General features: G+C 42.5%; 48 protein-coding genes and 1 pseudogene (2 of these 49 cut by a window edge). 28 read left to right on the plus strand and 21 right to left on the minus strand.

Annotated elements, in window-relative coordinates; genetic code table 11:
• Both Q4591_RS08315 and Q4591_RS08320 read right to left on the minus strand, forming a co-directional pair.
• Positions 1-993, minus strand: partial view of an FAD-binding oxidoreductase gene (locus tag Q4591_RS08315; RefSeq protein WP_303460476.1) — the 5' portion only. 399 nt of this gene lie to the left of the window's left edge; only the first 993 of its 1,392 coding nucleotides appear in the window; its start codon is at positions 991-993; the stop codon falls past the left edge of the window.
• Positions 994-1,085: 92 nt separating this feature from the next.
• The gene (locus Q4591_RS08320) at positions 1,086-1,676 is read right to left on the minus strand and encodes a GNAT family N-acetyltransferase (protein ID WP_102436952.1); all 591 of its coding nucleotides are present in this window, start codon (positions 1,674-1,676) and stop codon (positions 1,086-1,088) included.
• Between the two features lie 234 nt (positions 1,677-1,910).
• On the opposite strand from Q4591_RS08320, the gene Q4591_RS08325 reads away from it, so the two are divergent.
• The 4 genes from Q4591_RS08325 to Q4591_RS08340 all read left to right on the plus strand — a co-directional run bounded on the left by Q4591_RS08325 (position 1,911) and on the right by Q4591_RS08340 (position 5,638).
• Positions 1,911-2,561, plus strand: a complete 651-nt coding sequence (locus tag Q4591_RS08325; protein WP_303460549.1) for a spondin domain-containing protein — start codon at positions 1,911-1,913, stop codon at positions 2,559-2,561.
• 10 nt (positions 2,562-2,571) lie between these two features.
• Positions 2,572-3,309: a spondin domain-containing protein gene (locus tag Q4591_RS08330; protein WP_303460478.1), complete on the plus strand. Its 738-nt coding sequence runs from the start codon at positions 2,572-2,574 to the stop codon at positions 3,307-3,309.
• Between the two features lie 96 nt (positions 3,310-3,405).
• A complete protein-coding gene (locus Q4591_RS08335; RefSeq protein WP_102436956.1) occupies positions 3,406-4,134 on the plus strand; it encodes a response regulator transcription factor in 729 nt (242 codons plus the stop codon).
• 49 nt (positions 4,135-4,183) lie between these two features.
• Complete coding sequence (locus tag Q4591_RS08340) at positions 4,184-5,638, plus strand: HAMP domain-containing sensor histidine kinase (RefSeq protein ID WP_102519942.1); 1,455 nt, start codon at positions 4,184-4,186, stop codon at positions 5,636-5,638.
• Positions 5,639-5,757: 119 nt separating this feature from the next.
• Here Q4591_RS08340 and Q4591_RS08345 read toward each other — a convergent pair whose 3' ends face one another.
• Both Q4591_RS08345 and hemE read right to left on the minus strand, forming a co-directional pair.
• Positions 5,758-5,967, minus strand: coding sequence for a hypothetical protein (locus Q4591_RS08345; RefSeq protein ID WP_102476021.1), 210 nt, complete (start codon positions 5,965-5,967; stop codon positions 5,758-5,760).
• 290 nt (positions 5,968-6,257) lie between these two features.
• Positions 6,258-7,322, minus strand: a complete 1,065-nt coding sequence (hemE, locus tag Q4591_RS08350; RefSeq protein ID WP_102436964.1) for a uroporphyrinogen decarboxylase — start codon at positions 7,320-7,322, stop codon at positions 6,258-6,260.
• 468 nt (positions 7,323-7,790) lie between these two features.
• Here hemE and rsd point away from each other — a divergent pair, with 468 nt between their 5' ends.
• Positions 7,791-8,267, plus strand: coding sequence for a sigma D regulator (gene rsd, locus Q4591_RS08355; protein WP_198590413.1), 477 nt, complete (start codon positions 7,791-7,793; stop codon positions 8,265-8,267).
• Positions 8,268-8,377: 110 nt separating this feature from the next.
• Here rsd and Q4591_RS08360 read toward each other — a convergent pair whose 3' ends face one another.
• Both Q4591_RS08360 and Q4591_RS08365 read right to left on the minus strand, forming a co-directional pair.
• Complete coding sequence (locus Q4591_RS08360; protein WP_102476023.1) at positions 8,378-9,421, minus strand: MJ1255/VC2487 family glycosyltransferase; 1,044 nt, start codon at positions 9,419-9,421, stop codon at positions 8,378-8,380.
• Between the two features lie 41 nt (positions 9,422-9,462).
• Complete coding sequence (locus Q4591_RS08365; protein WP_102436970.1) at positions 9,463-9,975, minus strand: phosphatase PAP2 family protein; 513 nt, start codon at positions 9,973-9,975, stop codon at positions 9,463-9,465.
• Between the two features lie 371 nt (positions 9,976-10,346).
• On the opposite strand from Q4591_RS08365, the gene rraA reads away from it, so the two are divergent.
• From rraA to Q4591_RS08430, 13 genes are all read left to right on the plus strand, one after another.
• A complete protein-coding gene (rraA, locus tag Q4591_RS08370) occupies positions 10,347-10,832 on the plus strand; it encodes a ribonuclease E activity regulator RraA (protein WP_076539310.1) in 486 nt (161 codons plus the stop codon).
• A 171-nt stretch (positions 10,833-11,003) separates the two neighbouring features.
• Positions 11,004-12,035, plus strand: a complete 1,032-nt coding sequence (locus tag Q4591_RS08375; protein WP_102436972.1) for a formimidoylglutamase — start codon at positions 11,004-11,006, stop codon at positions 12,033-12,035.
• A gap of 279 nt (positions 12,036-12,314) precedes the next feature.
• Complete coding sequence (gene ubiE / locus Q4591_RS08380; RefSeq protein WP_102436973.1) at positions 12,315-13,070, plus strand: bifunctional demethylmenaquinone methyltransferase/2-methoxy-6-polyprenyl-1,4-benzoquinol methylase UbiE; 756 nt, start codon at positions 12,315-12,317, stop codon at positions 13,068-13,070.
• Complete coding sequence (locus Q4591_RS08385) at positions 13,070-13,690, plus strand: SCP2 domain-containing protein (RefSeq protein WP_303460481.1); 621 nt, start codon at positions 13,070-13,072, stop codon at positions 13,688-13,690. The genes ubiE and Q4591_RS08385 overlap by 1 nt, the downstream gene beginning before the upstream one ends.
• Positions 13,687-15,336, plus strand: a complete 1,650-nt coding sequence (ubiB, locus tag Q4591_RS08390) for a ubiquinone biosynthesis regulatory protein kinase UbiB (protein ID WP_303460483.1) — start codon at positions 13,687-13,689, stop codon at positions 15,334-15,336. Before Q4591_RS08385 ends, ubiB begins: the two co-directional genes overlap by 4 nt.
• 105 nt (positions 15,337-15,441) lie before the next feature.
• Positions 15,442-15,675, plus strand: coding sequence for a Sec-independent protein translocase subunit TatA (gene tatA, locus Q4591_RS08395; RefSeq protein WP_076539319.1), 234 nt, complete (start codon positions 15,442-15,444; stop codon positions 15,673-15,675).
• Positions 15,676-15,681: 6 nt separating this feature from the next.
• Positions 15,682-16,080 carry a Sec-independent protein translocase protein TatB gene (gene tatB / locus Q4591_RS08400; protein ID WP_102436979.1) on the plus strand — a complete coding sequence of 133 codons (399 nt, stop codon included), beginning with the start codon at positions 15,682-15,684 and terminating at the stop codon, positions 16,078-16,080.
• Positions 16,081-16,092: 12 nt separating this feature from the next.
• Positions 16,093-16,851, plus strand: a complete 759-nt coding sequence (gene tatC / locus Q4591_RS08405; RefSeq protein ID WP_076539321.1) for a twin-arginine translocase subunit TatC — start codon at positions 16,093-16,095, stop codon at positions 16,849-16,851.
• A gap of 52 nt (positions 16,852-16,903) precedes the next feature.
• Positions 16,904-17,422 carry a hypothetical protein gene (locus tag Q4591_RS08410; RefSeq protein WP_102476028.1) on the plus strand — a complete coding sequence of 173 codons (519 nt, stop codon included), beginning with the start codon at positions 16,904-16,906 and terminating at the stop codon, positions 17,420-17,422.
• 3 nt (positions 17,423-17,425) lie between these two features.
• Positions 17,426-18,223, plus strand: a complete 798-nt coding sequence (locus Q4591_RS08415; RefSeq protein WP_102436983.1) for a TatD family hydrolase — start codon at positions 17,426-17,428, stop codon at positions 18,221-18,223.
• The gene (locus Q4591_RS08420) at positions 18,223-20,127 is read left to right on the plus strand and encodes a diguanylate cyclase (RefSeq protein ID WP_303446369.1); all 1,905 of its coding nucleotides are present in this window, start codon (positions 18,223-18,225) and stop codon (positions 20,125-20,127) included. The genes Q4591_RS08415 and Q4591_RS08420 overlap by 1 nt, the downstream gene beginning before the upstream one ends.
• 26 nt (positions 20,128-20,153) lie before the next feature.
• Positions 20,154-21,164, plus strand: coding sequence for a porphobilinogen synthase (hemB, locus tag Q4591_RS08425; RefSeq protein ID WP_102436987.1), 1,011 nt, complete (start codon positions 20,154-20,156; stop codon positions 21,162-21,164).
• A gap of 306 nt (positions 21,165-21,470) precedes the next feature.
• Positions 21,471-22,022 carry a thioredoxin family protein gene (locus Q4591_RS08430; RefSeq protein WP_229371505.1) on the plus strand — a complete coding sequence of 184 codons (552 nt, stop codon included), beginning with the start codon at positions 21,471-21,473 and terminating at the stop codon, positions 22,020-22,022.
• Between the two features lie 153 nt (positions 22,023-22,175).
• On the opposite strand, the gene Q4591_RS08435 is transcribed toward Q4591_RS08430, so the two are convergent.
• From Q4591_RS08435 to rhlB, 4 genes are all read right to left on the minus strand, one after another.
• Entirely contained in the window at positions 22,176-23,333 is a 1,158-nt protein-coding gene (locus Q4591_RS08435; protein WP_303460492.1) for a lipase family protein, read from the minus strand.
• Positions 23,334-23,353: 20 nt separating this feature from the next.
• On the minus strand, positions 23,354-23,875 hold the full coding sequence (locus Q4591_RS08440) for a DUF6795 domain-containing protein (RefSeq protein WP_303460494.1): 522 nt from the start codon (positions 23,873-23,875) through the stop codon (positions 23,354-23,356).
• A 282-nt stretch (positions 23,876-24,157) separates the two neighbouring features.
• Positions 24,158-25,084 (minus strand): exopolyphosphatase, encoded by a 927-nt coding sequence (locus tag Q4591_RS08445; protein ID WP_303460496.1) that lies wholly within the window; start codon positions 25,082-25,084, stop codon positions 24,158-24,160.
• Positions 25,085-26,380 carry an ATP-dependent RNA helicase RhlB gene (gene rhlB / locus Q4591_RS08450; protein ID WP_102436991.1) on the minus strand — a complete coding sequence of 432 codons (1,296 nt, stop codon included), beginning with the start codon at positions 26,378-26,380 and terminating at the stop codon, positions 25,085-25,087.
• A 153-nt stretch (positions 26,381-26,533) separates the two neighbouring features.
• Here rhlB and trxA point away from each other — a divergent pair, with 153 nt between their 5' ends.
• Both trxA and rho read left to right on the plus strand, forming a co-directional pair.
• A complete protein-coding gene (trxA, locus tag Q4591_RS08455) occupies positions 26,534-26,860 on the plus strand; it encodes a thioredoxin TrxA (protein WP_055023577.1) in 327 nt (108 codons plus the stop codon).
• Between the two features lie 345 nt (positions 26,861-27,205).
• The gene (gene rho, locus Q4591_RS08460; RefSeq protein ID WP_076539336.1) at positions 27,206-28,471 is read left to right on the plus strand and encodes a transcription termination factor Rho; all 1,266 of its coding nucleotides are present in this window, start codon (positions 27,206-27,208) and stop codon (positions 28,469-28,471) included.
• A gap of 99 nt (positions 28,472-28,570) precedes the next feature.
• On the opposite strand, the gene Q4591_RS08465 is transcribed toward rho, so the two are convergent.
• The 4 genes from Q4591_RS08465 to Q4591_RS08480 all read right to left on the minus strand — a co-directional run bounded on the left by Q4591_RS08465 (position 28,571) and on the right by Q4591_RS08480 (position 33,242).
• The gene (locus Q4591_RS08465; RefSeq protein ID WP_303460499.1) at positions 28,571-29,308 is read right to left on the minus strand and encodes a fumarate reductase iron-sulfur subunit; all 738 of its coding nucleotides are present in this window, start codon (positions 29,306-29,308) and stop codon (positions 28,571-28,573) included.
• Positions 29,308-31,299, minus strand: a complete 1,992-nt coding sequence (locus Q4591_RS08470; protein ID WP_102437005.1) for a fumarate reductase flavoprotein subunit — start codon at positions 31,297-31,299, stop codon at positions 29,308-29,310. Before Q4591_RS08470 ends, Q4591_RS08465 begins: the two co-directional genes overlap by 1 nt.
• Before the next feature lie 84 nt (positions 31,300-31,383).
• Positions 31,384-32,124 (minus strand): fumarate reductase cytochrome b subunit, encoded by a 741-nt coding sequence (locus Q4591_RS08475; protein WP_102437007.1) that lies wholly within the window; start codon positions 32,122-32,124, stop codon positions 31,384-31,386.
• Between the two features lie 212 nt (positions 32,125-32,336).
• Complete coding sequence (locus Q4591_RS08480) at positions 32,337-33,242, minus strand: LysR family transcriptional regulator (RefSeq protein ID WP_102437009.1); 906 nt, start codon at positions 33,240-33,242, stop codon at positions 32,337-32,339.
• A 317-nt stretch (positions 33,243-33,559) separates the two neighbouring features.
• Here Q4591_RS08480 and prmA point away from each other — a divergent pair, with 317 nt between their 5' ends.
• From prmA to ftsZ, 5 genes are all read left to right on the plus strand, one after another.
• Complete coding sequence (prmA, locus tag Q4591_RS08485; RefSeq protein WP_102437011.1) at positions 33,560-34,441, plus strand: 50S ribosomal protein L11 methyltransferase; 882 nt, start codon at positions 33,560-33,562, stop codon at positions 34,439-34,441.
• Between the two features lie 173 nt (positions 34,442-34,614).
• Positions 34,615-35,583: a tRNA dihydrouridine synthase DusB gene (gene dusB, locus Q4591_RS08490; protein WP_102437013.1), complete on the plus strand. Its 969-nt coding sequence runs from the start codon at positions 34,615-34,617 to the stop codon at positions 35,581-35,583.
• Between the two features lie 18 nt (positions 35,584-35,601).
• Positions 35,602-35,907 (plus strand): DNA-binding transcriptional regulator Fis, encoded by a 306-nt coding sequence (fis, locus tag Q4591_RS08495; RefSeq protein ID WP_011494902.1) that lies wholly within the window; start codon positions 35,602-35,604, stop codon positions 35,905-35,907.
• A 267-nt stretch (positions 35,908-36,174) separates the two neighbouring features.
• Positions 36,175-37,182, plus strand: coding sequence for a YafY family protein (locus Q4591_RS08500; protein WP_102530748.1), 1,008 nt, complete (start codon positions 36,175-36,177; stop codon positions 37,180-37,182).
• Between the two features lie 53 nt (positions 37,183-37,235).
• Positions 37,236-38,393, plus strand: a complete 1,158-nt coding sequence (gene ftsZ, locus Q4591_RS08505) for a cell division protein FtsZ (protein WP_303460503.1) — start codon at positions 37,236-37,238, stop codon at positions 38,391-38,393.
• 49 nt (positions 38,394-38,442) lie between these two features.
• Here ftsZ and Q4591_RS08510 read toward each other — a convergent pair whose 3' ends face one another.
• From Q4591_RS08510 to Q4591_RS08525, 4 genes are all read right to left on the minus strand, one after another.
• Positions 38,443-41,493 (minus strand): UvrD-helicase domain-containing protein, encoded by a 3,051-nt coding sequence (locus Q4591_RS08510; RefSeq protein ID WP_303460506.1) that lies wholly within the window; start codon positions 41,491-41,493, stop codon positions 38,443-38,445.
• 198 nt (positions 41,494-41,691) lie between these two features.
• Positions 41,692-44,091, minus strand: a complete 2,400-nt coding sequence (locus Q4591_RS08515; protein WP_102437021.1) for an ATP-binding protein — start codon at positions 44,089-44,091, stop codon at positions 41,692-41,694.
• Positions 44,092-44,112: 21 nt separating this feature from the next.
• On the minus strand, positions 44,113-45,315 hold the full coding sequence (locus Q4591_RS08520; protein ID WP_102476036.1) for an ABC transporter substrate-binding protein: 1,203 nt from the start codon (positions 45,313-45,315) through the stop codon (positions 44,113-44,115).
• A 164-nt stretch (positions 45,316-45,479) separates the two neighbouring features.
• Positions 45,480-46,433, minus strand: a complete 954-nt coding sequence (locus Q4591_RS08525; protein ID WP_102437025.1) for a LysR family transcriptional regulator — start codon at positions 46,431-46,433, stop codon at positions 45,480-45,482.
• A gap of 536 nt (positions 46,434-46,969) precedes the next feature.
• On the opposite strand from Q4591_RS08525, the gene Q4591_RS08530 reads away from it, so the two are divergent.
• Entirely contained in the window at positions 46,970-51,946 is a 4,977-nt protein-coding gene (locus tag Q4591_RS08530) for a S8 family serine peptidase (protein WP_303460512.1), read from the plus strand.
• 121 nt (positions 51,947-52,067) lie between these two features.
• On the opposite strand, the gene Q4591_RS08535 is transcribed toward Q4591_RS08530, so the two are convergent.
• Positions 52,068-52,865 (minus strand): PepSY domain-containing protein, encoded by a 798-nt coding sequence (locus tag Q4591_RS08535; RefSeq protein ID WP_303460516.1) that lies wholly within the window; start codon positions 52,863-52,865, stop codon positions 52,068-52,070.
• Positions 52,862-53,515, minus strand: a complete 654-nt coding sequence (locus tag Q4591_RS08540) for a peptidase (protein WP_303460519.1) — start codon at positions 53,513-53,515, stop codon at positions 52,862-52,864. Before Q4591_RS08540 ends, Q4591_RS08535 begins: the two co-directional genes overlap by 4 nt.
• Positions 53,516-53,916: 401 nt before the next feature.
• On the opposite strand from Q4591_RS08540, the gene Q4591_RS08545 reads away from it, so the two are divergent.
• Both Q4591_RS08545 and Q4591_RS08550 read left to right on the plus strand, forming a co-directional pair.
• The gene (locus Q4591_RS08545; protein ID WP_102519925.1) at positions 53,917-55,077 is read left to right on the plus strand and encodes a kelch repeat-containing protein; all 1,161 of its coding nucleotides are present in this window, start codon (positions 53,917-53,919) and stop codon (positions 55,075-55,077) included.
• A gap of 148 nt (positions 55,078-55,225) precedes the next feature.
• Positions 55,226-55,717, plus strand: a pseudogene (locus Q4591_RS08550) (hemerythrin domain-containing protein); the annotation flags it as partial.
• Positions 55,718-55,872: 155 nt separating this feature from the next.
• Here Q4591_RS08550 and Q4591_RS08555 read toward each other — a convergent pair.
• Positions 55,873-57,671: the 3' portion of an efflux RND transporter permease subunit gene (locus Q4591_RS08555; RefSeq protein WP_303460524.1), read on the minus strand. It continues 1,324 nt past the right edge of the window; only the last 1,799 of its 3,123 coding nucleotides appear in the window; its start codon lies beyond the right edge, outside the window; it ends in the stop codon at positions 55,873-55,875.

A 57,671-nucleotide genomic window follows, 5' to 3' on the forward strand; every position in this document is an offset into this window, starting at 1 on the left:
TAATCGATTATCAGGCAGTAACCTGAAGTAATATTTTAAAATGCGGGTGTCCATGGTTACTTGATGGCTAAATAGACCAGCGGCTTGCAGCTCATCAGCACTAAGTGGCTCAGTGACGATAATATTACTGAGTATTGGCAAAAACTTTTCATCAATGCGGTGATTAAACGCTTTGGGCGTATAGCCATTGGCGGCCACTATCACTTTATTTGCGCTTAACTCACCATGCTCAGTGAACAGACGGTGCTTGCCATTTTCCTCGATCCAGTCAAGCACGCATGAGCTTTCAGATAGGGTGACACCTTGATGCTCAACCATTGATTTATAGCCCAGCAATAACTTTAGCGGGTTTACCCCAAAGCCATCACTTAATCGCAGTGCGCCATAGGCTTGGTGATGATTTAAATAATCTCGGCGAAAGTCTGCAGCATTAATAAATTGCGCATGCTGATCCATATTTGTAGAGCCTGCTGACGAGGGTGATTTACTGTCTAATGGTGAAGGTATTAAATGCTGCTGAATAAAGTCAGCGGCTGTTTTAAGCTGCTGCAACGCCTTAGGGTTATGCGCCACCTTTAAGTAGCCTTTCTCCTGCGGATCACACTCTATATTGTATTTATGAATTAGTGATTCAACGCGCTCGACAGCTTGGCTAAACTCGCCATAAATGGCTTTAGTGGTGGCTAAATCCCAACGTTTTGCCATAGCGGCATAGCCCAACCTGCCCGAGCCCTTTAATACAAAACCTGCATTACGGGCGCTGGCACCAAAACCCACTTGGTTTGCCTCTAATACATGGCAATCTATATGGTATTTACTGGCGAGATAATATGCCGTCAGTAATCCTGTATAACCGCCGCCAATTATCGCGACATCCGTTTGCTGATGACCACTTAGGTGAGGTAAGCGTGGCGGCAAAGCTTGGGTACTTGCCCAATAGCTATTGGCCAGTGGTTGTGAAGCAGCATTCGGGGTTATTAAAGGATCATACATAGCAGCGGCTCTTTTTATTTTGGTTATATGAGTGCAAATGCGGGCACTAAAATCTGCAATAAAGCCTTTTGATAACGTCTCTCTATAAATGGTTAGCTAAATTCAATCACCATTTCACAAGCTGTGCAGTGGCAATCATCGCCGCAAAGCACACAAAGATAATCGCTACCGTCTACTTTTTGGTTCCAACGGCTCGGATGTTGTTTAATTAATTGCCCACCAGCATGAGTAAAGTAACCTACCGCCGAGTTATTTGGGCTTTGTTGCCATAAGTGACTCACCCCCGCTTTGGCGCCCTGTTGCTTAACAGCCGCAATAGACGCTTGCAGTAATTTAGAACCAATCCCCTGACCGCGATATGCTTCTGCTACTGTATTACATTTGAAATAACACATATTTTCAGCAGTAACAGGCCACTTTTCAGGAGTACACCATTGATCAACTGGCCACTTCCCAGCGGCATAAGTCAGCCTAAAACCGACAATATTAGCCGTCGAATTATGGGTATTTTTAGTTGGTGATAATTGTTCACTTTCTGCGATGAAGTGAGCATTGATATTATTTTTTATACCCATTCGATAAATTTTTTCAAGCGAAGATAGATTTAAATACCCTTCACCATGAACCAAGTTTCCGAGTTCAATAACTTGTTGAAAATCATCAGGAGTTAAGCTTCTTATCATTATTATATTGACTCCAGGTTGTCTTAATATATCGCCAAGATAGCACAATTATTTAGCAAAAATAACGATGTTAAACTTTTGTGATAATTTGGCGATAACACAGTGAGATCCCTTTGGCAGAATCGATTGCAATTAAACAAAAGGAGCTCCGTTATGAAATCATCTGTATTAAAACCTATCGCACAAAAAGCAAGCTTACTGACTTGTGGACTCATCGCCGCTGGCCTGTTCAGTATGTCAGCTAATGCTGCTGAAGTTGAAATCAGTGTTGTTAACCTAACCCACGGTAATCACTTCACGCCATTGTTTATTGCAGCACACGATGCTGACAGTCACCTATTCCAAGTAGGCGAAATGGCTACACCAGCATTACAAAAAATGGCCGAGGGCGGTGATATTGCTGATTTAGATGCCGCAGTTATGGGCGCAGGTGGCGTGACTGTTACCAACCCAGCCATGGGTTTATTAGCCCCCGGTGCTAATGTCAGTGATGTCATGCTTGATTCAATGGAAATGACGCACCTTTCTATCGTTGCTATGGTACTACCAACCAATGATGCCTTTATGGGGTTAGATGGCTGGGAGATCCCGACTGAGGCGGGTACTTACACAGTTTATGTAAACGCCTATGATGCGGGTACTGAAGCCAATGATGAAGTGATTAATGGCGGCGGAATGTCCGGCGTTGCAGGTATTCCAGCAGCGCCAGGTGGTGACGGAGGTATGAATGGTACTGGTGTTATGGATGGCGCTACTAATGGTTATGTCCACACTCACCCAGGTGTGCTTGGTGATACTGATCCAGCCGGCGGCGCCAGTGATTTAGACAGCCGAATTCATCGCTGGTTAAACCCTGTTGCGAAAGTTGTTGTTACCGTTAAATAAGGGGCATGTGATGAAATATCCAATCAAAAATATCAATAAATATAGCCTGAGTGCTGCAGCATTAATTGCTGTGCTGGGCTTAAGTGGCTGTTCAGACAATAACAACTCACCGTCTCCTGAGCCGACTCCAACCCCAACGCCCGATACGGTAATGCAAACCTATAGCGTCACAGTGACAAACTTAACGGCTAATCAACCCATGTCACCGATTGCAATTGCCGTTCATAGCAATGATGTGATGTTATGGCAAGCAGGCGAAAGCGCAAATGTCGCCCTAGAGAAAATTGCTGAAGGCGGCGATTCAAGTGATGTAGCGGCTATTGAGGGTATCGAGGTTACGGCCAGTGGCGCTGGTATATTGATGCCAGGCATGTCAGAAACCATCACAATTACTTTAGATGAAGCCGATGTTGCCAACCTTACCGTAGCAACCATGCTGGTAAACACCAACGATGCCTTTACTGGATTAAACAGTTACGACATTTCGATGTTAGCAGTCGACACTATGGTCGCTATGAAAGGCATGGTTTACGACGCTGGCACTGAAGCTAATACAGAAGAAAAAGGTACCATGCCCGGACCTGCTGATGGCGGAGAGGGGTTTAATGAAACCCGTGATGATGTTGATTTTGTTCATATTCATCCAGGCGTGATCACCATGTATGACGGTTTAATGGACTCAGTCCTAACGCCATCACACCGTTTTGATAATCCGGCAATAGCCATATCAATCAGCCGCACACAATAGCAAGCATCAGCCTTTATGATTAAAAACCAAACAAGCTGAAAGTTTATCCGCCCATCTCAGGTCTGCTGGATAAGGACCTGAAATGGGAAATTCTGGATGAATGATTCTAATAAGCACCATCAGCACCAAATCAAGCCACATATTTTGTTGGTTGAAGATGAGCAAGATTTGGCAAGGCTCATCATGCTAAATCTAACCGCACTAAATTATGAGGTGTTTCATGCCACCACATTAAGCCAAGCGCTTAACATCATTAAATCTAGTGTAATAGATTTGATTTTGATGGACCGTATGCTACCAGATGGCGATGGCATTATGTTGTGCCAGCAACTTCGTGAAGCTGACAACTCGGTTGCTGTGATGATGCTAACTGCCAAAGATTCAGAAGCCGATATTGTATTGGGCCTTGAAGCCGGTGCTGATGATTACTTAGTCAAACCCTTTAGTGTGCTGGAGCTACGAGCGCGAGTAAAAGCCATGCTTAGGCGTAGTAAAACTCAACAAATCAGCTCTGAGCAACTGCAGTTTAATGGCGTTACCATTAACGCAGCAACCCGTGAGGTCATTACCAATGACTGCCCGTTGGAATTAACCGCTAGAGAATTTGATCTGTTGCTGTTTATGGCCAAGCATCCACTACAAGTATTTAGCCGAATGCAATTATTAGAGGCAGTGTGGGGTTACAACTATGACGGTTATGAGCATACGATTAACAGTCACATTAATCGCTTACGCAATAAACTCGCCCACAGCCCTGGGCATCCAGAATTAGTCAAAACCGTTTGGGGTGTAGGCTATAAGTTCTCTCCACCATCAGCAACTTAGCTGATATTCGTTTTAAGCATGTTATTTTTAAAGTGTATATGGGTCTCTAATGAACCGCTTATTTAACCGACTATTCTTATCTGCCACTTTAATGGTGTTGCTACTTTTTGTAGCCCTGTGGCAATGGTTACAACTCAACCATGAATTTAGCCGTAATCAAATTCAGCAATCATTACACTTACAACTTGCTGAACATATGGCGCACATTAATCCGTTATTGTCACAAGGGATTACCTCAGATGCAGCGCTAAAAGAAGCATTTCACGACTTTATGCTGCTGGGCCCAAGTTTTGAAATTTATACCTTAGATCCACAAGGTCGTGTCATTGCTTACGATGCCAAAGAAGAGAAAATCAAAACCACTCGAGTAAATTTAGCCAAGATAAAGCAATTTATTGCAGGTCGAGACCTACCGATTTTAGGCACAGATCCCCGCTCAAAAAAAACAGAAAAAATCTTTTCCGTCAGCCCGCTCATCACTACTGACGGGCTTCACAGTGGATACTTATATGTCATCATCGGCGGCGAAGATTATGATAGCTGGCAAGCACTAATAAACTCAGAAAATCAGCCCAAGCTTTGGGGCGCTACCATTGGCTTTTGGATTATTTTTGCACTGATGTTATTTGTGCTATTGCTGGGCTTTTTTACCCAACCAATTAAAAAATTAGCTAGCGATCTCAACCAATTAAAAGATTCGCCATTAAGCGGCACACTGGCTTTGCCTAACCGTTACAATGGCAGCGAAGAAATCAGAGTCCTCAGTGACAATATTAATCATTTACTGCATAAAATCAGCCAACAACACCAACAAGTCAAACGCCAACAACAAGCCAAACATGACTTCTTACTGCATTTGTCCCATGACTTAAAAACCCCACTCACCTCTTTGCTGGGATATATCGATACCTGGCTACTATTACCGCCAGCAGAGCGCCAACCAGAATTAATTGAGTACGCCGCTAATTCAGGGCAAAACTTACAGCAGTTACTGGCACAATTACTTGAATTAGCAGCACTGGAAAATGGTCAAATCAGTGCCCAAATAAGTCAAATTAATTTGCGAGAGGTATTACTGGATTTAAAACAAACTTTTGCACCCAGAGCGCAAAAACTTGGAATACTCTTAGACTTTAATATTGCCGATGAGCTGCAAGTGTATACCGACCCACAATTAATGCGTCGAATATTAAATAATCTTGTAGATAATGCCCTGAGATACACCCCAAAAGGTGGCACCATCAAGGTATACAGCGAAAGCTTAAATGGTCAAAGCTGGTTAGCCGTTAAAGATACTGGCGCAGGCATGCATAAGCATGAAGTCGAAGCCTTAAAACAATTATCCATGCAGCAGTTATCATTTGAGCCCAATCAAACATTGCCACAGTTGGGTGTTGGTTTAGCCATAGTGCGCCAATTGCTTGGACTCCTAAAGTGCCGTATTGATATTAAAAGCACTCCCGGCAAAGGAAGCCGTTTTATGATTGAACTAGCCACACACTAAATTAGACAAACACTAAAAATAACAAAGCCACCTATAATTAAGGTGACTTTGAGGGTCATAACTGAACACGCCCCTTTAGAGGGAGCGCCTATATTCAGCTACAGAAATAGCTATTAACTTTAGATAGATTGATAAAGTTTTTTAATTTTGTGGAAGAAAAGACTCACAAAACCAGCAGCTAAACTGCCCCACATTAATAATACTGCCGCAACAGTCACAAATTGCCCCATATAATAATCGGCATTAGCCACATAAATGTAATGGGTACCTGGTAGTAGCGCAGCAAATACAGCAAAGAACATTAAAGCAACAATAATTTGAATTTTCATAATTAACTCTTTTTGGCAAAGGCTACTAGTTTTTGCCTCTGTTTCATCATGAAACAAAGCTAGTTAGCTAAATAATACTTAATTCTCAGAATGACGATAAAGTATCAAATAAACCCCACTAAGAGTTTTGTTAAGATCACAATTTAGAATATTCAATTGTCACTTTGTGATAGAGAGCACTCATTACCATTAAAACTATGATGAATAAAATATGGTAAAGCTCAGTGGTCGAAAACGAATTAAAAAAAAGACGAGCATTGCTCGTCTTTTTTTGTGCGCATCATTATCAATTACTTATGATATTTCGCTGATAGCTCATGTACTGAGTTAATGAATGAACCAGCATGTTCTGGGTTAACATGTTGATGGATACCATGACCCAAGTTAAATACATGGCCAGTACCTTCACCGTAAGAAGATAGGATTTGATCCACTTCTTGATGAATACGCTCTGGTGAAGCATAAAGTACAGATGGGTCCATGTTGCCTTGCAGCGCCACTTTATGACCAACACGGCGACGTGCATCACCGATATCAACAGTCCAATCTAAACCGAGCGCATCACAACCAGTTTCAGCCATAGACTCTAACCATAATCCGCCACCTTTAGTGAACAAGGTAACAGGAACTTGGCGACCGTCAGCATGGCGAGTTAGGCCATCAACGATTTTTTGCATGTAACGTAATGAGAACTCACGGTAAGCGTGGTGAGATAACGCACCGCCCCATGAATCAAAGATCATTAACGACTGAGCACCGTTAGCAACTTGTGCATTTAGGTACAAGATAACTGAATCAGCTAACTTGTCTAAAAGCATGTGTAATGCTGCTGGCTCTTCGTAAGCCATTTTCTTAATTTTTTCGAATGTTTTGCTTGAACCACCTTCAACCATATAAGTGGCTAGCGTCCAAGGAGAACCAGAGAAACCAATTAACGGTACTTCGCCTTTTAGCTCGCGACGAATCGTGCTTACTGCACGCATCACGTAACCAAGTTCATCTTCTGGATCTGGAATGCAAAGCTTTTTAATCGAGTCAACGGTATCAGCTCGACGTTCAAAACGTGGACCCTCACCAGTTTCAAAGTATAAGCCTAAGCCCATTGCATCTGGAATGGTTAGAATGTCTGAAAATAAAATAGCTGCATCTAAATCATAACGACGTAATGGCTGTAAAGTCACTTCACAAGCCAAGTCTTGGTCTTTACAAAGCGACATGAAATCACCGGCTTGAGCACGGGTTGCTTTGTATTCTGGAAGGTAACGACCAGCTTGACGCATCATCCATACAGGCGTTCTGTCAACAGGCTGTTTTAGTAAAGCGCGTAAATAACGATCATTCTTTAATTCTGCCATTGGGCTTGATTCCTAAACATATATTGATATCCGCTGAACCGTAGTTTAGCGACTTAAGGTATTAATGTAACCAGTTCTGCTAAATTTATGTGAGCTGCCCCTCCTACTAGTATCAAAATTGCTAATATAAACGTTAATATGCTCACAAAAAGGGTGATTTTTGACTAGGTGTGAAGCTAACTCGACAAAAAAGTTGCACCTTCGCTGCACCTTTGATATAAAAAGTCTGCGCTAGCAAGAACAATCAAGAAGCACGATAAATCGAGCCCTTAAAAATCTATTTGCCCAGCGGTAGCATGCTATCGCTGGGCATTTTTCTTTAGATTACAATAACAAAGAATATTTCCCTCGTAACTCAGCCCATTCCTCTGGTCAATCCATTGCTTCTTTTGCAGAAAAGAGTTGATTAATCACTACTTTCTCTCATACATTAAGTGTTATGTATTGGTTACTAAATTGAGAATGATAATGCTGACAAAACTAGAAAAAGCCGAACAAAAATGGGGTGGCTCCAATAAGCTGGTTGATCAATGGCTGCAGCACCGCAGAGCATTACTGATCCAATACTTCAAAATTGCTGGCCTCGCCCCTTACTCAGTCCCTGCAAAAAGCTTACCTGAACTAGATACCGTTAAGCAGTTTTGCGCTCAATTAGTTGATTATGTCTCTGAAGGTCATTTTGAGGTATACGATCAATTGGTTAATGAGTGTGAAAAATCAGGTGAACAAAGTAAAGCCCGAGCACAACTGTTATTACCACAAATCAGTGAATCTACTGATGCCGCATTAGACTTCAATGACAAATATACTGAAGCAGATAGCGATTCTATGTTGCTAGAATTAGATAGCGATCTCTCTAATTTAGCTCAAGCAATGGAAGCGCGCTTTGCTTTGGAAGATGAGTTACTCGAGCAACTTCATCAGCATCATTCAAAAGTCAGCTAATGTGACTTATTACTTATTACTTATTACTTACCAAAGTAATTAGCAAAGCTAGCGGCTAACTGATTGATCTTGAGTCACAGACAAAGAAAGGCTCGATTTACTGATGCCATTTACTTGCGCCAGTTATCAGGTAGATCGACTTGGGACCATAAATCATGGCAAAGCGCTTGATGTTGATGCCAATTACCTTGTAGTAACCACCCCACCAAGGCATCACCGACTTGCGGATATGCAATAGGCTTGGGCGACGCCGCCTTTAACCATCGGGCTAACATTTTACTATCTAAGCTATCCATACTTTGTCCTGCAGCCAACAGCTCTAATGCTGCTACGTTTGATGATTGCTCAAATTGCCCCTGAAGCGGTTTAACTAGTAGCTTCTTACCTAATGTCATCGCCTCGCTGGCAAGCTCAAAACCTGCATTACCTATTACCCCACCACATTGCGACATGTGTTGTTTAAACCCACAGCGATCAAAGCTGAACCAATTAATATGATCTGGTAATGACTGCTTTGGCTTATTGCCATGGTAAACAAAAAATTGATAGTCAGGAAAAGGCCTTAAAAAAGCTGCTATCGCGTCGGCACTTTCAAAGGGTAAATACACCAAAATTTGATGACTGTGAGCACCACAACTTGGCTCAACTTCTACAAAGGGAGGTAAAATAGCAAAACCGAAATGATGCCAATGACAGCCTAATTTGATATCTGCAGGTGCAAAGTTGTTTAACAGTAATTCATCAAACCAGCTCATTCCCTGTTTAGGTACTGAGTATTGTAAGGACGCTTGATGACTGATCGCAATTGCGGTCACGCCCTGTTTTTTAGCAGCCCAAGCACTCACTGGCTCAAAGTCGTTTAACACTAAATCATAGCCGCTCAAATCAAGTTGTCTCACTTCAGACACAATGGGTGAAGTGATATTTCTTTTAATGGTTTTGCCAATGCTGACTCGCCCGTCTTCGGTAATAAAAGACATGCCCGTTCTAACTTGATAGTCTCCAAAACATTGCATATCAAAGTACTCATCTTTGGCGCGACCACTAAATAAAAAATCAACCTCGATATCAGTTTTACTTAACGCCTTTGCCATGACTCTGGCACGGCTAATATGGCCATTTCCCGTCCCTTGAACACCGTATAATATTTTCATGATTTACCTTGTTTAATGACCAATTTCAGCGCTATGACAAGCTAAATCAACGGCTCGGCTAAGATAACCACACCGACCCCCAACCCAATACCAGCAACAATATCCAATGGATAATGCACCCCAAGCGCTATTCGAGATAATCCAATCGCCACAGCCCAGGTCATTGCGATTGGCCACAATGCAGGAAAAGTCGAAGTGATAGCCATCGCCATAATAAAGGCCGCTGCAGTATGCCCCGATGGCAAACTAAATTTGTCTGATGCCTGAAAGCTGCTATCAAAGCCTGCAAAAGCGGCGCAAGGCCTAGTGCGGCGAATGGCATTTTTAAAGACAAAATATAACGGCAGTTCAATGATAAAACTCACTAACATCAAATTAAAAAACTGACTGCCTTGAGGATGTAAAAACAATAAACCTACCGCCATATACACGTAATAATGGCCATCCCCACTTGCTGAGATTCTTTTCGCTAAAGGGGTTAACTCATGAGTTCGACAAAAAGTAATAATGTGGCAAAACACAAACTTATCCAGTGCGCTAATCGTCATAGCCATACAAAATCCTTATAGTTCAATTGTTCAACCTTAATAAGAACTGTAAATAGGGCTAATGACGCTTAGATGACAAGCTATCGAAACTTTTATGACAATCATAACTTACTCAAAGGAGTCACCACAGACAGGGCAACAATGCAGTTAATCATATAAAAACAAGAACTAAGGCTAATAAAGGGCTTATCACAGCGATAAACAACAGCCGTTTAAGTCATCCCGCCTTAAGACCAAAGACTGAACAACTAACTGATTATCTTTATCAAGTGATGAATATCGCTGTTATTTTCATAAAAAGCTCATATAATTCATATATTATTGCTTTGATAACTGGCGAAAACCTCTGTGAATCGCTAACCCCAAGGAGTGTCACTATGGAATACAACACCTCAGAATTGTGTGATATGTATTTAGATGTCGTTGATGTAGTAGAACCAATGTTCAGTAATTACGGCGGTTGTAGCTCTTTTGGTGGTTCGATTAGTACCATCAAATGTTTTGAAGATAACGGCTTAATTGCTGATGCGCTGCAAGCAGAAGGCGAAGGTAAAGTCTTGTTAGTAGATGGTGGCGGTTCAATGCGCCGTGCATTAATTGATGCCTCGATTGCTGAAATCGCAGTGGCTAACAAGTGGGAAGGCATTATTGTTTACGGCTCAGTACGTGACGTTGACACCCTTGAAGAAATGGATATTGGTATTCAAGCATTAGCTTCAATCCCGATTGGCGCTGACACTAATGGCGTTGGTGAAGTTGAAATCCCAGTTAACTTTGGTGGGGTAACATTCCTGCCATGCGACCATATCTATGCTGACAATACTGGCGTTATCTTATCGCCAGAGCCATTAGATATCGAATAATCGATTGATATTGCTGGTTACATATTACCAGTTTAAATATCGACTAAAGCCAGCTATGCTGGCTTTTTTATGGCCTATTTTTAAGTCATAAGCTCTAAGTATTTGACTCTAGATATGTGGCTCGACATATTAGCCTTAAAGCTAACCCCAATTGAATGAAATAGGTTCTTAATGTTGCAGATAATGACCCGCAGTGAAGTTAATCAATACCTCTCCAGCAGAGATGGCGAAAGCAAACTGGGCCAAACCGTCAAGCTTATCTCCGAATCAGCCCCCTCTTTAGCGGATCTTAAACAGGCACTTTGTGAGGCTAAAACCAATGGGGTGCAATTTGTTATTGTCGGAATTACCGAAGATGCTGGTCCAAGGGCTAACTTAGGCCGCGGCGGCTCATCTGCAGCCTTTAGTGCCACTATGCAACAATGGCTTAATTTGCAGTCCAACCGCTACCTTGATGGTAAACAGTGTCTTATTTTAGGGGAAATATCTCAGGCCCCACTGCCAGAAGCGGCATCCCTAGAAGAGTTAAGGCAAGCGACTAAAGAACTTGATAACCAAGTCATTAGTGTGATCAGCCAAATTATGGCAGCAGAGCTTGAGCCCATAGTGATCGGCGGCGGTCATAACAATGCATATGGCATGCTAATGGCGACTAAGGCTCACTTTAATCAGGCGGCTGCGGCAGTAAACCTTGATCCCCATAGCGATTTTCGCCCACGGGAAGGGCGCCACAGTGGCAACGGATTTAGCTATGCTGCAGCCAATGGCGCACTGGCTTATTACCATGTGCTAGGTTTACATGAGCTAAAAAACACTGAAGCCACCTTAGAGCAATTAAGCTTATTTGGCGGTCATTGGCACAGCTTTCAGCAAATTTGGGTCAGACGAGAAATCGACTTAAGCCAAGCGCTGCAACAAATCGCCAGCAATCTTAATCAAACTCAACTGCCAGTGGCCTTAGAAATTGATGTAGATGCCATCGCCAAAATGCCCAGCAGCGCATCCACTTTTGCCGGTGTGCCCTTGTTAGATGCCTGCCACTATATTCATCACATCGCTAAACACTGCCCTTGTGCTTATCTGCATATTGCTGAAGCCGCGCCTCAATGTCACGATGCGGGTGATATGGCTGGTAAGCGTGATGTAGGCCAAAGTGTCTGTGAATTAATGTACAGTTATATCCAGGCAAGAAAAGTAAGCTAGCTTAAGCAAGGGATATTTGAACTTCTCTCGCTTAAGGATCGTACAAACTTAAGCTGTTAAATTTATTGCACGCTATTACCTAATACTTTCACTATTCAATAACTGTGAATTTTATGCTCTAATGCAGGGCAATTTTGATGAGATAGAATAATACGCTGTCTTAACGCATTCTTAGCTATTTCAAGTAAACTTGATCACATTCTGGCTGATTGAAGTTTCTGCAAAGCAAGCAATGACATACACTCGCTGTTAATTACCGCACATTATAGGAATACACAGATGTCTGAGGGCGACCCAAAGAACACCCATTTTGGTTACAAAACCGTTGATTCAGAGAAAAAAGCGGATTTAGTTGCTGACGTATTTCATTCGGTTGCTGCTAAATACGACATCATGAATGATGTTATGTCATTCGGTGTACACCGTTTTTGGAAACGTCACACGATTGCGACCGCAGGCGCAAGACCGGGCATGAAAGTACTTGACCTTGCTGGCGGCACCGGTGATTTAACCGCTAAATTCTCACACCTTGTGGGTGAGCGCGGCCAGGTTATTCTTGCTGACATTAATGATTCAATGCTTAAAGTTGGCCGTACTAAATTGCGCGACAAAGGCATTGTTAGCAATGTCAGTTACGTACAAGCTAATGCTGAAGCACTGCCGTTTCCTGACAATCATTTTGATATTATTACCATTGCGTTTGGTTTACGTAATGTGACCGATAAAGACGCAGCATTACGCTCGATGCGCCGGGTACTAAAACCTGGCGGAAAGTTATTAGTGCTTGAGTTCTCAAAACCTCAACACGAAGTCATGCGTAAAGTTTATGACCTTTATAGCTTTAAAGTGTTGCCTAAAATGGGCGCACTAATTACCCAAGATGCTGACAGCTATGAATACCTAGCAGAATCAATTCGCATGCATCCAGATCAAGAAACCTTAAAGCAAATGATGCTTGATGCCGGTCTTGAACAAGTTGACTACACCAATATGACTGATGGTGTTGTCGCCTTACATCGCGGTTATAAATTCTAATGCTGCCGAACCACTGTTCATTACTGGCTTGTGCTGCAATGGAAACTGCTATCGGGCAGTTACAAGCACAAGATCAGGGTGAATATGCGCGACTAAAGCCGTTGCACGGTAAAGTATTCAAAATTCAGTTAACCCAAGTTAGTTGGCCAATATACCTTATTTTTGCACCGCAAATTCAAGTCATGAGCGCTTATGAAGCCACTGTTGACGTCAGTATTACTGCTGATGTCACTACGCTTTATAAGGTGACTGAAGGGGCTAACCTTACCGAGCTCATTAAGCAAGATAAACTGATCCTCGATGGCGATATCAACTTATTGCAAAGCTTTAGTCATTACTTAAAGCACATTGAGTTAGATTTTGCCGAGCCATTATCAAAGTATATTGGTGATGCCCCGACTCATATGTTGCTGACTAATACCAAACACTTAGCCAGTTCAATGAAGCAAGTGTTTGAAAAGTCGCTCTCTCATGTGGGTCAATTAACCACTGAAGAATATCGACTCGCCCCTCATCAAATCGACTTCATTCATTTTCGTGATAATCTGGAACAGCTTGTTGATAGAACAACAAGCATTGAGTCCAAGATAGCAAAATTAAGAGAAAAAATTACCCCATGACAATTGCAAGTATCAGGCGTGGTTACCAAGTCATAAAAACTGTACTCCATTACGGCTTAGATGATGTTTTACCCAAAAATAAAACTCCCTGGTACTTTTCACTTCTGCGAAATTGTTTCTTTTGGATCCGCAACCAACACAAAGACAAATCTTCTGCTGAGCGTTTAAAGCTGGCGATGCAAGATTTAGGACCGGTTTACATCAAGCTGGGACAAATGCTGTCAACTCGCCGTGACTTACTCAATGATGAGTGGGCCAGTGAGCTGGCTATGTTGCAAGACCGCGTACCACCTTTTGATTCAACCCTTGCCCGCCAAGCTATTGAAGCAGAACTAAAAGCGCCGATAGACTCATTATTTGACAACTTTGAAGACATTCCCTTAGCGTCAGCATCCATATCTCAAGTTCACACTGCTAACTTGAAAGAAAATGGCGCAGAGGTGGTGTTAAAAGTTTTACGTCCCAACGTTGAAGCGCAAGTTAATGCTGATTTACAACTGATGTGCCAAGCGGCCAATTTACTTGAAAAGCTATTAGGTGAAGGCAATCGTCTGCGCCCTGCTGAAGTCATTGATGATTATCGCACCACCATTTTAGGCGAGCTAAACCTTAAACTAGAGGCGCTCAATGCCATCAAGCTACGTAACAATTTTTTAGACTCTGATAGCTTGTATGTGCCTTATGTTTATGAAGATTATTGCTACCCTCGCCTAATGGTAATGGAGCGTGTTTACGGCATTCCTGTTTCAGATATTGAAGCCTTAAAAGCCCAAGGGACTAATTTAAAGCTTTTGGCTGAACGCGGTGTTGAGCTGTTTTTCACCCAAGTATTTCGTGATAATTTTTTCCATGCTGACATGCACCCTGGCAATATTTTTATAAGCCGTGAACACCCTGACAATCCATTTTATATCGGCATGGATTGCGGCATTATGGGCACCCTTAATGATGTCGACAAACGCTATTTAGCAGAAAATTTCTTAGCCTTTTTTAATCGTGATTATCAGCGTATTGCCCAGCTTTATATTGAATCGGGTTGGGTATCAGAAAACACTGACGTACTGGCATTTGAGCAAGCGGTTAAAGTGGTTTGCGAACCCATGTTTAATAAGCCATTAGACGAAATCTCATTTGGCCATGTGTTACTGGAGTTATTTCGCACTGCCCGCCGATTCGATATCGTCGTGCAACCACAACTTGTTTTACTCGAAAAAACATTACTTTACGTTGAAGGCTTAGGTCGTCAGCTGTACCCACAGCTAGACTTATGGTCAACAGCTAAACCGTTTTTAGAGCAGTGGATGTCTGAACAAGTCGGCCCGAAAGCCATTTTTGATAAAGTTAAAATGAAGAGCCCTTATTGGGCTGAAAAGCTGCCAGAATTTCCAGAACTTATCTATGACAATTTAAAAATGGGTCGAAAACTACTGGGCACCCAACAACAAATGCTTGATAAGTACCTAAAATTTCAACATAAAGCCCATAAAAGTAATTACTTATTAATAACAGCTGCTGTAATGTTGATCTGTGGCACAATATTATTAAACCAATACGCTACACTATGGCCTGCTTACATTTGTATCACATCAGGTATAGTGCTTTGGTTCACAGGATGGCGATCCAGACCAAAAAACCGTAAATTTTAACTAGCACTTATACATTAGAGGTTCATAATACTCTATGTATAAAGGTTACAATTGTGAATGTAAAAATTCCAACATCATGTTTTTATTCTTATAGAGGAAATGTTCATGGGCGGCATCAGTATTTGGCAGCTTCTAATTATTGCGTTAATTGTTGTGTTGTTATTCGGAACTAAAAAATTACGTTCTTTAGGTGGCGATTTAGGTGGGGCTGTTAAGGGCTTCAAAAATGCAATGAATCCTGAAGATGAAGAAAAGAAGTCTCTAGAAGACAGCACTGCGAAAAAGTCTGAACAGGCAACTGAGCAGAAATCCGAGTCAAAGGATAAAGAACAGGCGTAATTCATTATGTTTGACGGTATTGGCTTTATGGAGCTACTGCTGATTGGAATTTTGGGGCTTGTGGTTCTCGGCCCCGAAAGACTTCCGGTTGCAGTACGTTCAATATCTGAGTGGATCCGCTCATTAAAGCGGATGGCAAACTCAGTCAAAGATGAATTAGAGCAAGAGCTTAAAATTGATCAGCTTCATGCTGACCTTAAAAAAGCAGAAAGCAAAGGTTTGTCGAACCTATCACCTGAACTACAAGAGTCCATTGATCAGCTAAAAGATGCTGCAAAATCGGTTAATCGTCCCTATCAAGTTGACGAAGTAGCCAAAGATACCTCTGCAGCTACACCCGCTGAAAGTTCTACTGCCAAAAGTGAACAAGCAAACGACTCTGACAGTTCAAATACCAAAAGCTAACACGGGTAACCAATGTCACAACAGCTACCTCTTATCAGTCATTTGCTTGAGTTACGAAATAAGTTACTTAGAGCTATCGGCAGCGTATTGCTGGTATTTATCTGCTTAGTTTATTGGGCAAATGACATTTACCATTATATGGCAATCCCATTAATGCAATCACTGCCAGAGACCGGCAGTATGATTGCAACGGATGTAGCCGCGCCCTTTTTTGCGCCATTTAAATTAACCTTAGTGTTATCATTTTTTGTGGCGATCCCCTACGTACTATTTCAAGTATGGTCATTTGTGGCGCCCGGTTTATACAAACACGAAAAGCGCATGATTATGCCGCTGCTATTTAGCAGTACGGTATTATTTTACCTCGGTATTGCTTTCGCCTATTACGTGGTATTTCCGGTGGTATTTGCGTTTTTCACCAGTGTCGCACCAGAAGGAGTGCAAGTAGCAACCGACATTAGTAGCTATTTAAGTTTTATCTTAAAGCTATTTTTTGCTTTTGGTTTAGCCTTTGAAATCCCTGTAGCCGTAGTATTAATGTGCTGGGCTGGCGTGACAACACCAGATGAGCTTAAACAAAAACGCCCTTACATTGTTGTAGGTGCATTTGTGGTTGGCATGATGCTAACGCCACCTGATATTATTTCACAAACAATGTTAGCGATTCCTATGTTAATATTATTTGAAGGTGGTTTATTAGCAGCTAGGCTATATACCCCAAAAGAAGATACAGATAACGAAGAGCCAGAGAACGAGAAAGCTGATAGTTAAATTACGCATCGCACTCATGGACTAGTTAACCAATAAAAAGAAGGATTCTGTAATGCGTTTAACTTTGATTGCCACTTTTGCTTTGGCTATCTCTTCTCAAGCACAGGCCAGTGTTGAGCAACAACTGGCGAGCTGTGCAGCTCAAACTGACAAACTTGACCGGCTAATGTGTTACGACACATTAGCCGCGTCAGTTAACACCTCCCTCACTTCAGCGACAACAGAGACTGCTACTGCGGTATCGACGCCAGCAGTAGTAACTGCATCTGCCGTAACAAAGGCTGCAGTTGCAACGTCTAACAATCCTACTGCAGAACAAGAGTTTGGTCTTAAAAAGAAGGTCGATGAGGATGTCACTCGCCTTTATGCTGACGTTGTATCGGTAAAAAAAGATCCTTACGGCTCATTAATTATTACCCTGTCTAATAATCAAACTTGGAAGCAATCAGGTACTGACCGCTATAAAGTGAAAAAAGATCAAACCGTCTTTGTTGAAAAAGGCGCTCTCGGTTCATTCCTACTGGGCAGCGATGATCGTAACTCCACTATTCGAGTGAAGCGTTTAAAATAAATCATGCCGCAGCATATCGACATAGCCGTTAATTTGCTTAGCAGCAGGTTAATCGCTGATATTGACAACATAGTGACTCAAGCGGCGCAACATCATGTTTCGCCGTTAATTGTTATTGGCAGTGATATTACTGAAAGTAGCGACAGCGCCTCGCTGTGCGCAAAATACCCTCAGCAACTCTATAGCACTGCAGGGGTTCACCCTCACCACGCCAGTAGCTGGAATGCTGCCAGTGCTGATGAGATAAAAACCTTAGCAGCATTAAAGCAAGTGGTTGCTATTGGTGAATGCGGTTTAGATTATAATCGCGACTTTTCTCCCCGTAATGCCCAGCGCCTTGCCTTTCACGCCCAACTTGAATTGGCAGTTGCATTACAAATGCCGGTACTGATGCACTGTCGTGACGCTCACGAGGACTTTATTGCAATAGTAAGTCAATATCGCCACAAGCTCCCTGCAGCGCTGCTGCATTGCTTTACGGGCAGCAAAGATGAGTTACTTGCTTGTCTTGAATTAGATTTACATATCGGCATAACTGGCTGGGTATGCGATGAACGTCGCGGCGCTGAGCTGGCGAGCATAGTGCCATTGATCCCAAACAACCGCTTAATGGTTGAAACTGACAGCCCTTATTTATTACCTCGCAGCATGCGCCCTAAACCCAAATCTAGCAAAAATTTGCCACAATACTTGCCCTATATTGCCGAGTATATTGCTAATCTTCGTCAGCAACCCTATGCAGAGCTGGCAGCCCATTGCTACACCAACAGCCAGCGTTTTTTTAACCTAGGGCAGGATTAATGCAGCAAGTGCATTGGGCGTTTAAAGCATTTACTTTGTTTTTTATTATATTGCTAACTCAATTACAAGCAGCCCACGCGCTTGCCGTTGAGCACGCCAATCCCCCGCTAAGATTAACCGCCTCATCCATTACAAAAATCAAATTAACGGATTGGATGTATATCAATCAGTCTCAAGATATTGAAGAGCTTGCCAGCTTAACACTGCTAAAAAATAGCCAACAAGATTGGCGCAAGTTAAGCCGCGGCGATATGCGTAAAATTGGCGCTAAAAATACTTGGTTGAGTTTTAGTATTTTTAGCCCTAATGACCATCTATCACGCATGATAGCGCTGAATAACCCACTGCTAGATAGCATGAAACTATATCATTTAGTCAATAACAAATTAGTAAAAGTGGAGCTAATGGGTGATAGCTATCCGTTTAAACAGCGCCCACTGCAAAGTAATTTATTTCTTTACCCCTTTGAATTACAGCCAAACGAAACACATACCTTTTACTTAAAAATCGATAATCGCGGCAGCTTAAATTTTCCATTGGTACTATGGAGTAAAAATGATTACAGCCATGCCATTGAGTCTCAAAGCCTTGCTAATGGCTTTCAAATTGGGATATTGATTGCCATTGGGCTATTTAGTTTGTTTATTGCCCTCGCATCAGGGTCTTTTAGTTATAGTTACTATAGTGGCTATGTACTCAGTTTAACTCTACTTGTGGCCACTATTCATGGTATTGCCTTTCAATATTTATGGCCCACACTGCCGGTGGTGCAAAACTTAGCCATTCCAATATTAATCCCGATAGCCTTAGCTTTTGCGCTGATGTTTACCGAAAAAGTGATGCTACTTAAATATCATAATAAACCGATGCTATTAGTCGGTCGTTACCTTGCGGTTTACTGCGTTTTACTGAGTCTGGTTATCTCGTTTATTGATTTTAAGTTCAGCTTATATTTGCTCACTTTCTCGGTAATCGCCATTAGCTGTGTACTGATTACAGTATCTTTAATACAAGTAATTAAAGGCAGTAAAAATGCACGTTTATATGCTATTGCCCGTATCGGGCTATTTATTGGTGCCATTCTCAGCGGGCTCATTTATCTGGGCTATTTACAGTGGTATATGCCAGCGCATACTCCAATGATGATCGGACTGACCTTTGAAGTCATTGTCATGGCTGCAGTGCTAGCAGTGCGCTATAACGATGAACGAAAAGCCAAACTTCAAATGCAAAAAAAGGCCCTAGAGCAAGCCCAAAAACTACAACAAAACCGTGATGAAGCTTTAAAAGCAGAAGCGAGAACCAATGAACGTCTCGAACAAATGGTCGCTGAGCGGACTCTTGAGCTCGAAGTCACCTTACGTGAGCTAAATGATGCCAATCAAAAGCTGCAGCAACAAAGCACCACTGACAGTTTAACTGGGGTAAAAAATAGAAACGCCTTTGATAAACGCCTAACCGCAGAAGGACGCATTAGTCGTCGTCAGCAAACCTCACTTGCTATCCTAATGGTTGATATTGATAAATTTAAACAGATTAATGATCAATTTGGTCACCTTGCTGGCGACCTTGCAATTAAAGTGATTGCGACAACAATTTCTGAGTTTTTAAAACGACCAACCGATCTGGTGTCACGTTTTGGAGGTGAAGAGTTTGCTATTATATTACCAAATACTGATAGTGTAGGAGCGATGCTATTGGCTGAAAGAATTCGCCAAGCAATCTCCAATTTATCAATCGATTGGGATAATAACCCTATTTCCCTTTTCGTAAGTATCGGTGTGAGCGCTGCCATTATCGAAACCAATGAACAGCCAACTCAGTTACTTGAACAAGCAGATAAAGCGCTTTACCAAGCTAAGCGCAGTGGACGAAATCAGGTTTGTCTGTTTTCGTCTGATTAAGATCAGTCTAATTTCAGGAGTCGAATGTGAATATAATTACTAGTGCTTTTCCACAGCGCAGAATGCGCCGCATGCGTAAACATGATTTCAGCCGCCGTTTAATGTCAGAAAACAAACTGTCGGTGAATGACCTTATCTACCCAATGTTTGTTCTTGAAGGCAACAATCGCACCGAAAAAGTGGCGTCGATGCCGGGTGTTGAACGCTATTCAATCGACTTATTACTCAAAGAAGCCGCTGAATTAGTCGAACTTGGCATTCCTTTGATTGCCCTGTTCCCAGTTACACCTGCGGAAAAGAAAACCCTCATGGCTGAAGAAGCTTACAATTGTGACGGTTTAGTACAGCGCGCCGTACGTGAGTTAAAACAAGCTTTTCCTGAGCTTGGGATTATGACAGATGTGGCACTTGACCCCTTCACCACCCATGGTCAAGACGGCATTATTGATGACACAGGTTACATCCTTAACGACATCACCACTGAAATCTTAGTCAAACAAGCCTTATCACACGCTGAAGCCGGCGCTGACATTGTCGCTCCTTCAGACATGATGGATGGCCGAATTGGCGCTATTCGTGAAGCATTAGAAGCTGCAGGCCACGTTAACACTCAAATTATGGCATATTCAGCCAAATACTCTTCTAGTTACTACGGCCCTTTCCGTGACGCTGTCGGCTCAGCAGGTAACCTTAAAGGTGGCAACAAGCATAGCTACCAAATGGATCCAGCCAATAGCGATGAAGCCTTACATGAAGTCGCATTAGATATTCAAGAAGGTGCAGACATGGTAATGGTAAAGCCTGGCATGCCATACCTTGATATCGTTCGCCGCGTAAAAACCGAACTAGCAGTGCCGACTTTTGCATACCAAGTGAGTGGCGAATATGCCATGCACATGGCAGCAATTCAAAATGGCTGGTTAGCCGAAAAAGCCATTGTAATGGAATCATTACTTTGTTTTAAACGCGCAGGCGCTGATGGCATATTAACTTATTTTGCAAAAAGTGCCGCTCAATGGCTAAAAGAAGATAAGTAAATAAAAGATTTTATTTATACAAGATGAATAACAAACAGGAGACCTATTGGTCTCCTTTTTTATAGCGCATTTTGCAGGCTAAATGATTCAAATTGATTACAAAGGCGACTAAAACACCCCCCAATAGTGACATTCATCGCCGTAGCAATAAACATTAACTCTTGCTAATGCACTATGAGCCAGTGCAAAGTTATCTTTGAATTTTACTTATATTAGTGATCTAGCTAACAGCTAGCTAATATTCAACTTCACTAACCTAAGGTTAAATGATTGAATTGTTTTATTGTTCTTTCTTGAGGCCTTATCATGCATAAAAGCGTTAAAACATTACTAGCCACAACGGCTCTATTTTTCAGTAGTCATTTGATTACAGGTACAGCAGTAGCAAACAGCGGCTGTGCATTTGATGAAGAGCAATCAGGCTTCATGGCGACATGCAGCGAGGAGAAACAAGAAGTGATTATCACTGGCATTGTTGAAATTTCAGCACTTGAAAAAGATTTACCAGGTTACGCAGCAGAGTACGAAAACTACCAAACTAATGCAGATGCAATTTCAGCATTAAAAGCAATCGACACTCCAACTAATGTTGTCGTTATTATCGGTACTTGGTGCCCAGATTGTCACCGTGAAACACCACGTTTCATGAAGCTAATTGAAGAAGTTGCTAACCCAAATATCACCGTCACTTACATAGGTGTAGATCGCAGCAAATTAGATCCAGAAGGCTTAGCTGCTAACTATGAGTTCAGCCGTATACCAACCTTCATCGTAGAGCAAGACGATAAAGAAATTGGCCGCATCATTGAAAGACCTGAAGTGACTTTAGAGCAAGATTTACTGAACATCATTAAATAATCAGTATGTAAGTATCTGATTTATTGAACATCAAAAAGGGACGCTAACGTAAGTTAGCGTCCCTTTTTTGTAGCATATTATTATGTTTAAAACTGATTGTTTCCTATAAACATCATTTACTTATTTGAAAGTACTTTATGAGTACTGACAAAGTTAAACCTTCATTGCGAGACTGGCCATCTTTGTCAGTGTAGCAATCATTAAACTTAAAGTGCTCCTTACAAATTTATAACTCAGTTCAACAGCTTTATAGGGCAACCCACAAAAAGCTAAAATATGTCCCAAAATGCCTTTTACGTCAGCAGCATGGCCTTTAGAGATATCAATACTGTCAGCTAGTACTTTAGCTATTTTATCGTATACAGTTAATGTATTAGAAATATCGGCTTGTATAGCGTGCAACCTACCTGATGCATGTAGATGGGTTAATATTGCTTCACCAATTTTTCTCGCCCAGCGCGTCGTAGGTTTAGCTTGTAAGCGAAGATCATAATCAAGCTTAACTTGCTGCCTTAGTCTAGACTCCTTGCCTTTATTAATTGCTGCATAACTCCTAAACCCCTTTGCTGTATGAAGGTAACCTGGAGTCTCATTTGTCATACTGTGAGCTTTGGCAGTTATCGTTGGCGCACCGTGCAATATGTATTCATCTTCAGTGTGTACAAAAGGCCAAACAGGTACTAGTGGAACGGGATCCCCAGCATGGACACAACGATAAATGTTATTATTGGTAGCTGAGATCGTTTTCAGTGCAAAACTAGGATACCCCACTCGAGGCGCGCCAAAAGTATATAATTTGACGTTAGCCTTAAAACGCTTCTTGAGCCAATTCGCAGCCAAATTAGCGAGTGCTCCACCTAAACTATGGCCAACAACATGTATATTAAGCCCTGTAAGAGATTGCTTTGATACCTGTAAAAAGTAATCCTCGAGCTGCTTCTTTAATGAATTAAAGGTGTTGTTAAATCCTGCATGAACAGGCTGGTCATTTGCACAAGTACTCACACCACAATGCAAATCAGTGATAATATCGCGTTTTTTTTCTGTCCCTCTTAAGGCAAGTACGAAGTCACCAGAAAATGGACCCGGCTTACCTTTGGCTATACAACCGAAGCCTGTTGTATGATTAAAAACCCTCTCTAAAATACTCCCACTAACGCCATCTAATTTTGCATCACTAAAGGAAAAACCAACGTTTAAATCTTTATATAGCTCACTAGATACCACTCCGTTCTTTCTTGAGCTTGCGTATGCTATTTCTGCAAAACTTGCTGCTATTACAGGAGTTAAAGTATTCATCCCTGTACTCATATTAATGTCCTTATATTAAATTAAAGCGCGCCTTCAATCATTTTGGCAAATTCAGATTCATGATCAATCAAAAGGAAATCCTCTCCCCAGCGACAAATACCTGATGCCCTATATTTATGTGACTCTTGATTACCTTTAAAATAGAAGCTCACTTCCTCATTCTGAATATCACAATTTAAAGAACCAAGTTTTAATGAATACTCCTTCTTATCTCTAATACCACTCGGAGTGCTCGACCATAACTTGTACTCCACATCAGCAAAAACGACAGTTATAAGCTGATAAACTATTTTCTCAGCAATTAGCAAAGCTGGCTGGCTAGATCTCAAGCTCATCTCAGGCATCTCAAACTCACCATTACGACAGGTATAACAGTGATCTTCCGTATATTTACCATCAGAATAACTAAGTGTTCTTGATATTCTGACATTCTCGAGGGGAATACCGTTATTAACTAAACGGCCTTTTACCGCGGGACATAAATGCACTTTATGAGTGCCTATATGGTTATTGAGCTTTCTTAGAAAATCTGAAAATGACATTACCTTGCCTTCGGTTTATCGTTAGCAGGTAAAAATAGAGAGAAATTACTTCTTAAATTTATTAGCTAACATCCTTGTTAGATGATGATACTAAACTGAAATAAGAAAAATGCAAATTTAATATTTATATCGTTTAATTATATAGTTACAAGTAATTAGACAGGAAATAAATATAGTCATATTTAACTATTTACACTACTTAGAGTTTAAAGCTAGAAGTTTATTGAGGATATTTTTATGAATATGAAAAGACAGCTTAAAGAAGAGAGGCAACCAAAAAAATTAACCTACTCTATCTGCCAGCATTTTTAGCACGCCTTCTCGCAGCGCACCGCCAGAAAGGTTAAGCGACTCGATATCCAGCAGTTCAAACAAGGCGATTAAAATCGCAATACCTGAGGCAAATGTCGGTGCTTTTTCAGCAGATAAGCCTTGAATATGATGCAGTGACTCATTTTGCTGTGCCAACACTTCGTCTCTAAAACGATGCAGCACTTTCAAAGTGATGATCTCAGACAGCTCGCGATGATGAAGTACTGACACCACAGACTGTACAGCCCCTGATGCGCCCACAACGCCTTGCCAACCCAATTGTGTCAGTTGTTGCAAGCAAGGCTTCAGCGCCATCAGTACCGCAGCTTTAGCTTGCTCAAAATCAGCCATTAGATAAGGCGTTTGCTTAAAAAACTGTTGATTAAAGCGCAAACAGCCAAAGTCTAAACTGGTTTTAAACAGCACTTGATTACCATTTCCGATAATAAACTCAGTACTGGCGCCGCCAATATCAATCACCAAGCGTTGGCCGCCACCTTCTGTAGTGGCCGCCATACCTTGGTAAATTAATTCAGCTTCTCGCAAACCACTAATGACTTCAATCGGATGACCTAAAATCGGTAATGCCCGTTGGTGAAACTCATCAGCATTGCTGATCACACGTAAAGTTGCGGTGGCAAATACCGCCACATGCTCAGCTGCGACTTGATGTTTATCAAGCATCTCAGCAAACATTTGCAAACAATCTAGCCCGCGCTGTAATACGGCTTCATCAAGACGGTTATCAGCCCCAATACCTTCAGCCAAACGTACTTTACGTTTGTATTTTGCAATAATAGTGGGTTGGCCGTTCAGGGTGTGAGCGACCAACATATTAAAACTATTTGAGCCGAGTGTTATCGCGGCATATGCAGGCATTGCAGCTGTCACTGTCATTTACGAATGTCTACGTGCCCTTTGAGGTGGACGTCCACCACTGCGATGCGCACCACTTCTCGCACCATCACGCGTACGTGTTGTTGGGTGCTTACGATGGATACGAACCGGTGGCGGTAAATCGTCTAGCAAAGCTTCACGATCATAATTAGTGACTGGTATTGAGTGCTTAATATACGTCTCAATGGCCGGTAAATTCAGTGCGTACTCTTCACAAGCAAAACTCACTGACACACCTTTTTGTCCCGCACGACCTGTACGACCAATACGGTGAACGTAATCTTCACAATCATCTGGTAAATCATAGTTATAAACATGAGATACATCAGAAATATGTAAGCCACGCGCCGCCACATCAGTTGCAACTAACACATCAAGCGCGCCTGAAGTAAATTGCTCTAAAATGCGAATACGTTTTTTCTGCGGTACATCACCGGTTAATAACCCCACTCGATGGCCGTCGCCTTCTAACCATGACCACACCTTTTCACAGCTGTGTTTGGTGTTTGAAAATACGATAGCCTTTTCTGGCCAATCTTCTTCCATTAATGTCAGAAGCAAACGCATTTTATCTTCAGTCGAAGGGTAGAAAATTTCTTCTTTGATGTTCTTTGAGGTTTTTTCGCCAGGTGAGACTTCAACTTTTTCTGGATCATTCATATGATCGTAAGCTAATTCCTGAACCTTCATTGATAACGTCGCTGAAAACAACATATTTAAGCGTGACTTAGCATCAGGCATACGCCTAAACAAGAAACGAATATCTTTAATAAAACCTAAATCGAACATGCGATCAGCTTCATCAAGCACAACGGCTTGAATTGCATTTAAACTGATCACACCTTGGCGTACGTAATCGATAATACGACCCGTAGTACCAATTAAAATATCAACACCAGCATCAAGCACTTGGCGTTGAACATCATAACTCTCACCGCCATAAACAATACCGACTTTTAAACCCGTATGTCGTGCAAGCAATTTAGCATCTTTGGCAATCTGAATCGCAAGTTCGCGAGTCGGTGCCATGATGATAGCTCTAGGCTGATTAATTTGACGACCTTCTGGCTCAGCAACTGAGAGAAGGTGGTGAAAAGTGGCCACTAAAAAGGCCATTGTCTTGCCAGTTCCTGTTTGTGCCTGGCCAGCAATATCTTTTTGTTGTAATAAAATGGGAAGAGATAACGCCTGAATTGGCGTACAAAATTCAAAGCCATTTTCGTTCAAAGCCTGTATAACCTCTGACTTCAGAGGGAAGTCGGCGAATCTTTGTGTTGATAAATGTGTTTCGCTCATAGCGCAAGCATACCCGTTAGTGTTGCAAAAAAAGACTCGATCGTTTCAAATAGCTACATTAATAGAACGGTCACTTGAAAAGCTATTTAACCGTCCCAATATACATGGTAAGCCATTAATAAACTAGCAATGGTGCCAAATCTGGAGATCTACATGAGCGATAAAATTGTATACCTAAGCGATGACAGCTTCGAAAACGACGTCATTAACTCAGAATTACCAGTACTGGTAGACTTCTGGGCAGAGTGGTGTGGTCCTTGTAAAATGATTGCCCCAATCCTAGACGACGTGGCTGAAGAGTACGCGGGTAAGCTAACTGTAGCTAAATTAAACGTTGACCAAAATAATGTTTCACCTGCTAAGTACGGTGTACGTGGCATTCCAACATTATTAATGTTTAAAGGCGGCGAGTTAGTTGCTACTAAAGTGGGTGCTTTATCAAAAACTCAACTTAAAGAGTTTATTGACGCACAAGCTTAATCAAGTCTATTTATAAAATCGCGGCACTATTGATTAATGACATAACCTGCTAACCCCGTTAGCAGGTTATTGCTAAAAAAAACGCTATTTTAGTGTAATGAACAACAATCAATTTTAATAATGTTGCGTGTTTTACGTTTGAAAAGTGACAATCGGCACAATATATGAACAATTTGTGCCGTTTTTTCGCTAAAATTCTGGACGCACTGCCCATATAGTGCTAATTTATTCATCAGATTTTTCAACCAAACCCCTACTCGCTTATCAATCGACTATTTCAATTTCGTAAGACCCAAAGAAAGATTGATTGCAGTAAGCATCGTCGCGTAATACAAGACCCCCAACATGAATTTAACTGAATTAAAAGACACGTCTATATCAGATCTGGTTTCACTAGCAGATAGCATGAAATTAGAGAACATGGCCCGTGCCCGTAAACAGGACATCATCTTCTCTATTCTGAAATCCCACGCCAAAAGCGGTGAAGACATTTTTGGTGGCGGTGTGCTTGAAATCCTCCAAGATGGTTTCGGCTTTTTAAGAAGCTCAGATGGTTCATATTTAGCAGGCCCTGATGACATTTATGTCTCTCCTAGCCAAATCAGACGCTTCAATATGCGTACCGGTGATACCATCTTTGGTAAAATCCGCCCACCGAAAGATGGTGAACGCTATTTTGCACTCTTAAAAGTTAACGAAGTTAACTTCGATAAGCCTGAAAATTCTCGCACAAAAATCCTCTTTGAAAACCTTACCCCACTGCATGCAGAAGAACGTATGCGTATGGAACGTGGTAATGGTTCAACAGAAGACATCACCTCACGTATTTTGGATCTATGTTCTCCAATTGGTAAAGGTCAGCGTGGTTTGATTGTGGCTCCGCCTAAAGCGGGTAAAACCTTATTGCTACAAAACATGGCGCAAAGCATTACCTATAACAACCCAGAAGTGGTGTTAATGGTATTACTTATCGATGAACGTCCTGAAGAAGTAACCGAAATGCAGCGCATGGTAAAAGGTGAAGTTATTGCTTCTACCTTTGATGAGCCAGCAAGTCGTCACGTTCAAGTTGCTGAAATGGTTATTGAAAAAGCCAAGCGCTTAGTTGAACACAAAAAAGACGTGGTTATCTTATTAGATTCAATCACTCGTCTTGCCCGTGCATACAACACAGTAATCCCATCATCAGGTAAAGTGCTTACTGGTGGTGTTGATGCAAACGCATTACATCGTCCAAAACGTTTCTTCGGTGCTGCACGTAACATCGAACATGGCGGCAGCTTAACCATTATCGCAACAGCGCTTGTGGATACTGGCTCTAAAATGGATGAAGTTATTTACGAAGAATTTAAAGGTACTGGTAACCAAGAGTTACACCTTTCTCGTAAAGCAGCTGAAAAACGCGTTTTCCCTGCAATCGACTTTAACCGCTCTGGTACTCGTCGTGAAGAGAAACTAACCACGCCTGATGAGCTACAGAAGATGTGGATTTTACGTAAAATCCTTAATCCTATGGATGAAGTTACCGGCATGGAATTCCTTATCGATAAATTGGCAATGACCAAAACTAACGATGAGTTCTTCACTGCAATGAAACGCGCTAAGAGTTAATTCTCTTTATCGTTTCAGTACAGTAAACTGAATACAAAAATGCCGCTAACTGAGTTAGCGGCATTTTTATTTGTAAATTTAACCCTTATAACGTCTGAGTTAACAGCTCACAATCGTTTGTGCCATTTTACGGCGTAAATAGGCAATTTGCTGCATGTGCGGTAAATCTTTCGGGCAGGCATCTTGGCAACCCAGTAAGGTCATACAGCCAAATACGCCGTCTTGATTACCAATCACATGATAGAAATCTTCAGCAGTGCGAATATCACGGCTATCCATTTCAAAGCGGGCGATTTTCATCATCCCCACAGCGCCAACAAAACTGTCTTTCATTTGCTTAGTGGCACATGCAGACACACAAACACCACATTCAACGCAGCGTTCAAGCTCATATAACTTAGCCGCCTCAGCAGGGTCCATTGGCGTTTCTAAGCGATGAATATCAATATCGTTGGCATCAGGTTGCAACCATAACTGCAGTCGCTCAGCTAGCTCGCGCATGAATTTACCCGTGTTCACTGACAAGTCACCAATTAACTCAAAACCCGGTAACGGCATTAGGGTAATGTTACCGTCAGGGAAATTAGCGGTTAAGGTTCTACAAGCCAATGTAGGTTTGCCATTAATCACCATAGCGCAACTGCCACAGATCCCTGCGCGGCAGACAAAATCAAACTGCAGTGAAGGATCTTGTTGCTCACGCAGCATATTAAGCGCAATAAATACTGTCATTCCAGGCGCTTCAGTGAGCTCATATGTGACCATTTTAGGTTTATCGCTTGGATCTTGTGGATCGTAACGAAAGATATTAAAACTGATAGTTCGTGGGCTGGTCATTAGCTCTTTTCTCCTGACGCCAAAAAGGTGTCACTTAATCTTTCATTACGCGGACGCAAGCTTTCTGGTAAATCAAATGGCATAACGGCTGCTTGTTTTTCAACGCGGTCTGCATCGTCACCCAGCTCAGCGAGGATTTTTTCAATTTCAACTTCACGGGCAGCAGTATCAGGATGCGCAATGGCATTGTCGTTACCATAACCACGATAACCTGGCGGCAACTCCATCTTCATCACATCAAGTTGCTCGTAAGTTAGCTTGGGCTCAAGGGCGTTTTCGTCTGGCCAAGTTGATAAAGTGCGGTTGAGCCATTCTTTATCATTACGTTGCGGGTAATCTTCACGAGCATGGGCACCGCGGCTTTCTGTACGGGCATTGGCGCCGCACGCAACCGTTAAGGCAACCCGCAGCATACGCGGCACACGTAACGCTTCCACCAGCTCAGGGTTCCCATGACGTTTTTTACATTTAAGGCCAATACTTTTACTGCGAACCAGTAATTCTTTTAATTCAGCAATGGCTTTTTCAAGCTCAGGACCATTGCGGAAAATACCTACGTAATCCATCATGATGCGCTGCATTTCCAGTTTGATATCAAACACATTTTCAGTGCCCTTACCGACTAACAAGCCGTTGATTTCTTGCTGCATCTTAGCCATGCTGGCTTCAATTTCGGCTGTATTGATTTCAAGGGTGTTCTTTTCACAAAAATCAGCCACGTACTTACCGATGATCATACCGCCAACTACAGTTTCAGCCAGAGAATTTCCACCTAAACGGTTAAAGCCATGCATATCCCAACACGCAGCCTCACCCACGCTAAATAAGCCTGCTAATTGCGGGCTTTCACCGGTAGCATTAGTACGAATACCGCCCATTGAGTAATGCTGAGTCGGACGCACTGGGATCCAGTCTTTGGCAGGATCTATGCCCAAGAAATTTTCACAAATCTCTTTCACTTCTCTAAGGTTGGTTTCAACGTGTTTGCGCCCAAGCAAAGTGATATCAAGCCATAAATGCGGCCCATAAGGGCTATCAACGCCTTTATCTTTACGCATATGTTCAGTCATGCGCCGTGAGACCACATCTCGAGAGGCGAGCTCTTTCTTTTCAGGCTCATAATCTGGCATGAAACGATGACCGTCTTTATCTCGCAGTAAGCCGCCATCACCTCGGCAACCTTCCGTGGTTAAGATCCCCACTGGTACAATCGCTGTTGGGTGAAATTGCACCGCTTCCATATTGCCTAATGTGGCAACGCCAGTATCTAACGCCAATGCTTGGCCAATGCCTTCACAGATAATGGCATTGGTAGAGACTTCATAAATACGGCCATAGCCGCCTGTTGCAATCGTCGTTGATTTACCAATATAGGCACGTAATTCACCCGTAATGAGACAACGGGCAATGACGCCGTGACAACGTTTGCCATCATGAATAAGCGATAATGCTTCAATGCGTTCATGGACAGGAATATCCATTTCAATGGCTTTGTTGTCAACGGCATACAGTAGTGAGTGGCCGGTGCCGTCGGCGGTATAGCAAGTACGCCATTTTTTAGTCCCGCCAAAGTCACGGGCATTAATTAATCCGTGGGCTTGCTCGGCTTCAGTAATGGTGACCTTTTCGGCGTTCACCACCACTTCACGATCGCCAGCACTAATACGTGACCAAGGCACGCCCCAATTAGCAAGTTCTCGCACCGCTTTAGGTGCGCAATGGGCAAACATGCGCGCCACATCTTGATCGCAGCCCCAGTCAGAGCCTTTTACTGTGTCTTGAAAGTGGACGTCTTCATCGTCACCCATGCCTTTAACTGTATTACCAAGGCTGGCTTGCATACCGCCTTGGGCTGCAGCAGAATGGGAACGTTTGGCAGGTATTAATGACAGCACCACGGTATCTAAACCACGCTCTTTGGAGGCGATTGCCACACGTAAACCAGCAAGACCGGCGCCGACAACTAATGAATCTGTATAAATAATTTTCACTGGCATTCCTTTAATACGGTATTAGGCTTTGTATTTCTAAGCGATAAACTCAATGGTGCATGACTGTGCACAGTCACTGTGTCTTTAACTCGGTACAAAAGGCGTTACGGGTAACTCCAACGATTGCCCAATAAAGATGTAGGTCAATAAACTTGCGATACCAATAATCATTAAGTAAACCACCATTATTTTGGCAAGCTTAAGCGCCGCCATACGCTTTGTGGTCACGCCCCACTTTACCGCTAGGCGATAGAGACCAAACATGGCATGCAATACCACAGCAGGTAATAGCAAGACATACAGCATCCACACATCTTGGTGGTAAACACGCTCAGCCGATAAATGCGGGCCGATTTCAGGATTGGTGATCATGTCAAACAAGTGAACGGGGGCGAGAAAGAACAGTAAAAAACCCGTAATTAACTGCCAAAACCAAATTTTAGTATCTTGGTGAGGCATAATGGTCATTTGACTTCTAAGTGCCCGCCATTGCTTTATTTGTGCAGGAAAGCGACGTAAGGCAAATACAGCGTGGATTAATAAGACTATCAGCATAAATGCCGAAATGAATTTAGTCAGAACAGGAAAGCCATGGCCAGTTTCACTGAACATGCCCCCTTCTAAGAAGTGGCCTACATGATAAAAGGCTTCTTTACTGATCAAAATACTCGACTCAAAATGCAGATGCATAATGATGAATATGCCAAGTAACAGGCCAGTTGCACTTTGAAGCATATCGGCCCGAGCGGCCCATACAGGATGAGAGAATCCGCTGGTCTTTTTTGCTGCAGAGGTTAGCGCTTCAAGAGCGGGTTGATCAGCCATAAATTTGCACGTCCTGTAAATTCAATATGACTTATGACCATATCAAGTTCACAAACGGTAGCAATAACCAAAAACCAGCAAGTGACCCAGATCACCCACCGCAAGGCAAGAGTCAGACGCAGATCACACCAACGCGAATCGTGAGATGTTAGCAAGCCACTGCGCTTTGAGATAAAGATTTGAACTTGATATCAAACCCTCTAAACATAAGACTAAATAGCCACAGCTTGTTGTAATTGCAGGCAATGTTGCCGCAGTTTATCACGCATTAACAACATGGCAGGGCTGACATGCTGTCGCCCTGCACAAATGAGATTCAACGGCATCGCCTCACTGGTAAATCCAGGCAATATCTGTTGCAGTCGACCGCTATTTAAATCATCTACAACATCTAAAGCCGATTTAAATACAATGCCTTGGCCTGATACTGCCCACCGACGAGTGACATCAGCATCATTGCTACTTCGATCACCACTCACCCGTATTTTAAAGCTCTGCTGCTCGTTAATTAACGTCCACAAATCATAATTACGTTCATCAACCTTATAAATTAAACAATTGTGCTGCGCTAATTCAGCTGGGCTTTTAGGTTCGCCATGATGCTGAATATAAGCAGAAGAGGCACATAACACCCGTTGAGTATGACAAATATTAAACGCCACTTGGCTTGAATCAGGCGGTATGCCATAACGTAACGCCATATCAATTTTATCGTGCTGAAAATGGCTAAGGCTATCGCCTATATGCAGTTGAATGGTTAAATCTGGATACTGCAGTAGAAAACTGTCTAACCAAGGTAAGAATACATTCCGGCCAAAGTCAGAAGAGACTGAGATATTGAGCTGACCTGAGATTTGACCTTTTTCGGTTAACAAGGCTTGCTGGCCTAATTGCAATTGCGCCAGCGCCTCGCGACAATGGATCAGATAATGCTCACCTTCGGCGGTCAGACGCAAGCTACGAGTGGTGCGAATAAACAGTACGCTATTTAACTGTTTCTCTAATCGTTTTAATGCTGCACTTGCCGCAGCAGCTGAAATATCTAGCTCAACTGCAGCAGCGCCAATACTGCCGCAATCAGCCACTCGCACAAACAGGTGTAAATCATTTATCTGCATTGTCTGGACCTTAATCTCACATCTTAATCATTCATTACTAAAATAATTTTGATAACGATACAAATATTACCCTCTAAATCATCATAGTCAATTTGACTCAAATACACTCATCGCGGTGAAATAGTCCCACAATCAGTCCACTTCTGAAGTGTAAAAACCAATGTTTCACAACAAATATCAGCCGCTAAATAGTTATCATTTGGCGCGTTTTTGCTTTTTGGCCGATAAACCCAAAGGAATATCTGCCACCTCGTTATGGCATCAGCTATAATAGCCGCCAATTCATGTTTAATTTTATTATCAGTTAGGAAAATCCCATGCCTTGGATCCAATTACGAATTCACACTCATCGCGATCATGCAGACATGCTAGGCGACTTATTGATGGATCAAGGTTCTGTGTCTATCACCTACGAAGACGGCCAAGATGAGCCAATTTTCGAGCCTAAACTAGGTGAAACACCTTTATGGCAAGACACCATATTAATGGCCTTATTTGATGCTGGCACTGATTTAGCACCGACCATAGAGTTATTAGAGTCAGTTCCCTGCTTAGGTAAAGGCTTTAACCATAAAATTGAACAAGTAGAAGATAAAGACTGGGTTCGTGAATGGATGGACAGCTTCCACCCCATCAAATTTGGTCAGCGTTTATGGATTTGCCCAAGCTGGCGTGACATCCCTGAACCAGACGCAGTAAATGTTATTCTTGATCCAGGTTTAGCCTTCGGTACTGGTACTCACCCAACCACCGCATTATGTTTAGAGTGGTTAGACAGCTTAGATTTGTCAGATAAAGAAGTTATCGACTTTGGTTGTGGCTCAGGCATCTTAGCCATTGCTGCATTAAAGCTTGGCGCGAAGAAGGTCACCGGGGTTGATATTGACTATCAAGCCATTGATGCATCGACAGCCAATGCCGAGCGCAACGGTGTTGTCGAGCAGTTGTCACTGTATTTACCCGAAAACCAACCAGAAAATTTACAGGCTGATATCTTAGTCGCTAACATCTTAGCCGGCCCACTGCGCGAGCTTGCCCCATTGATTGCAGAGAAAGTCAAAACAGGTGGTAAGTTAGCCCTTTCAGGCTTACTACAAGAGCAAGCAGAAGAAGTATCACAATTCTACAGCCAATGGTTCATCATGGATGAAGCGGCTCACAAAGAAGACTGGAGCCGCTTGACAGGCACCCGCAAATAACGGTAAAGGCAGCACACCCCTTATGGCAGCTAGTTTTACGCCAAAAGGGGCTCTGACGACTCCACAACTAAAAGTCAAGCAAAAAAGTTATCTTTAGTTCATTTATTGACCTTTTCAGGACGGTAAAAAAGGGCTAATATAGCGCCCCTTTGACGAGCATGGTGAATAACTCAATGCAAATTGGCCCCTATCAACTGAAAAATCAGCTGATCGTGGCACCAATGGCAGGTGTCACCGATCGCGCTTTTCGAAATCTTTGTTTACGTTATGGCGCAGGCCTAGCGGTTTCAGAGATGCTTTCATCTAATCCCGAAGTTTGGGATACCGATAAAAGCCGCCAGCGCATGATGCATTCTGGTGAAGAAGGTATTCGTTCAGTACAAATTGCAGGTGCAGATCCTGATTTAATGGCTGCGGCCGCCCAGTTCAACGTTGAACAAGGCGCTCACATCATTGACATCAATATGGGCTGCCCTGCCAAAAAAGTGAATAAGAAGCTTGCTGGATCAGCATTAATGCAAGATCCCCAGCTAGTAAAAGCGATTTTACAGGCTGTTGTTAGTGCAGTTGATGTACCGGTAACGCTAAAGATTCGCACAGGCTGGCAACCTGAACACCGTAATGGTGTTGAAATTGCTCATATTGCCGAAGATTGTGGCATTGCCTCCTTAGCCGTTCACGGCCGCACTAGGCAGTGTATGTATAAAGGCTTTGCCGAATACGACACGATTAAAGCAATAAAACAAAATGTCTCAATCCCTGTTGTTGCCAATGGAGATATCGACAGTCCAGAAAAAGCTAAGTTCGTCTTAGACTACACTGGCGCCGATGCTGTAATGGTAGGACGAGGAGCCCAAGGCAGACCGTGGATTTTTAGAGAAATTCACCACTACTTGGAAACAGGTAACAAATTACCGCCAGTTGAGGCAAGCGAGCAACGAGAAATCATGCTCGAACACCTTAACGCTTTGTACGAATTGTACGGCGAGTACAAAGGTGTCCGATTTGCTAGAAAGCACATGGGATGGTACCTAAACCAAGAAGAGCAGCGTCAATTTCGTGCTGACTTCAATAGGCTTGAAACCGCTGAACAGCAATATTCCCTTGTGGAATGTTACTTTGATGAATTAGTTAATTTTTAATATAAAGAGCAGAATAGAATGTTTGATCAGACAACTAACACAGAAGTTCACCAGCTAACCGTAGGTAAGATTGAAACCGCTAACGGTACAATCAAGCCACAATTATTACGTGACGCAGTTAAGCGCGCAGTAACAAACTTCTTCTCTCAGTTAGACGGTCAAGAAGCGTCTGAAGTATATGAAATGGTATTAAGTGAAGTTGAAGCACCTTTACTAGACATCATCATGCAACACACACGTGGCAACCAAACACGTGCAGCGAACATGCTAGGTATTAACCGTGGCACTTTACGCAAAAAATTAAAAAAATACGGCATGAACTAAGACTTAACGTCTAAGTGATTGTAAGAAAACGGGCTTTCCAGCAATGGAAAGCCCGTTTTTGTTGATATGTCCCCCCATATGTACCCCCGTTGTTTTGTTGCCCCTTCCTGTATTCGATTCCGCTTTCCTTCAACGTAATTCCGAAGCTAAAACTTTAACTTTTACTCATGGTTAAATATCAGATAATGATACAAAAAATGCTTAGTGCGTCAGATTCTGTCGCAGGGTAGTATTATGCTCATGGCATAGATAATCGGGAGAACATCGATGCAAATCAATATCCAACGCCAAATTGCCATGCTGGAACAAATACCTGCTCATCCAAGGCGCATTACCGCTAATGACATCACTGCAAGACTGCAAAGTCGTGATTTTGATATTGGATTAAGAACCGTGCAGCGGGAATTAAAAGCCATGTACGACATGGGGCTGTTTGGCATAGTGCTCGATGACAGAAGCAAGCCTTTTGGCTGGTCGATTGCCGCCTGTTGGCGTGGTCTTAACTTGACCTTGATGGATAATCACATGGCATTGGCATTTTACACCCTAAAGCACAGTGCTAGCCAACTGCTGCCTCCCCAAAGCCTTAAGCAGTTGACCCCTTATTTTGACCGTGCAGATCAAATATTAGGAAATGATCCTGATAACCCTTGGCTTTACTGGGCCTGCCGCGTGGCGCAGTTACCTAAACCTTTTCCTTTTATAATTGAGCAGCAAGATCCACAAATATTTGAAGCTGTGCAATCGGCACTGCTTAACAAGCGCCAGATTGCCTGCCAAATAAAGCGAGTGATCCAAGGGAAAAGCTATTGGCTTGATTACACGCCCATTAATCCTGAAGGTATACAAATATCAGATGGTGTCGCACTACTGACCTTTACCATTGGCACGGTTGAGCCAAAACTTTTTGCCAAATCCATCGACTTACTACGTAATGTGCGAGTGCTGGACACCCCTTCCATTACTCGAAGTGAAGCTAATATTGCCCGTAGAAAAATGGAAAACCAAGCGGAGTTGATTGATATTGAATTGCTTTTTTCTGCATCAGCAAACTTTATCATGCGCAATGCCAAGCTCAGTGACAATCAAACTGTTAAGCAGTTAGAAGATAAACGCTATCTGGTTGAAGCAACCGTTGAAGACACCTCAGGATTAAGAACATTGTTGTGGAGCATGGCTGACAATGTCGAAGTGCTGGCACCAGCCAAATTAAGAGCCCATTTCACTCGATTAATTAACAAGGTCAATGCGCGCTATCAAAATGCTGCGTCTTAGGCTGTCGCACCCTTAAGTTACGCTGTTTAGCGTAACTTCAAGGAGATGAATCGATGTTTGACTTACTGACGCAAAACAGCCCATCACCTCGCATTGCCGTTTTCGGTGTGGGAGGCTGCGGCTGCAATACCATAAATCAACTTAGCCAATCGCCATTCAATGACAACGTCCTGCTGATTGCCGTCAATACTGATGCACAATCACTGCAGGCCTCTCAATCTAGCACTCGATTACAAATTGGCATTGAAGCCACTAAAGGATTAGGTGCGGGCGCTAAGCCCGAAAAAGGTCAAGCTGCTGCGCAGGAGTCTGAAGCACAAATAAAAGAGCTTATTGAACTCGCCGACATCATTTTTATTACTGGCGGTATGGGCGGCGGCACTGGCACTGGCGCCATCCCGTTCATGGCTTCAGTCGCCGCAGCGCTAAATAAACCATTAATTGCCGTGGTTACCACCCCTTTTAGTTTTGAAGGCCAGCAAAGGAATCTTCTGGCCAATAAAGGCGTCGATAAATTAATGCAGCACGCCAATGCTGTAATCGTGTTACCTAATGACAAACTGGCTAAAACTCTGGATAAGAAAGTCAGCCTAGTTAACGCCTTTTTTGAAAGTAACCGTATTTTGCAAGATGTATTGCTGGGGTTAACCACCACCATTAGCCAATCAGGTTTGATTAATATCGATCTCAATGATTTCATTGCGGTGGTAAATCACCATGGACGAGCCGCTATGGGAGTGGCGAAGCAAATGCCAGGTGCAGATATCCAAGTGACGATTAATAGCGCCCTTAAAAATCCATTACTGGAAGACGTTGAGCTGACTCATGCCAAAGGAGCGATTGTCAGTGTGATGGCATCTGAAAATATTGAGCTCAGCCAATATAATATGATTGGCGAAACCCTGCAGCAGCAACTCGACCCTAGTGCATTGGTGATAATTGGATTAACCATAGTGCCTGAGCTGGATTGCGAGCTGGAATTGATGGTGATTGCCACCGGTATTCAAGCCACAACCGACCAATCAGTAATCATTATGGATGATGTTAAAGTACCGCCTTCAACAGACCGCTTTGCATCAGTAGAGCTGCTTAATCTTCACGATTTTCTAAAAGAAAAGTCTGTAGACAGTAACGATGATAATCATTGCTTAGCTGAGCTCGATGTCCCGACTTATACCCGTAACTTAAATCAAAAAACAGCAGGGCAATAATATCGGCCCCTAGGGTGAGCCGCTAGCTGCTGCTATATCTTTGATAGCATCAGAGAAGGCTCACTCCTTTCAAGTCGATCGACTTCGGCAGTACTAACTTGGCTTTATCAACTGCATGGGTGCAACTTTGCCTGCTGTTAGCCTTGCTACTTTGACGATGACTACCACGATAATTTTTACAGCCCCAGAATTCCCCCCGAGCGCTTTTTCTTAGTACCATATCAGCGCCGCAAACGCTGCATAACGGTGTGGTATGGGCGCATTGATCATTAAGACAGACTTTAAAGCCTGCAAAGCGTTTACGGGTCATGGGGCTTGCACAAAGCTCGCAGCCTGCTTCTTTGTGGTCGCACAAAGGAAAGTGGCAACAGGAATAGAATGATTTAAAGTTACCGGTTCTTTGCTTTAATACTCCTGTGGTGCAGCGAACACAGTTAATATCTTCAAACAGCCTTTGCACTATAGAGGTCGTAAATTCTGCTTGCTCAATGGCATAACCATCTTGAATAAGCTCTGTGACAAACGGGCTGACGTCGGTCATATCGGCCAGCACATAGGCGCGATGCTTAGCACGGGTTAACGCCACATAAAATAACCGTCGCTCTTCAGCGTACTTAAAGTCTTCTTCTTTTGCTAAAAAGGCATCTAACAAAGGCGGGATGATTTTATTTGATGGAAAGCCATGCTGGCCGGTTTTCATCCCGATGATCACCACATAGTCAGCCTCTTTACCTTTAGCGCCATGAAAGGACTGACACTCAATGGTTATATTGGAGTATTGCTGATTCAGTAGTCTTAGGGCATTACTATCTGGCAGCTGAAACCAAAAGCGGGCCAGTAAGTACACTGTCGGTTGCTTTGCGCCAGCTTTAAGCTTATTGACCCTAGCACTAATCGCCGACAATGCTTGCGCTAACGCATTAGGGCTTGGGTTGTCACCTGTGGCGGCTTCATGTTCGCCGCGCTTAATCACTGATACCGCCGCTTGGGTCACTGTCACGTTGGAGCGAATCTGTTTTTTAAGCTGCGCCGGATTTTGAGTGACAAACTGGGTAGCAACATCGCCAATGCTGCTATTAAATCTAAATGTTTGGTCAAGATAGCTTGTCGCAGCTGCGCCAAAATAGTCACTAAAATGGGTCGTTAGGCTGACATCTGCGCCACTAAAACGATAAATAGCCTGCCAGTCATCGCCAACACAAAATAATGAGGCTGTGGTTTTACTCTGTGCTGAGTAAGCCTGTGTTAATGCTTTAACTAAACGCGCTCTAGGCTCGGAGATATCTTGAAATTCATCCACCATAATATAACGCCACGGGCTAATGAATTGCCCTGTTTGTATATAGTTAAGCGCCTTGGCAATCATGTCTTCAAAATCGATATCGCCATTTGCAGCTAACTGCTGTTGGTAAGCGGTTAATATGGGCTGGAGCAATTCAAATGCCTTACGGCTTTGCTTGGGATCAGTAGCTTGATTAAATAGCTTGTCTAGGCCTTTATTATCAAGGCAAGCCGCTTTGTATAAACCAATAAGCTGACTAAATAATTTGGCTAATTCAGTCACCCGCCCAAGCTCATTAAGGGTTGCCAGTATCGCGTCATCGGGCAGCGGCGCATATTGCAGTTCAAATGCCGTTAATGCCTGTTGCAATTCTGCCGTTAACTGGCCCTTTTTATGCTGATAGTAAAATAGCTCAATACAGGCAGTATCATGCTGTTGATGTAACTCGCGTTTCCACTGTATCGACTCAAGATAAGCCTGATTATCGATATAACTGGCGGTATTATTAGCCTCATCAATGCCGTAATATTCAATATAAACATCATATTCTGGCAGGTAAAAATCAGGCTGGTACTGGCGAAAATCAACACTACTAACATCATGCTCATACTTGGCTTCATAGCGATATTCAATGCCGTTTTTAAATAGCCAGTTAGCAATATACAGTTCGCCGAAACTCTTAACCCGCTCGCCTTTAAGCGTGCGAATATCATTGTCAGTTAAGTATTGGAAGTACTCGCCTTCGGATTCAAAATCAAATGGGCTTTTTTCCACATAATAATATTGGCTAAAAAACTCACACAGCCGTTTGCGGAAAACCTCATCTTTAAGCAAGTAGTCAAGCTGGAGTTGTAACCATTTCTCTTTGGCTTGGTCATCTTCTGCCAATGGTGACAAACTGGGCTGCTTGCCTTCCACTGCTGCAATAATCCTTAAACCAAGGCTGTGAAAGGTGCTGGCTTTGATATCATCAGTGCCGAGTTTTTGTTTGATGCGGTCATCCATTTCATCAGCGGCTTTGCGGCCATAAGCTAACAATAAAATATCCGCTGCTTGCGCTTGACCGCTGGCAACTAAATAGCCTGCACGCCCCACCATTACACTGGTTTTACCGGTGCCAGCCCCTGCCAGTAATAAATTGTTATCATCATCTATAACGCAAGCGCGGCGCTGTTTATCGGTTAATGGCTTTGATTCAACATTATCAAAAAAGTCTGCATATTTGACTAATTGCCTGTCAACATAAGCCGAACGAATTTGCGCTATCTTGGCGTTATTCCAATGATAAAAGCCAGATAATTTCACTAACGCAGCGTTAAGCGTTACCGATAACCCCGCCGATTTACACCATGGAAACCAGCGGCGATATTCACGTTTAATGCGAGGCTGCATTTGCCCAAGTAACGACTGACGTAAATACTTATTCGCTAAGGTATGCTCAATGCGGGCAACTAACTCACACAGCTGCTGCTCATGAGCTTGCGCCCAATATTGTTCAATCTCTTGTTTAAATTTGGGGTTAGAAAAATATCCCAGAAATGGCACCTGATAAAACTGGCCTTGGGCTTGAAATCGAAGCAAACTGCCTAAAAAGCTTGGGGTAAACTCGGCTGGCGCAACCAGTTGCTGCCAAGTAAATTGTTGCAGCTGAGGTACAGGTTTTACTGTAAACCAATGCCTAAATAAACGACCTTGCTGAGCACGAAACTCAATGCCATTAGCCGATAATTTAATGGCATCTGCAGCGCCTAAATACAGGCGCCCAAACCAACTATGCTTGATCGTTTTTTCTGATTTTTTAAATTTTTCTGGTAACAATTTACAACCTACGACTTAATGGCTGAACAGCAAACTATTGATATTTAGGCGTCACTATAGCTTAATCTTAAGCGCCTAAGCATGATCTTTATCTGCTAATGATTTAGCGATGGGTAATTGAGTTAACCGCAACTGGGGTTAATGAGATAGACAGGCGTTTTATGTAAGCAGGCTTGCGGGCTATCGCTATGAGTAAGCTCAAAAGATAGCGATTAAGATCTCGTCTAATTTAGAGCTATGAATAGGCTTAGTGACAACCTCAGTACACCCCATGCTGATCATATCGATACGGGTTTGCTCAAAAGCATCTGCGGTACAGCCAATAATTAACGGCTCATTAGCCAAGTTTAACGCTTTAATTGCCTTGGTCGCGGCAATGCCGTCCATCACCGGCATATGATTATCCATGATCACCAAGTCAAAGTGTGTTGCTTGCACTTTATCGACACCAATTTGACCGTTTTCAGCGACCTCACAATCAAAGCCGCGTTTGTTGAGGAACATCTTCATCACTTTTACATTGATTTTATTATCTTCAACAATAAGCACTTTTAAACCTGAGCCATCAAACATAGAGCTATGATGACCTGTGACCTGTTGCGGTTTGGCATCTAATTTAATCGGTATACTCACTCTAAACTGGCTACCTACCCCCAGCTCACTATTGAGTTCTATGCTACCTCCCATAACATTCACCAGCTCAGAGATAATCGCCAGCCCTAGCCCAGTGCCGCCAAACCGACGGGTGGTATCCGCTTCAGCTTGAGAGAATGCCTGAAAAACATAATCTTGTTTATCTTTATTAATACCAATACCGCTATCAGACACAATAATTTCTAATAACGGCTCAGCCTCATTATTGATGACGTTAATTGACGCGGCAATATGGCCTTGAGGGGTAAACTTCCACGCATTATTGAGCAAGTTTTGTAGTATTTGTTGAATTCGGATCTTATCAGCGACACAAACTTTATCTTGCTCGCCAGCCGACTCAAAGCTAAATGCCAAGCCTTTTTCATCGCACAAGGCTTTATAAATCGGTTCAACTTCCGACTTGAGTTCGTTGATGGTAAAACGGGTTAAATTTAAGGTTAATTTCCCCGCTTCAATTTTTGAAAAATCCAAAATATCATTGAGCACAGATAGCATGTGCTTTCCTGATCTCAATAAGGTATTGACCATCTCTTCTTGTTCAACATTAAGAGAAGTGTCTTTAATCAGTTCTGTCATACCTAACACGCCATTCATTGGAGTGCGAAGCTCATGACTCATTGATGCTAAAAACTGCGATTTTGAGATATTTGCGGCATCGGCTTTTTTGGCAGTGAGTTTTAACGAGTCTTCCAATTCTTTGCGCTCAGTAATATCACGCTCAACCGCCATAAAACCTTCTAGCTCACCTGAATCATCATACAGCGGCCCAATTTGCACCTCTAACCAATAGGCTTCGTTACTCTTGGTGTAGTTAATTATCTCAAAAGTACCAAAGCCTCTATTTTTTATTAGCTCACCAATTTTACGAGCCGTTACTTTGCTAGTCTTTGGCCCTTGCAGTAAATCTGCGGGTTTCATGCCCAACACTTCATGTTTTTTATAGCCTGTCATCTTCTCAAATGCACCATTGACCCAAATTATTTTGATATCAGGATCGGTAAATACCACCGCATCTCGCATATATTTGACAACCCGCGCAAGTCGAGTTGATTCAGCCTCTTTATTTTTTAAATTTTCCGCCTGTTGCTCAAGTAATTGCTGTGAGCGAGCTAATGACTGAAAGGGGGATACTAAGATTTTTCTACCCAAAAAATACAAGAGTAAAATGGTCATACTGGTAGCAAGCAGCATTCTAAGAAATAAGCTTCGTAAGAAGTCTGACTCTATTTTTTCAACAAATTGTGGCGATGATGCATACAGAAGATAAATATCAAATTGGGGGATCATTTTCGCTTGAGTCTGCCAGCCACCCTGGGGAGACATAGCCCAGTTAAACCTGTCTTGTCTGATCCCAAACCAATGATTTTTATCTGCAATTAATCGACCTATTAATTGCGAGTCATTTAACTGGATAATATAAGCAGTCAAGCCCTCAGCTAATGCGTGATATCGTATCGGCTCAGTGATTAATAAGTAATCTTGGCCACGCTCGTTAAAAAAGATATAGTTGTTATCATTAAGAATTGACTCATCATTAATCCCCTCAACCAGGTAATGTCTTAGTTGCTCCCCAAGCTCAAATTCAAGATAAATGCCCTCGCCAGCAAAGTCATACAGGTTCACAAAAGTATCTACATCATGTGGTTTTATCAGTGATAGTTGGTCATGTAAGGTATGTTTATCATCAACACCTTCTAGCGTCGCGCTGATAACATCAGGGTAAGTGGATATTTTATTAACATCCCTTTCATGGGCGCCGATGAACTCGGCAACGTATTGTTCAATTGCAGAAAATTTACCTTTTAAATTCTCTTCATTGATGAGTTTTGCAGTTTCAGCGGCCTGATTGGACACAAAAATATAACTGGACGCCATAAAGGTAATGGCCCCCAACAAAATAAACAGCGAAAATAAATGCATTCCATTTTTTTTATCAAACCACATAATAAATTCGACGCCTTAGGCTTACTGCTCAATCAATTTAACCGCATTAATATCATCGTATATCGCCATACATAAATCGTTTTCATCTAGCGCCTCATGGGCATCTGGGGCGCTATGGCTAAATACACTAAATGGTGCCTGATATTGTTTTATTAATCCGTCAACCGGCGCTGTCATCGACTCCAGTGCCTGCTTCATTGCGATGCGATTAGTGACTATATTGTCAGTAAAACTGACATTATTGGCGGCTGCGATAAAAATTTTACCGAGATCATAACCATGAACAAAGCCTGCCGGCGATTTGATGTTTTTATCAACAAACTGCTCTGGAAACATAGCTTTAGCATCATTAAAAACCTGCTGATTAAAATCAGTTACCTCTGAGCTATAAAAATTAAAGCATGATTGTATGAAGTGTAAATTTGCTTTATTGCGGATCTCAAATGGCACCACAGTGGCAAAATCCCCACCGGTAATCCCCCAGTGACTGTATATTGAAATATCCAAACCCAGCTCAGCCACAGCGGCTACGATTAACGCCCCTTCTGTGGCCCCTGCGACCATAAATAAGCAGTCAACTTGTTCTTTTTGGGCGGTTGCTAATAATAATCTTGCTTGCGCTGGGTTTATCCCCCAAGCAAACCAAGTTTCCCCCACTTCAGTCATGCCATAAGCCTCAAGGGCAGAAGTCATACTGCGATAATTAGATTTACCCCAAGCGGTATTTTCGAGCATCATGTGTGGTTTTTTACATTGTTTTTGCATCGCAAAATCAACTAAGTGCTTGCCAACTTTTTGATCATCTACCGAAAGCCGAAAAACAAAATTATCTTTTGAGGGGTATCGAGTAATTGGTCCACCAGCAGCCCAAGGGACAAGGGTGAGCAATTGTGACTCATTAATAAAATCTCGATATTTTATTAATGGCGGGGAATGCAGACCGCCTATAAACACTATCCCATTAGGATCTTTCAAAAAACGGTCCATATTCTTTTTGCTTCTGCCGACATTACCTCGATGATCTAAGGTGACAAATTCCACACCAAGGCCACCAAGTTTATTATCTGCCTGTTCAAATGCGACTTTAAAACCCTGTTCAATTGCTAATGACGATTCAATATGACCCGTTCTATCAGCATCAAAGTAAACTTTAAAAAACTTAGGAGAGGCGAGTATCTCGAGGGAATAACTAAATAATAGAAGCAAAAATACAATTTTAAGCATACTGACAATCCTTGGTTGGCATGCGGCAATTTTAGTCAAGCATCTTAGTTATAGCCTACCCTCTGAAAATAACCATATAAATTGTGATGCTATTTGTGCCAGTAACGCAGTCATGCCAAGCTAAGTTAGTTTGATACTCGTTAGGTTTGCCCTACTTTTCAGCCTTACGCAATTTGTATATCTAAGTTTTCAAGCTCATTAACTGAGTCCTTAACTGAGTTAGCTCGCTGCACAATAAACTCGCTAAACACCTTAATCGATTGGCTTTGTTGGTTTTCTGCTAGGCTAACAATACTGAACTTAGCATTCAGTTTCGGCATCAATTGCGGGCTAAGCTGCACCAAGGTGCCCGCTAATAATTCATCACGTACTGCTATTTCTGGAGTTAGCACTACTAAATCTGAATGAAAAATAGCGTCTTTAATTGAGTGAAGCTGATCAAAACGAATTAAACCGGCAAAATCATCTCTTTGTAATTGAAATAAGTCTTCAAATTGATTGGCGATGGTAATGGGCAATTTCAATGGGATCGCCAAAGGATAATCTCTAAATGTCGCTAAATATAATCTCGGCAGCTTAGTAAGCGGGTGATCAGGACGACAACAAAATATCACCGGAAATGGTGGCAGCGCTTGTAAGTGAAGTAATGGGTTATCTTCAAGCTCAGTCACTTTGGCTTCCGCAACAAACAAATCCAACTTTCCTTGAAGTAACAGCTCTGTTAATGATTGCCAATGATCCACTTTAAAATCAATGGTCATTTTGGGACAAGCCTGAATAAACTGCCCCAATATAGGGCCCACTAAACAGTTTGATGGAATAGGGCTGGCGCCAATGCTAATTTCATGCTCATTTTCACCATGAAAGCTGGCGATATCGCGTTTTAGTTTATCGTGCTGCTTTACAATGTTTTGGCAATGAGCTAATACCATTTCCCCCAAAGGGGTTAGCGTCATATTTTTAGAGTCGCGCTGAAATAGCTTACCACCAACTAATAATTCGAGTTTTTGCAAGCTTTTGGATAGTGACGGCTGAGTAATATTTAACTCTGCGGCAGCTTTATGAAAGTGTTTTAATTCAGCCAATACAACAAAGTATTTAATGTGACGTAATTCCATATCAATCCTACTTATATTTAAACTGAATTATTTAAATTAATATTTCCGTGCTAAAATTTATAAAATAATGTTCACCAACTAATCTTTATCAAATAACATAAAACACTAACTATTAAGCCAACTATTAAATAAATTATTATCTCTAGCTATAAAGATACTTAACGCTATTTAGCAGTAAAAATGTACCATTGTTATTATTTTATTAGTAAAGCTAATGCCGATAGTTCAATTAGCCTAATAATCACAACAATCACCCTGTAGTGACTGTTTCACTTTGTATCACCATAGGCGCCAAGTAAACTCAATTCACTCCATTTAATCTCTTATATAGCTGATATTTTTATCTAAAAAAAGTCAAACCATTGGTTTTTAAGCTTATTTATTTTATGATTTGATCGCTAGCCTTTATTGTTTTTCACAAAAACTATCAGTTGATTCATAAAATGCATTGGCCGCTAACGCAAATACACGTTAAATATTCATGTGACAAATTTGTTAAAAATTTGCATTCACAAATAATAACGGAAGAAACGACAATGAAACTGAACAAAGTTCATATAATGACCCTAGCGGCCATTTATGCGGGTGCTGCCGGAGCGAGTGCTGATAGCGCCAATGCTGATGGTGCATACTCGGCCAATATTAAGCCTATAGTTATTACCGATGCAATTAAGCAATATAACGACAATAAAAATAAAGATCGTTTATCTGGAGAGGTAGTGACACAAACTCGAAATAGTAATGGACGTAATGTTCATCGTGCTATTTCAAGTGTTGATCAAAAAGTTCCCTTTGTTTATGAAGATGATGTTGAAGGTGAGCAAACTTATATTATTCAGTTATCTGACAAGCCAGTTTCATTATATCAAGGCGGTGTTGCTGGATTAAATGCTACGACTCCTCGAACCAGTAAAATCCCGGCGGCATTAAGCCCACAGCTGCATGATAAAGTTGATATCAATAGTACCGATGTACAATCATATCGTAGTTACCTTAGTGAAAAACAAGCTAGCGTAAGCTCGCAAATTACCAGCTTGGTAGGTAACACTAAAACTATCGCTAACTATCAGCTTGCCTTTAACGGTATGTCGATGCGTATGACTCAAGATCAAGCAGCAAGCGTTGCCGGCTTATCTGGTGTTGTCAGTGTGACCCGTGAAATCATCTACCAATTACAAACTGATGTGGGTCCACAGCATATCGGCGCTGACAAGTTTTGGACCGGTGAAGTTACTGGTGAAGCGTTCACCGGTAAAGGTATTGTTGTAGGTGTGCTCGATACCGGGATTAACACCGACCATGAATCGTTTGCAGCACAAGGCGATGATGGCTACGTACATCAATTACCAGCACGATATGATGGCTACATTGGTGATTGTGAGCTTGAAGAATTTGCCGGCATGTGTAATGACAAGCTTATTGGTGTGCGCTCTTACCCTGTGATTACCGACACTTATAGCGATGAAAGTTTTCAACCTGATAAAGGCTGGTGGGAAATCGAAGGTCCATTAAGACCTGCAAATGGCGAAGATTACAACGGCCATGGTTCACACACCGCCTCTACCGCTGCCGGTAATATCATATTAGATAGTACCTATATGGTGCCTGATGTTGGCGTAACCAGTGACGGCAAACCAACGGACTTAATGTTACCGCGTATTTCAGGTGTCGCGCCGCACGCTAACGTCATTATGTACCAAGTGTGTCACCCAGGTGACGGCAGCTTTAATAATTATACCGGCTGCCCTGGTTCTGCATTACTTGCGGGTATTGAAGATGCAGTCGCCGATGGCGTAGATGTGATTAACTACTCAATTGGTACTGCTTATGGCGCATTCCCATGGGAAGACCCAATGGAGATGGCCTTTTTAGCAGCACGAGAAGCCGGTATTTCGGTATCAGCCTCAGCGGGTAACTCTTTTGACCCTTCTGAAGCAAATGTACGCCGCGGCGCAATTGATCACTTATCCCCTTGGGTGACCTCTGTTGCAGCAACCACGCATACACGTGAGTTTAGTGTTGAAGGTAAAATGCTTACTGGCGCAACTGGCGGCGAGCAAGAGCTACCAGAACTTGTTGGCGGCGGGATTACCGAAGGTTATACAGGCCCTGTGATTGAAGCAAAAGCCTACGGCTGGGAATATGAAAAATGTAATGAAGCCTTCCCAGCAGGCTTTTTTGATAACTCTCCTGAAGGCATTCCATATGACACTGCGCCAATTGTAGTCTGTAAGCGTGGTGATATCGCTCGTGTACAAAAAGCCATTAACGTAGCCGAAGGCGGTGCAGGTGGTTTTATTTTACGTAATGCCAGCTCTACAGAGTCGGTTAATAACGACCCTTATGTGATCCCCGGTATTCACTTGCCTTATAGTGGTTATTATGGTGATGCTTCAACTAACTGGTTTGGTTTATCAAGCTGGTTATCTAAAGGCAGTGATCATCAGTTAACCATCACGGCTTCAAATGTGGTGACGACTGAACGTGTGCCTAATGCGTTAGCTGACTTCTCATCTCGTGGACATAACTTTGATAACCCTGAAGTCATGTCACCAAACCTTGCCGCTCCTGGTGTTGATATTTATGCGGCATGGGCTGATGAAATGCCGTTTTCTGGTGTAGGTGTACCTGGTGACTACAACACCATTAGTGGTACTTCAATGGCAGCGCCCCATGTTGCAGGTGCAATGGCATTATTAAAGCAAGCACAACCAAGTTGGACACCAGCACAAATTCAGTCAGCATTAATGATGACTGCGAATTTAGCTGAAGTGACTCGCACGGTTGAAACTTACCCCTTTGTTGATTTAGAGCCAGCAGGCTTTAGTGATGCAGGTAGTGGCGTGATTAACGTTGCTCGCGCATTTAAAGCGGGTTTAATCATGGATGAAACCGGTGATAACTACCGCGCGGCTAACCCTAAAAATGGCGGCACAGTTAACACCCTAAACGTGCCATATTTTTACAATGAAAGCTGCAGTGGCACTTGTACCATGATGCGGACATTTACCGCGACAGCTGATGGCAGTTGGACTGTGGATGCTGAGTCGCTGGCAATGGATGGCGCAGATATGCTGTCGCTTGAAGTGTCGCCTAAGACATTTAGCCTTAGCAAAGGCGAAACTCAAGCCATCATGCTCACAGCAACAGTGTTAGAAGTTCAAGCACCGGGTGCAGATTCATCATCTCTACGCTTACTAGGTGATGTGACTATTACCCCTGCAAGCACGGATATGCCAATGCAACATTTACCGGTTAGCATTCGCTACAGTGGTACCAGTATGCCTGAAAATGTGGTCGGTAATATCCACCGCCAACAAGGGCATATTTTAACCCCTGAAATCACCACTGAAGAAATTCAAACCTTTAATAGCCGCGTTAATGGCTTAGTTAAAGCGGAACTTTTTGATGTGCAAATGCAGCGCAGTGATGTGCGCGACTTAGACAATACCGCGCAATCACGTATTGATGATGGTCAAGTGGTTAACTTCTTTGACGTACCAGAAGGCACTAAGCGTATCGTGTGGGAAGTGGTTAAAGCTGACTATAATGCTTATGCATCAATCGATATTGGTATGGATGTCAATAACGACGGTGAGATCCAGTGGAATGAAGAAGCCATTTGTTACTCTCGTATTGATAACAACGATTACTGCGCGATCAATAATCCAACTCCAGGAACTTACTGGGCTTATGGCTCTAACTATAAGTATGATTATGAAGATGCAGCTAACCTTGCTGATAATATGACCTTCGCTTTAGCTATCATCGGTGATCAAGATGACGCTAATCTGACTGCCGTTGGCCCAGATTCATCAAATGGCATGGACCCTTACCGCGTACAGTTAAACTATGATTTAGCTGATGCTGTAGAGGGCGATGTTTATTATGGTTATGTGGGAATTGGTAGCGACAGCTATAACGATGATAACTTAGGTTATATCCCAGTACAGCTTATTCATGACGGTAGCGACACCGAAATTGAAGCCAGCCATACCAGTGCCAAGGCCGGTGATATTGTTGAGTTTGAAGTCAGCCTAGCGCCTAACTTGTTAGGTGGTGAGCGTCAGTTAACCTTAAGTACTGAACTCGCTTCAGGCTTCCAGTTAATTGAAGACAGCGTTCAGGTTTCTGGCTTACCACAATACACTGAAGACATGACAATTGATGGTAATACCATTGCCTTTAATACTGTGCAACCTTCGTCATTAGATACCCCACGTCACTATGTGTTTACCACGAGTCTAGAGGATGCGACGTGTCGTATTCCTGCGCAAATGCAGGGCGCGAGTGACACCTTTGTGGATGTACCAAGTGAGTTTGGTTTCTCTGATTTAGGCATTACTGGCTACTCTAACCAATATTTGAGTATTCCAATGTCAGCGAATGATTTACCTCACGTACCTTTATACGGTGCAGAGCAAGACATGCTGCATGACTTACTTGAAATCTCACCATTTGGTTATGTGAAATTTGACGAAATGCCAGATTTCTATAATTACCATTATGAGTTTAATGATGTGTTCCAAAGCTTCCCTGACACTATGGTTGCCCCATTGTGGCGTGGTGATGTGATGATGCCAGAAGTGGCATTCCGTGAAGATATCGGCGCAGTCACTAACCTAGTATATGGTGCTGTGGTTGATGATTATTATGTGTTCCAGTGGAAAGGTGGTGCAGAAATTAATAACCGCTTTACCGGTAACCGTAACCCAGATGCATCAGCTTACTTTGATGTTGAAACCATTATCTCAACTAAGTTAGATTTTGCCCCTGGTGCCCATGAAATCATGTTTGGTTATCAAGCGCTGCAAACGGCTAACGATCATTTTGGTTCAATTGGTCTACATGGTTATTACGGTGAGCGTGGCACCTACCAGCCTGTCGGTGGTTGGTACAATGACGGTTTTGCCTACAATAACGTTGATGAAAAAGTGGCTGAAGGCATGCTAGTTTGTGCTGATTATCAAGGCCCTGAAAGCTCAGCATTAACGGTTAGCTTCTCTGCCCGTGTATCAGCTGCAGCTGTTGGAATGGATAATGCAGTAAAGGTTAGCAGTCAATACGCTGATTCAGAGTTAGTGACGGTATCCCATACGGTTTCATCAGCAAGTAATATTCAAGTTGCAGGTTTTACAGACCAAGTAATTGAAGAGAATAGCTCTCTTACAATGAATGTTGTCTATGCTGACCTTAAAGGCACAGTCAATGGCATTATGGTGGCAGGTGATAACATCACTGCTAAAGTTGAAGGTGATAGCATCACGATTACCCCTGATGCTGACTGGTTTGGTGAAACCATGGTATCTGTAACTGTGCATGATATGGCTTACCCGTCTGATCAAGCAACCACCAGCTTTAAGCTAACGGTTAACTCTGATGGCGTAGAGCCTGTAGCGCCAGCACCTGAAGTTCCTGTTGTTGAAGAGAAAAAATCAAGCGGTGGTAGCTTAGGCTTCTTAGCATTAGGTGTACTAGGTTTATTCGCTGGTCGTCGCCGTAAGCTTCACTAAATATTAAGCTTCACGATTATATAGGCATGTTAAGCAAACAATACCTATGAGAAAGGCCCTCTGATGAGGGCCTTCTTTTTAGTTTGATTTTATTAAACCATGAAAATAACTACACTTAAACTCAGCTTTTAACCTTTAAGAACCGCGTTAATTTATAACGCTTATTCACTAAGTTCTCTCCCACCCAATACAAACCTGACAGTGATAAAAACAAGCCCATTAAGCCAAAAAACCAACTGAAAGGATTATTGAAACTGCCTTGATGTAAGTAATCCATAAAATGTAATTTGAACATCAAATCTGCCAGTTCAGTGTCGCTATTTTTGTGGCCAATTAACTGGCCATTAATGGCATTGATGTATATTCGTGTCTCAAGATCATCATCCATGTTGATTTGCCATAAGGGATTGCATTCTTTAGGCCACTCGCTAATCGGCGGCTTAAGTTTATTAGCACTGATAACGCTGCCAGGCCCCCTATAACTGTCGATGGCCAGCGTGGTTGCTAACGATAGGTCAATATGAATCACTTCACCGCTATAGGCATTCACTAAGGTTTGCTGCTGACACTCATGTTTATAACGCATTGCAGTTTCAGTCAGTAAATACACGGGATTGTTATCCAATGAAATGAGTGCTAATTGCTGTTGATTCGGATGGTTTGTCAGTACTTGCTTTGCCGTTATTAGTTCTGCAGCATTGAAATTATAGTCTTCATGGGCAGCATGATGACTATATGCCATGCCTTTTAGCGCCTCGTGTGGGGTGATATTAAAGTAAATACCAGTCCCTAGCCAAATCAAAAATTGTAGGCTAACTAACGCGCCTACCCAGTAATGCCAGACTCGGATCAAATGCTGTAACCGCTTGGCTTTCTTGCCTGGTATTTTACTTGTTCTCACGCTCGATTTAGCACTCATTTCACATACCTCTTTCGGCGTTGCCACACTAACACCAGGCCAGAAAAAACAGCGATAAATGCGCTTATTGAAGTATAAAAGAGTAACTGATTATCAATGGCTTCACCGTCGTTATAATCCATGATGTGCCACTTCCAAAACAAGTCAAACAAGCGCCAGTATTCATGTCGGCGGGTTACCACATCGCCACTTTTAGCGGATATATAGAAGGTTGTCATGCCAATATCATCAAACTCAGCTCGCCACACAGGTAGATGCCTTGCAGATAACTCAGCTGGTGCATTGTGTTCGATAAGGCTAATGGAGCTTAATTGGGTCGCTGAAACCGATGGTAAATATAAAGCTGCGATTTGACGTGCCTGTTGCTCATTAAAGCGTTCAAGTACCTGACCCGTTTGCGCATCGATGAGCAGCTTATCATCTGTTAAATTGACTTGATAAACCGCTTTACTAAGCACGCTTTTAAGGGATATTTGCTGGGCTTTAGGGTAATTTTGATAGACGTTACCTACCGAGTATTGCACTTGAGAAGGGTCTATCACTTCTACTTTGCTAACCACATGATCGCTGCGAATAAAGCCAATATCCATCAACACAAAGTAACTACCGGTCACGCTCCATATGATGATGGGAATCGCCAGCACCAGCATTAGCCACCGATGGAGAAAGTGGGCTGAGAATATTTTTCTATATGATTTTTTGGGGATCAAAATTTGTCGTTACCCTTGTTATTATTTGAACTTAAGCTGTGAATACGATTAATTCTAACTAAATATTGAGCATCTAAATTACCTGACACCCCTTAATTTTCATAGATATTTCATTGTGATAGTTTCTTATTAAGGCTTCGCTCGATACTTTATTTTGTGTAAAGTATGCTTGCATATACCGAAAAGAATACTGCTAGCCATACTAAAAACGACACTGATAACAACACTGATAACAACAGTGCTAACTACACTGATAACAGCAGTGCTAACTACACTGAAACAGCTGTGATAACAACACTAATAACAACAGTGCGAACTACAGAACCCACAAAAGGATTTACATGAAACTGCCTCAACAACTCAGCTCGACTATCTTGTTAACCATTTCGGCACCGATTGCTTTTGCAACCTATGCGCCCTTGCCTGAGCCAGTTTCAAATAATGCCATCGCCAAAGTCACTACAGATAAAACCCAGTACTTACTGAGTTTTACTGGGCTTGCTGAATCAAAGGATTATCTCGCGGTACATAACAAAGCGTGGGCACTTGATCTATCGAGTCCCAATAACCAATGGCAGCCCATTAAAGATATCCCTTTTGTCGCTCCTTTGGCAGGAAGGTTGGCTTCTATAGCCGTAGGTGTGAATGACAAAGCTTATGTTTTTGGTGGCTATACTGTGGCTAAAAATCATGATGAAATTAGCACTGTCGATAATTACCGTTTCGACATCAGCGCTAATGAGTACCAGCGTATTGCCGACATGCCCGTCGCTGTTGATGACACGGCAGCCAGCGTTTATCAACAACGCTATGTATATTTATTTGGTGGTTGGCACAACGACGGCAATGTTAATTTAGTGCAAGTGTATGACACTCAAACCGATACTTGGTCTCAGGCAAGCCCAATACCTGCACCTGCTGTTTTTGGTCAAGCTATTGCCATGGTTAACAATAAAATTGTCTTGTGCGATGGTGTGAAAGTTCAGGCCAATATTGGTAAACGTCGCAGCTATGCATCATCACCCGTGTGTTTATATGGTGAAGTGAACCCAGAGAATCATTTAAGAATTAGTTGGCAATTACTGCCACATTATTCTATTGCTCAGACTGGAAAGAACAACATGAACAAGCCTGCTATTGCGCATTATAGAATGGCGGCAACAGGTGTAGGCTCTAATAAAAATAGCAATAAAGACAGTGATAGAGACAATAACAAAGCAGGCTACGCCATCTTTATTGGTGGCAGTGACAACCCATACAATTACAGTGGTATCGGTTATAACGGCGCTCCCAGTACCCCACAGCAATATCAATATAGCTTCGACTTTACTAGCAACAGCTGGCTTACCCCAATAAGGCTTGAAACACCCTCAATGGATCATCGTGGTCTCATTTGTCATGAAGATAAGCTGCTAAGAATTGGCGGCATGGTGAGCGAGCAAAAAGTCAGTAATCTTGTGTTGAGCTCACCGCTAAAAACCAATCAAGCTTGCACTCAATAGCAGTACTCATAAAGAGACATATTGCGCCATAAAACGTGATCTAGATAACACTTTTATGGTGCTTGTATTGAGCAATTTAAAGATGCATATAAAATACATGTAAATTAAATACATCTTTGGAATATTCATGACCACAGCTTCAAGCTTTGAGCAATTACAGGCACTGCCCCTCGCATCACTCATTGATTATATTGAAGTGACTCATCATCAATATGTACGTGAAACGGCGCCTTTACTGGTGGAATACACCCAAAGAATGGTGCAAGCACATGCTAGCGACCATGCAGAAATTCAGCCTTTAGCTAACCTTGTACAGGCCTTGGTTTCAGACTTAATGCCACATCTTATGAAGGAAGAACAAATTTTGTTTCCTGCCATGAGACGTTTAGGTGATGGCTTGGAAGTAAACGGTTGTTTTGGCCATATCGGGAACCCGATAAATGCCATGGAACACGAGCATGACCATGCCGCTACTATCTTGCAGCAATTACGTGATTTAACCCAAAACTACCAAATACCTGAAGGTGTTTGTAGTACCTGGCAGAAGTGTTATCAGACGTTAGCTGAGTTTGATGCAGACTTACAAACACATATACATATTGAAAATAATTTATTATTTCCAAAAGCACTGTCCCTGTAAAAAATTTTACCTATAGCGTCATTTGAAAAGTTCATCATTTTTAATGGTTCTTGCTCCCCCAGCAGAACCATTTTTTTTGCTTTAAATGTCTCGTCATAAAATAGTTCAAAAAAAATGCCTCGCATTAACCGAGGCATTTATTCATCACAATAATTTTATACTGCTTTTCTCTCGCTGCGTTGATGTGCCATTCGATACAAAATAGGCAGCACAAACAAGGTTAATAAAGTCGATGAGATAATCCCGCCAATCACCACGGTAGCAATGGGACGTTGCACTTCTGCGCCAGTACCAATATTAAGCGCCATGGGCACAAATCCTAAACCGGCCACTAGTGCGGTCATTAATACCGGTCTCAATCTGATCAAAGCACCATCAATAATGGCATTAAGTAGTTCGCCTTTTTCTTGATATAACTGCCGAATAAAACTCAGTAATACCAAACCATTAAGCACTGCCACCCCCGATAATGCAATAAAGCCAACTCCTGCAGAAATCGATAATGGCATATCCCTAATCCACAGTGAAATCACCCCTCCGGTCAGAGCAAGCGGTATCCCAGTGAAAATAATCAGCGCATCTTTAACTGAGCTAAAAGCCATGACCAGTAAGCCTAAAATGATGGCTAAGGTCAGTGGCACCACTATCGATAATCGTTGACTTGCAGACTCAAGTTGTTCAAATGTACCGCCGTATTCGAGCCAGTAACCCGCTGGAATATCCACTTGCTCGGTAATTTGTTGCTTAGCTTCCGTCACAAACGAGCCCAAATCTCGCCCACGAACATTGGCCGTCACGACAATCCGACGTTTACCATTTTCACGGCTAATTTGATTGGGAGATGGCGCAATGTCTAAGCTGGCGACTTCAGATAACGGCACATACTCACCAGATGGCATAACAATGGGTAGATCTTGTAAATGCTCTACATCTTGGCGGATATTTTCAGGCAGTCGAATAACCATTTTAAAACGGCGATCGCCCTCAAAAATCAATCCCGCTTCATCCCCGCCGATAGCCGTTGCAACAAAGTCCTGTAACTCCCGTACTGACAGACCATAATTCGCCAAAGCCATCCGATCCGGCTGAATAGACAACATAGGCAAGCCAGTAACTTGCTCAACTTGTAAATCCGTTACACCATCAATTTGCTCCAGCACCTCGTGGATCTCATTTGCTGAGGTCAATAGTTGTTGTAAATCATCCCCTACAACTTTAATGCCTAAATCAGCACGAACTCCTGATATAAGCTCGTTAAAGCGCATCTCAATTGGCTGTGTCAGCTCGAAATTATTACCTGGCTGGCCTGATACTGCCGCGACAATATCAGCAGCTAACTTGTCATAACTCATTGTCGGTTCTAGCCATTCATTGCGCGGCTTAAGCATAATGAAGGTATCGGCAATGTTCGGCGGCATAGGATCATTGGCCACTTCAGGGGTACCAATCTTAGAGAACACATTTAACACTTCAGGAAAGTGCTTAATACGGTCTTCCAAGAGTAATTGCATCTCAACAGATTGCTCTAACCCTGTGCCAGGAATACGAATTGCTTGCAGTAAAATGTCTTCTTCATTCAGTTGCGGAATAAACTCTGAACCTAATGTGGTCGCAAGCCAAATAGAAAAAGCCACCAGCGCAACCGCGACACTTAATACTAACCAACGTAACTTCATTGCAAGGATAAGTAGCGGCTTATAAAGCGACTTACTTAAGGTAATAACGCGGCTTTCTTTGTCGCTAATCTTACCCGTCATAAACAGTGCAACAGCAGCTGGAACAAGGGTTAAAGATAGGACTAATGCTGCCAGTAATGCCATTACAACGGTTGCAGCCATAGGGTGGAACATTTTCCCTTCTACGCCAGTTAAACTAAACAATGGAATATAAACAACGGTTATAATTAGCACACCAAATAAGCTCGGACGAATGACTTCGTTGGTCGCCTCAAACA

Source organism: Shewanella sp. 3_MG-2023 (assembly GCF_030548765.1).
Classification (GTDB): Bacteria; Pseudomonadota; Gammaproteobacteria; order Enterobacterales; family Shewanellaceae; genus Shewanella.

Bases quoted from the DNA above. Each gene is read 5' to 3' on its own strand.
- Q4591_RS08320 (WP_102436952.1), bottom strand. From the start codon at position 1,676: ATGATAAGAAGCTTAACTCCTGATGATTTTCAACAAGTTATTGAACTC.
- Q4591_RS08325 (WP_303460549.1), top strand. From the start codon at position 1,911: ATGTCAGCTAATGCTGCTGAAGTTGAAATCAGTGTTGTTAACCTAACC.
- Q4591_RS08330 (WP_303460478.1), top strand. From the start codon at position 2,572: ATGAAATATCCAATCAAAAATATCAATAAATATAGCCTGAGTGCTGCA.
- Q4591_RS08335 (WP_102436956.1), top strand. From the start codon at position 3,406: ATGAATGATTCTAATAAGCACCATCAGCACCAAATCAAGCCACATATT.
- Q4591_RS08340 (WP_102519942.1), top strand. From the start codon at position 4,184: ATGAACCGCTTATTTAACCGACTATTCTTATCTGCCACTTTAATGGTG.
- Q4591_RS08345 (WP_102476021.1), bottom strand. From the start codon at position 5,967: ATGAAAATTCAAATTATTGTTGCTTTAATGTTCTTTGCTGTATTTGCT.
- hemE (WP_102436964.1), bottom strand. From the start codon at position 7,322: ATGGCAGAATTAAAGAATGATCGTTATTTACGCGCTTTACTAAAACAG.
- rsd (WP_198590413.1), top strand. From the start codon at position 7,791: ATGCTGACAAAACTAGAAAAAGCCGAACAAAAATGGGGTGGCTCCAAT.
- Q4591_RS08360 (WP_102476023.1), bottom strand. From the start codon at position 9,421: ATGAAAATATTATACGGTGTTCAAGGGACGGGAAATGGCCATATTAGC.
- Q4591_RS08365 (WP_102436970.1), bottom strand. From the start codon at position 9,975: ATGGCTATGACGATTAGCGCACTGGATAAGTTTGTGTTTTGCCACATT.
- rraA (WP_076539310.1), top strand. From the start codon at position 10,347: ATGGAATACAACACCTCAGAATTGTGTGATATGTATTTAGATGTCGTT.
- Q4591_RS08375 (WP_102436972.1), top strand. From the start codon at position 11,004: ATGTTGCAGATAATGACCCGCAGTGAAGTTAATCAATACCTCTCCAGC.
- ubiE (WP_102436973.1), top strand. From the start codon at position 12,315: ATGTCTGAGGGCGACCCAAAGAACACCCATTTTGGTTACAAAACCGTT.
- Q4591_RS08385 (WP_303460481.1), top strand. From the start codon at position 13,070: ATGCTGCCGAACCACTGTTCATTACTGGCTTGTGCTGCAATGGAAACT.
- ubiB (WP_303460483.1), top strand. From the start codon at position 13,687: ATGACAATTGCAAGTATCAGGCGTGGTTACCAAGTCATAAAAACTGTA.
- tatA (WP_076539319.1), top strand. From the start codon at position 15,442: ATGGGCGGCATCAGTATTTGGCAGCTTCTAATTATTGCGTTAATTGTT.
- tatB (WP_102436979.1), top strand. From the start codon at position 15,682: ATGTTTGACGGTATTGGCTTTATGGAGCTACTGCTGATTGGAATTTTG.
- tatC (WP_076539321.1), top strand. From the start codon at position 16,093: ATGTCACAACAGCTACCTCTTATCAGTCATTTGCTTGAGTTACGAAAT.
- Q4591_RS08410 (WP_102476028.1), top strand. From the start codon at position 16,904: ATGCGTTTAACTTTGATTGCCACTTTTGCTTTGGCTATCTCTTCTCAA.
- Q4591_RS08415 (WP_102436983.1), top strand. From the start codon at position 17,426: ATGCCGCAGCATATCGACATAGCCGTTAATTTGCTTAGCAGCAGGTTA.
- Q4591_RS08420 (WP_303446369.1), top strand. From the start codon at position 18,223: ATGCAGCAAGTGCATTGGGCGTTTAAAGCATTTACTTTGTTTTTTATT.
- Q4591_RS08430 (WP_229371505.1), top strand. From the start codon at position 21,471: ATGCATAAAAGCGTTAAAACATTACTAGCCACAACGGCTCTATTTTTC.
- Q4591_RS08435 (WP_303460492.1), bottom strand. From the start codon at position 23,333: ATGAGTACAGGGATGAATACTTTAACTCCTGTAATAGCAGCAAGTTTT.
- Q4591_RS08440 (WP_303460494.1), bottom strand. From the start codon at position 23,875: ATGTCATTTTCAGATTTTCTAAGAAAGCTCAATAACCATATAGGCACT.
- Q4591_RS08445 (WP_303460496.1), bottom strand. From the start codon at position 25,084: ATGACAGTGACAGCTGCAATGCCTGCATATGCCGCGATAACACTCGGC.
- rhlB (WP_102436991.1), bottom strand. From the start codon at position 26,380: ATGAGCGAAACACATTTATCAACACAAAGATTCGCCGACTTCCCTCTG.
- trxA (WP_055023577.1), top strand. From the start codon at position 26,534: ATGAGCGATAAAATTGTATACCTAAGCGATGACAGCTTCGAAAACGAC.
- rho (WP_076539336.1), top strand. From the start codon at position 27,206: ATGAATTTAACTGAATTAAAAGACACGTCTATATCAGATCTGGTTTCA.
- Q4591_RS08465 (WP_303460499.1), bottom strand. From the start codon at position 29,308: ATGACCAGCCCACGAACTATCAGTTTTAATATCTTTCGTTACGATCCA.
- Q4591_RS08475 (WP_102437007.1), bottom strand. From the start codon at position 32,124: ATGGCTGATCAACCCGCTCTTGAAGCGCTAACCTCTGCAGCAAAAAAG.
- Q4591_RS08480 (WP_102437009.1), bottom strand. From the start codon at position 33,242: ATGCAGATAAATGATTTACACCTGTTTGTGCGAGTGGCTGATTGCGGC.
- prmA (WP_102437011.1), top strand. From the start codon at position 33,560: ATGCCTTGGATCCAATTACGAATTCACACTCATCGCGATCATGCAGAC.
- dusB (WP_102437013.1), top strand. From the start codon at position 34,615: ATGCAAATTGGCCCCTATCAACTGAAAAATCAGCTGATCGTGGCACCA.
- fis (WP_011494902.1), top strand. From the start codon at position 35,602: ATGTTTGATCAGACAACTAACACAGAAGTTCACCAGCTAACCGTAGGT.
- Q4591_RS08500 (WP_102530748.1), top strand. From the start codon at position 36,175: ATGCAAATCAATATCCAACGCCAAATTGCCATGCTGGAACAAATACCT.
- ftsZ (WP_303460503.1), top strand. From the start codon at position 37,236: ATGTTTGACTTACTGACGCAAAACAGCCCATCACCTCGCATTGCCGTT.
- Q4591_RS08515 (WP_102437021.1), bottom strand. From the start codon at position 44,091: ATGTGGTTTGATAAAAAAAATGGAATGCATTTATTTTCGCTGTTTATT.
- Q4591_RS08520 (WP_102476036.1), bottom strand. From the start codon at position 45,315: ATGCTTAAAATTGTATTTTTGCTTCTATTATTTAGTTATTCCCTCGAG.
- Q4591_RS08525 (WP_102437025.1), bottom strand. From the start codon at position 46,433: ATGGAATTACGTCACATTAAATACTTTGTTGTATTGGCTGAATTAAAA.
- Q4591_RS08530 (WP_303460512.1), top strand. From the start codon at position 46,970: ATGAAACTGAACAAAGTTCATATAATGACCCTAGCGGCCATTTATGCG.
- Q4591_RS08535 (WP_303460516.1), bottom strand. From the start codon at position 52,865: ATGAGTGCTAAATCGAGCGTGAGAACAAGTAAAATACCAGGCAAGAAA.
- Q4591_RS08540 (WP_303460519.1), bottom strand. From the start codon at position 53,515: ATGCTGGTGCTGGCGATTCCCATCATCATATGGAGCGTGACCGGTAGT.
- Q4591_RS08545 (WP_102519925.1), top strand. From the start codon at position 53,917: ATGAAACTGCCTCAACAACTCAGCTCGACTATCTTGTTAACCATTTCG.